This is a genomic window from Paenibacillus sp. Y916 (assembly GCF_056786435.1).
This window is the reverse complement of the sequence record NZ_JBXCJA010000002.1, coordinates 115,343-173,013: the sequence shown is the minus strand read 5'-3', so window position 1 is coordinate 173,013 and position 57,671 is coordinate 115,343. Positions and strand designations below refer to the sequence as shown.

The following is a 57,671-nucleotide window of genomic DNA, read 5'->3' as shown; positions in this document are numbered from 1 at the left end:
GCGAAACAATCAGTCCTTCACTCATATTCCCCATCAGATGCTCATCCGGATGATGAAGTATAAGGCAGCAGAAAAGGGAATTGTCGTTATCCTGACCGAAGAGGCGTATACCTCGAAAGCCAGCTTCCTGGACCAAGACCCGTTGCCGAGGTATGGTGAAGAGGGTACATGGATCTTCTCAGGTAAACGGATGTATCGCGGTCTGTATAAGAATACGAAGGGCTTGATTCATGCCGATGTGAACGGCTGTGAACGGCGCAGCCAATATTATGCGAAAAGTATTCCCAAACGTATCCGCCAAAGGAGCGAATGGGATAGAGGGGTTGGATGGTAACCAGACCATCAACGTGTCAACTCCACGGGTGTTAAGAATCCTGAAATAAATGGGATGATACATCAGAAACCCCCACTTCAGCCGAAGAGACAGCGTTGGTAAGTGGTGGGAGTATTCATGTACTTCTTAGCAAATTAAGTAAGGGTCTGCGGTATCGCTTTAAAATAAAACGTAGTATAAAATATGCCACTACCGAGAATAGGATACTGTTTATTATCGATCCTTCTATGAAATAAAGACTCATGTTGCCAAGTTCACTAAAATGATAGGCAGATTCAGAATAATCGAGTTCCGTAATCGGGGTATCCATAATTTCATCAATCTGCACCGAAGGAGAAGTGAACAAACTCATAACTATAGTACCGACTATATAATTTAGATAGAACAATAAAGGCCATATCACCGTTCCGAAAGCCCCCGCAATAATAGCTGCAACTAGATTTCCTCGTAGTAATTTAGCAAGACCAAGAGAAAGGAACAGTCCTAGACCGAATGTAGGAAACCAGCAGTGAAAGAATCCAGCTAAAAAACCAATGACAACTTGATGATCTGAATTTTTGATTCGAAGCAACTTTAAACAGTTATATTTCAATTTCCGAAGAAGATTTAATTTCATCATTACATTCCTTTACAGGCGAGATCAATATTTGTCCATTCTATCATTAAATAGGTAATAGTTATACCGTGAAGCCTAATAATGGGAGAAGTATCGTTGTTTAATTGACACTGATAATCATTATCAATTATAATGAAAGAAACAAATGACTCATGAGGTGATGATTAATGATAAATAAGTTTGCAGTTATCTATGCAAGTTTAACAGGAAATACGGAAGAAATGGCCGAACTGATCGCTGATGGAATTCGTGAATCAGGAGCAGAAGTTGAGTTGAAAACGGTTGAGAATAGTCATGCGGAACAACTGCTTGAATATAGAGGGTATTTATTAGGTGCTTATACGTGGGGTGATGGTGAAATGCCAGATGAATTTTTAGATTTCTGTGATGAAATGGATGAGGTTGACTTACAGGGAAGTCGAGCAGCCGTATTCGGAAGCGGAGATACTGGTTACGATATCTATTGTGGAGCTGTGGATCAATTGGAGGATAAGCTTAGAACCTGTGGTGCAATGTTGCTTCAGGAAAGCCTTAAGGTTGAGTATGGTCCGAGCACGGATGAAAAAGTCCTTTGTCGCGAATTTGGAAAAAGCTTTGCGGAAGCATGTATGGCCGTTATTAATGATTGTGAGAATACCGCATAGGGAAAACCTATTAGAATGATCTGTTTTATATATTTCCGTTTGTCATAAAATAACTGTAACATACAGGATAACTACAAGCGGGATTTGACTGATTATTCGAAAAAGGGAGGTTCTAAGATGAGTGATTCAATTAAAAAGAAATTTGATGAAGTGGCAAAGGACTATGACTTACAACGCAGGAAGTTAATTCCCTGTTTCGATGATTTCTATGGCGTGGCTATGGGATGTGTTCATGTTGAGAAGAAGACTCCTAGAATCTTGGATTTAGGTGCAGGAACGGGACTATTCGCATCTTATGTTCGACAACAATACCCAGAAGCAGAATTGACATTGATAGATTTAAGTGAGGAGATGCTTAAGGAGGCACGGGTCAGATTCCGAGATGATCCTAAGGTGAAATATATTTCAGAAGATTATACGACATATTCTTTCGATGAGGAAGGGTATGACGCTGTTATTTCATCGCTATCCATTCACCACTTATCTCATCAAGATAAAAGAACTCTTTTTCACAACGTATATCGCCTCTTAACAGATGGTGGAATCTTCGTTAACGCCGATCAGGCAGCGGGTGCGTCTTTCGATCTCGACAATCGTTATAAAGCAGAATGGGAAGCTACGATCCGCAAGAGTGGACTATCCATTCAAGTGGTTGAATCCGCAATAGAACGAAGAAAACTAGATATAAATGCATCTGTAGAAGATCAGCTAAAGTGGTTACTCGACGCTGGGTTCGCAGAAGCAGATTGTGTTTACGAATATAATGAATTCGCTGTGTTCTTCTCACGTAAATAATCAATCATTGCTTGTTCTAAGTTATATCCCCGAACTATCTAATCATAGTTCGGGGATATTTTTGTTCCTAGAAGGACAAAACAAGAGGTGTAATGAAGTGACCTTTTGAACAACCCCTATTTACTCACCGGCAATTCTTATCTAGGACATATGGAGAGGATGATAATGATGAACAAACGATACATAAATTTTCTGCTAGTACTGATCGTGGTGTTGGTTGTGGCTTGCGGGAATAATGTCAATAACAATAAGACTTCTGATTCAACGGAACATAACAGCTTCGATAGGATAAAAGAAAGCGGTAAGCTTCGTATTGGGACGGAAGGGACGTACGCACCTTTCTCCTATCATGATGCTAATGGTAAGTTGACGGGTTTCGACGTAGAAATTGCAGAGGCGATAGCTAAGCGTATGAACGTACAACCTGAGTTTATTGAGGCACAATGGGACGGACTTTTTGCAGGAATGGATGCTAACAGATTTGATGTTATTTTTAATGAGGTATCCATCAATGACGAACGGAAAGTCAAATATGACTTCTCCGACCCTTATATTGTCTCTAAGGCTGTGCTCGTCGTACGATCAGACAACGAAGATATTAAGTCATTTGCTGACTTGAAGGGTAAAAAATCTGGCCAATCGCTTACAAGTAATCTATCTGGTATAGCTCGTGAGAATGGTGCGGAGATTGTAGCTACGGATGGGTTCAATCAGTCGGTTGACCTACTCACCTCAGGACGTATTGATGCAACGATTAATGACGGCTTATCTTATCTGGACTTGAAGAAACAAAAGCCGGATGTGAAGATTAAAAAAGTTGACGAAATAGAGAATGGCTCACACAGCGCAGCGGTATTCCTAAAAGGAAATGATGAGCTGATTAAAGCAGTCAACAAAGCACTTGCCGAAATAAAGGATGACGGAACATATCTACAAATTTCTAATAAATACTTCGGTGCGGACGTTTCTAAATAACAGGGGACTATGGATGAAAGCTTGCCAAAAGTCCAAGAAGGATGTCTGATGAATGGATGAGCGTAAAATACAGATAGTTATCGATTCGTTGCTGCCTCTGCTCAAAGCGGGGGTAGCTTTTACCATTCCGCTAACTTTGATTTCATTTGCTATTGGATTATTGCTGGCAGTATTAACTGCACTTGTCCGAATTTCCTCATGGACCACTCCAAAGCTGATCGCTCGTTTTTATGTATGGGTCATCCGGGGAACTCCGCTATTGGTACAGTTATTTATCATTTTTTATGGATTACCTGCCATTGGAATTATTTTAGAGCCGTTAACGGCTGCCATCATTGGATTCTCGCTTAGTGTCGGAGCCTATTCCTCAGAAATACTACGTGCTGCAATCCTTTCGATACCAAAAGGTCAATGGGAAGCTTCCTTCTCAGTCGGTATGACTCGTGGTCAAGCATTGCGCCGTGTTATACTGCCGCAGGCCACACGAGTGTCGGTTCCACCGCTTGCGAACACCTTCATCAGCCTAGTTAAAGACACATCACTTGCCGCAAGTATTACTTATATGGAAATGTTCAGAACTGCACAACAAGTCGTCGCTACAACTTACGAACCTCTGCTGCTGTATTGCGAAGTCGCTGTTATCTATCTGCTATTCTGCTCCGTATTGTCTGCTTTTCAAAATTACTTAGAGAGAAGGCTTGCTAGATATTCTGCAAGTTAAAGGAGGGAACCCGCTTGATTGAGATACTTGATTTGCATAAGTCTTATGGTCCGCTTGCGGTATTAAAGGGCATTGATCTGAAGCTTGAGCACGGCAAGGTACTTGTCATTATTGGTCCTTCAGGGTCAGGGAAAACAACGCTATTACGTTGTTTCAACCTACTAGAACTTCCTGATCGGGGTAGTATTGTATTCGGTGATACGAAGATGAACTTTACAGATATGAAGAAAGTGTCGGAACATCATGTTCTGGCACTGCGAAAAAGAACAGGCATGGTCTTTCAGTCGTATAATTTATTCCCACACATGACGGCGCTCGGTAACGTGATGGAAGGACCGGTCACAGTACAGAAGCAATCTAAAGGGGATGCTCGGAAGCGAGCTTTGGCGCTATTAGATAAGGTAGGGCTTGCTGAAAAGTCGGATTTCTATCCACACCAACTATCGGGTGGACAGCAGCAACGGGTAGCGATTGCTAGGGCGATGGCTGTTGATCCGGAGGTACTTCTGTTCGATGAGCCAACGTCCGCACTTGACCCTGAACTGGTCGGAGAAGTACTGAAGGTCATCAAGCAGTTGGCAGCAGAAGGGATGACAATGGTTATTGTTACCCATGAGATGAAATTTGCAGCTGACGTGGCGGATAAAGTTATTTTGATGGATGATGGCCTTATATTAGAAAAAGGCACTCCGCAGGATGTACTCATACATCCTAAAAGTACCCGCGCACTACAATTTCTTAACCGTCTAAACGGTGAAACGGAATAATGGCTGTCATAAACCCGAATAGATGTCTTTGATATAATTCAAGGTTTCAATATGTTTAATGACGTTGTTACCCAGTGTTGTAAGAACAAATAAGAAAATAATTGCTATCAATCCTTTTCTTATAAAGACGTGATTGATCTGCATGATGAACCTTGCAGCGAGCAGGAAAAAGACGAATAAATAATGTCCCGCATATAAGTACAAATCAAACTTAAACACAGCAAGACCGAAGCCTACAATAATATGTAGAAGAATCGCGAAGAAAATGTAAGGGACCAGCGTCCATGTTTCTCTAGATTTAATTCCTTTGATAAATCCAAGCACTGCCAGAATAATAAGAGTGAAACCAATAATGGTGACATACAACGGATAAGGACGCGTTAGATCGGTTACGAATGCCATAATTCCCGTATCAACTAGCATCATGTCGGGTGACAGTATAGGACTGATCACTAACATATAGATAGCTTTCCAATGTTGACTGAATACAAAGGGGGCAGCATAGCTAAATCCACCGTTATTGAGACCTGTTATCCAGTTATTAATCCATGTCTGGCCTTCGAATAATACAGACTGCAATAAAGTAAATAGGACAACGAGCACCAGGAAGGTTAAAAGGATAGAGATGAATTTTTTGAACGTCTTGCTATCGCGCCTGTCGATCATGTTAAAGAACAAAGCTCCTATAAATGGGACGATGTTGGTCGAAGTTGCGGCAAAGTTAAGTAGTGCGAATGAAGCGCTAGGTAGAACATACGTCTTGGCAAGAACTCTGCTGTATTGCAAATACAGTACGGACAAGATGATAATAAATTGGACATAAGAATAAGAGTCTGGAATCATGGCCGTGAAAATATTGTATGAACTTACGCCGAAAAAAGTTGCAAAGAGCACAGCCAATACATTGTCCGAGCCGCTTTTACGTAAGTAATAATAAATCATGACAACGCTGAGCGCATTGATAACAGATTGGATCACTAGAAAGAATAGATTTCCGAATAAAAATTTAGAAAAATACAATAATGGACCGGATAAAAAGTTCATCAATGGATGGATAATGGAAGAATTGCCCGAACCGTAATACATAGAAGGATCGAAATTGAAAATGTTAAATACGAAGGGTGCACCATAAAAAGGGCTATAGCCTGCTAAATCAGCCATGTTCTGTTTCATATACATCAAAAACGGAACATTGTTACCGAAATAAAAAAGAAGAAAACCGATAAACAGCCAACAAGCTTTGTAATTATCCTTCTTATTCTTCATTAAATAGCTCGAGAATACCATGAGTTTCCACCAATCATGTTTATTTTTGGCAAACCGTTCACAAAACCAATAAGATTAAACCGGAAATGATAAAAGCAACACCGGCAATTTTATAGATCCCAATGCCTTCTTTGAAAATCCATTTGGCAAATATCAAAGTCCAGATAAATGTGAAGGCATTGGCCGGAAGTACAAAGGTAAGGGGAAGCTCTTTTAACAGGTAAATATTGAGAAGCGCACCGATACCATAGAACATAAACCCGGTTAAAAGATAGAAAACTTTTCTTCGGAGTGTGAAATATTTGAAAAAAACGCTACCTAGTGACCCCATTAATGTCATCATAAGTAGTAAGCCGACAAGCCAATTATTTATCATAGGATGTTAATGTCACTCCGATCCCTAATAATGCAATAGCTAATGTGTTCTTCAAGGTAATATCTTCACCAAGAAACAGTTGGCCGTAAATCAAAGCAAAGATGTAACTAATGCACATTAAAGGGTAGGCTACAGACAGTTTTTCCATGGAAAAAGCTTTGAGCATAAATACAGCACCTAATCCGTAACAAAGAAATCCGATTGCCATGTATAGGAGATTGAAATGACCCCATTTCCAAAAGAGCTGCCCTGTGGCTGTGAGAAATGCGGAGATGATCATCAAGACTTTACCAGCGTGGCGATAACCTATCTGTTCCATTTAAGCACCTCCAAGTCCGGACTATGTAGGTTAATCAAGTATCTATTCTTTACTAACCGAAACATCGGTAAATCCGATAACGAATCAGAATACGCGCAGGAATGTTCATAATCAATTTGGAGTCCGGCGTTTTTTAAATACTGGCTAATACGTATCGTTTTCTCTTCACCCTTGCAGTTGTTACCTTCGATTACATGTGTGTAACGCCCATTATTCTGGATGAGTTGGGTTCCGATAACTTCGTCTACATAAGGTAACTTCTTGAAGTACTTCAAATAAGCATGTGGGGAGGCGGACACGAGTAGCACGTGATAACCATTTTCTTTTCTATTCTTCAATTCTTTCATGGCATCTTGATAAATATAGGGTACTAGGACAGAATCATAAAAGTGTTCCAGATCGGATTCCTCCAAAAAAGAGATCGCATGAAAATAGGATGATTTAACTTTTTCTACTTGTATAAGCCTCAGCTTGTACAACAATGTTTTTAATCCGATTTCAAACAACTTCACAAATGCCAAAGGTCTTTTCTTGATCCCATACCATACGAACAGAAACATCGAATCTTTACTAATAATCGTTTTGTCGATATCAAACATTGCAATTTTAGTGTACATGATTAATCCCTCTATGCTTTAAAAAGTTTATTCGAACAATGCTAAAATAAATACGACGCTGATGACATACAAAATAACGGTAACCAAAATGGGCTTATCCTCGAATAATACTTTGTCTGGAGAACCGCCCTTATTTTCAATATGAATTAAGTATAAATATCTAAAAATACCGTAAATCACTAATGGTATGGTCCACATCAAATGGATCGTACGTCCTGAGGTGAAGGTAAACAAGGAATAACTGATAATAGTAGCCGTGGTAACGATGCTGTTGAGCTGATCGAGTAACGGGAATGAATATTTTTCTAGCACTTTCCGGTGTGTAATTTTATCATTATCAAGTAGAAACAATTCATGTCTTCTCTTACCAATGGCCAGGAACAAGGAAAGTAGCATCGTGCAAATTAAAAACCAAGGGGTAAAAGGTACATGAATAACGAGTCCGCCTGCAATGGCACGGAGCACGAATCCAGCAGCGATGACCATAATATCAATAATGACCACATGCTTAAGAATGAAGGAATAAGCAACATTCAATGCGAAGTAGACTATTAACAGTACAGTGAACAGTGGATTCTGAAAATACGATACAATTAATGAAGCAACTAAAAGAAACCCACCAAATGTTAAAGCCACATAAGGGTTAAGCGCCCCAGATGCCATCGGTCGATTCTTCTTAGTTGGATGATTTCGATCTGCCTCTCTATCTACATAATCATTTAATATATAGACACATCCAGATATGAAGCTAAACAGAAAAAATCCTAATAACGTATTCAAGAAAGCTGAGAAGTTGATCTTTTCGAAAGAAAATAGAAGGGCAGCAAAAATGAGTAGATTTTTCGTCCACTGTTTCGGTCTTAATTGAAAGATTAGAAGTTTTGTTGTTAAATACAATTGTTTACCTCTTTCTGTATGAAAGCCAACGGCTAAGAAGAATGGGTTCACCTAAGATACATTGTGATTTATTTCCATATGTCGTCTAGAATTGGATATGGTCAAAATAACATGCAAGGAATTTTATGTCAAGGAGATGGGTTGTAAATGAGATTTTATACTGATCCCAAGGGAGAGGCATACGAACGCCTCATTGATTATGTCATTGAGCGTACTGTTAAATTTGTGCTTGTTGAAGCTCCTTTTGAAGACGGGAATAGTTACGCAGAGGTCATGCTTCAATTAAAGCCATTTTTGTTAGAACAATGTAGTATGGAGGAAATGCAAGCAAAGAGCGGAGCTAACTATTCTGAAGGGACATATTACATATATCGATGTTGCAAGGAAGCAGGAAAAGTGTTAAAAGAGGCGGTTAATGGCTTATTTGACTGGTGCCATCCGGAAATGCCTGAAGACTTGTGTTTTGTGGATGAGAATGGAGCGGACTTTCTGTACTGTACTTCACATGAAGAAATGTGTGGAATCCGATTGAACGAAGAGGAAGCGGAACAACTGGCAGATCTTATTCCAGGATTGTTCATTGAGCTAGAATCTCATCGGGATTTCGAATGTTTTTTGGATGACGCCATTAAACATCAAAGTGACCGTTTGTCGATCTCTTCATATCGACTTGTGGAAATACCGGATCGCATACGTGAATTGAAGCAATTGAAATTTTTAGAAATATTCGAACAGGATGTCACTAGACTTCCTCCCGCATTTTTTGAGTTACGCACGTTAGAGGAATTACGGATTAAGACAGCCGATCTCGAATGTATTCCGAAGGAGATTGCTAATCTTCAGCAGTTGAAAGATTTAACGATATATTGCGGTAGCTCAGATCGCACAATGCCAGGATGGGCTCCAAAAGCCAAGTCCGATTTGTTATTAAATCGTATACCTCCTGAGTTAGGTCAATTGAAGCAATTAGAATCTTTAAACATCAGTTACACAGGTATTGAAGAATTGCCTCCTGAACTAGAAAACTTAACTCAGCTTCGCTTTTTGAATGTGAGTAATAACCTGATTAAGACTAAGCCTACATTTTTATCTCGTATGCCTCATTTGAAGTATGTGAATTTATCTGATCATCTAACAGGATGGGCATAAGGATAGTCGTTGTTAGTGCAAAGGTTTAAAAATAAGGCTCTGTTAAAGTTTAATGTTGATATGTATTAAAAGATTAGAACTTCCGATTATCTGGAAGTTCTAATTCTTAGTATAGTCTTCTTCTACTAGCGCACCCGTTAGTGGAAGATACTTTAATCTTCATGATTTCATAGACATGGCAAGTTGCATCACCAGCCGTACAGGGGTCGCGGGGTTTTCCATTTGGTTGACATCTCCTATAAAAAACATGTCCTTTTCGGGATAATAAAATGCAAAGGAACCTGTTGAACCAGAATGACCAATTAACTCACCTTTCCCCATAAAAAGTGTTGCAAAACCATTTAGTGGAACTCTCATATATCCAGAACCGTAATGAATTGGAAGCATAGAAGCCTGCAGCCTGTTGTTTACTTTTAGTTCATGAAAAACAGTATTATCAAATAATTTCCCTTTAAAGAATGCCTTGATAAATACCATTAATTCACGAGCCGTAGAGACACAACCGCCACTTGCGCGAATGCTCAAAAGTGATTTTGGAAGGTAAAAGGCAGTGTCCTTATAATAAATATACGGGATAAAATCATCCTCATCTTCCGGAAGATAAGTATTTTTGAGTCCTAAAGGATCAAAAATTAATTGTCTAAACACTTCTTCCAATGTTGAATTAGTAACTATTTCAATTATTTCCCCGAGGATTTCAAAGTTTATATTTGCGTAATGAGCTCTTTTTCCCATATCCGGTGCAAAGTGTGGTTTGATTCCCTTCGTCTTTATTATGGTTTCATTAAAATCAGTTTGCACATCCTTATTAAGAGCACGTATTTTCGACTTATTGCTACCCTCCTCAATCACATCCCGCAATCCACTTGTATGAAACAATAAGTTCGAGAGTGTAAGTTTATTAGAATACTCTCGACCTTTGTAGACATGAAGGTTCTTTAACGTGTCTTTTTTTAAATATCTTGTTATTTCATCATCTAATGACAGTTTTCCCTGCTCTCTCAAAATAAAAATACAAGTGGTTGTGAACAGCTTTGTGATACTTGCAATTAAGAACGGTGTATCTGTATTCTTACCCCCGTGCCCAAAACTATATGAAACATCTCCATTGGAGTTTTCAACTAGAAGAACAGATTCATGTATCTGCTTTTTCTATGTAACGTTTCCAAAAATTTTTTGGACCTTTCGTTTTTGAATTTCCATCTGGATACCCCCATAGACATAATGTTAAATCACAAATTTAGTTAATCTAATTGTATCATAAATTTCCGAATTTCTTATCAAATTCCCTCTAATAATCAAGTCGTTCATAGTAACTTCATTTCTTTGATGTTGAATGCTATCTAATACCTGATACCAAGCAAGGTAATTGTTAAGATACTTAGTAGCAACACTGTTAAATCGTTGTATCCACGCCTTAATCTTAAAGGCACGCCAAGAATCGGTACATAATATATTCTTACTTGAAAGTTTATGACCGATAGCTTTATCCAATTGTTCTTTTGTTAATCTTCCCATCCCCAATACCTGCGAAACAGTCATCTTGTCACGGTCCCTCGCGACCAATACACATACTTGTTCATTGCTTATACCACGCTTTTGTGCTGAACCACCACGTTTGCGAGGATTTCTATCTTTGATTTTTCTTTATCCTTTTTCTGAGTACAAGAAATAGGTCTCGTCCATTTCAACGATACCTTCAAAATTTGGTATTTTGATTTGTTTTAACGAGGACAAAAGCTTGTGTCTCCAATAAAATAGTGTGACGTGAGTTACGTTTCAAATTAAATCGGCGGACTTACGAAGGGAGTACCCTTCTATCATGCACTCAACAAATTTAATCCAGTGATTAAGGTGACGAGTTCGATAAAGAACTGTATTTGTGAGGTCAGTAAATGTCTTTTTACAAGCTTTACAGCGATAGCGTTGTTTTTTAACTTCTTCGCCATCAACAATTGTTGGATATTTACCCAATCGGACTTAAGTATAAGCGAAAAGTATAGCGCTTCTGAAAAAGAAGTTATTCCTTACTTACTTATAGATTTGGAGTGTCCATATTAGTAACCTTAAGTTTTGTTGTTTCTGCAACATTTTAAGAGTTACACCGTCTAGAACTATGACAAACTATTGGAGGAATTAGAGATGACAAATAAAAACATGTTCAAAGTATTGACGACAGCAACTATTCTAGCGATGGCAGTTATGCCGTTGGCCGTAAGTGCACAAGACACTACATCGCTATCTACTAAAGATGGACAAGAACTCATTCAGAAGCAAGAGAGAGTGCTCTTAGGCACAATGGGTCAAATTACAGATTTTGTGAATGATAAAACAGGTAAATTCATTACAGTAACAGGTCGCGGTCTTGCTACGACGGATCAAAGCGAAATCGTATTATCTATCACTAAAGATACTAAAATTGTAGATTCCAAAGGAAAGAGAGTTCCATTGAAAACGATCATAGATGAGCAAAAGGTTGTTAAAGCATTCTACGGTCCTATGTTGACGAAAAGTATTCCAGCTCGTGGAGCAGCACTAACACTTGTAGTTCAAGATGAAAGTTTTACTGGGATTAACGGTACGGTAACTGAAATCACAGAAAGTGGCATTGTTGTAACTGGTGAAAATATCTATTCTTCATTGAAGGATACGATTGTATTACACTTTGCTGATAAAACTCAGATCATAGACCAGAATGGAAAAGTGATCAAAGCAAGTGAAATCCAAAAAGGGATGAGTGTCAAAGCATTCTACGGTCCAGCCGTTACAATGAGCCTTCCACCTCAATCAACAACGAGCTATGTCGTAGTAAACACGACTATTGAAGAATTAGTACAAGAAACGAATCCAGGCACAGACGGTATCATTACTAATGTAGCAGATAACAAGTTCACTGTTATTGGGAGCCCGATGGAGCAAGGCGGTATTAATTATGTCATTCTAACAGCAGACGAGAAGACTGAAATCGTCGATGAAGACGGAAAATCTTTAACGCTAGATGCCTTGAAAGCTGATGTTCGTGTTGATGCATATTACGGTGAAGTAATGACAATGATCTTCCCAGCTCAGACACATGCGGAGAAAATTGTTGTGAAAGCAACAGCAACAAATAAAGTTGAGGGTACAATCGTTGCATCGGATGATATTGTAGAAGATCAAGTATATGTAAAATCAGCTACTGGTCAATCAGCTTATAACGATGTCATTCTGAATATTACTGAAGATACGAAGGTGATCTCCCTGTTCGGGGGAACAGCAGAATTGAAAGCAGGTATGAATGTTTTAGCTTACCATTCCTCAATGATGACCAAATCACTTCCAGGCATCACGAATGCAGAAATCGTAGTTATTACCCATGATGAAAGTGTTGTAGCACCTAAATTATAATAGTGTGATTGTAACTGTATCAAGTCAAAGCAGCCGATCTCAATTGAGATCGGCTGTATTTTTCATTCATGGATTCATTTATCGTTATTCTTGAAAGTGACTCCTATTCATGTTACTATACTGAATGAATGTTCAGTATAAGTCGATGTCAATTTGATAAATAATACATTGAATCGGAGTGGAAGTATGTGAACAAGAAGCAGTTGCAAAGCGAAAATACCAAAAAGAGAGTGGCGGACGCTGCTAGAGGACTGTTTGTTCAAAAGGGCTACAAGGCAACTTCCATTGAAGATATCGTAGGTGCAACAGGTAGTAGTAAGGGAAATATTTATTATCATTTTAAAAGTAAAGAAGGATTGTTTCTTTATTTACTTAATGAATGGGATCAGGAATGGGAGCAACAATGGAGAGAAAAGGAGTCACTTTACAAAACAACGACAGATAAGATGTACGGGGTTGCTGAGCAAATGGTTCTTGAAGATTTAAACCATCCACTGACCAAAGCTGCGAATGAATTTTTCAATAATGAGGAAAAGGCAAGCGATGTTGAAGAACGAATAGCTGAGATGGTGACGGGGCATCTTAAATTCTATCAAAAGTTAATACAACAAGGTATTGATGATGGTGAATTCAAGCCAAATGATGTGGAGAGCCTTTCCATTATTTTTGAAAGTTTAACAGTAGGGCTCAGTCAGATGTCTCGAAAATCAAACCCGAAGGAAGTACTCGCTTTATATCATTTAGCCATTAAAGTGTTCCTGTACGGGATTGCAAAAGACCCCATCTGATTCTGATTAAATAGATTTACACTACATTACATCCAGAAGAATGGGTATTTCGGGGGATTTTTTATGTCATTATTATTAAGAAATAGAGGAGCATTATTGCTCCTAATGTTTAATATATTTCTGGTCTTTACAGGAATAGGTCTTGTTGTTCCAATCATGCCTACTTACATGACGGAACTTCATATAAGCGGAAGTACTGTAGGAATGCTAGTTGCGGCTTTTTCACTAACGCAATTGTTGTTCTCACCGTTAGCTGGAAGATTGTCGGATTCTATGGGGCGGAAAAAGATTATTGTTGCAGGGATGGTTGTTTTTGCACTCGGTGAGGGACTCTTTGGAGCTGTTAGTACGACGTATCTACTTTTTGCAGCTAGATTTCTAGGGGGGATTGGTGCTGCACTCATCATGCCTTCAGTCATGGCCTATACGGCAGATGTTACCTCTTCCGAAGAGAGAGCTAAAGGTATGGGGTTCATTACAGCGGCGATCACTACGGGATTCATCATCGGTCCAGGGATCGGGGGAATTCTAGCCGAATATGGTATTCGTGTGCCCTTTTACGCAGCGGCGATAGCAGGGGGGATAGCGGCAATAATTACCGCATTGATTCTACCTGAGTCATTACCATCAGAGAAACGTAAAGCTCGTAAGCCCGTTGTGAAGCAAAGTCTAACGGTTCAGCTACTGCGTTCATACCGTGAGCCTTACTTTTTAAGTCTAATCATCGTGTTTGTATCTTCTTTTGGTCTAGCGAATTATGAGACGGTATTTGGTTTGTTTGTCGATCATAAATTCGGTTTTACACCGAAAGATATTGCTTATATTATTACGTTCGGGTCTATAGCCGGTGCTGTTGTGCAAGCAACGATATTCGGATGGATATTGAACAAGTTTGGAGAGAGGAATGTCATCTCTTTTAGTCTGATCATGGCGGGTGTATTCATATTTCTAACTCTTTTTGTACACAAATACTGGTTGATTCTTGCAGTCACTTTTATTGTATTCTTAGCGATGGATGTATTACGTCCCGCCATCAGTACTCAGATGTCTAAGGTGGCCCCACATCAGCAAGGGTATGTTGCAGGTCTGAACTCAGCCTACACAAGTCTGGGGAACATTGCTGGACCTATCGTTGCAGGATTTTTATTTGACATTGATATTAATTATCCTTATATATCTGCAGCTATCATTTTAGTGTTATGTTTCTTCTTATCCTTGAGAGCAAAAAGAGGTCAGATCGTTGAACCTGCAAGTTAAATTATGAAGACTGAATTAAGCAAGTGATAACTGAATTAAGCAAGTGATAACTGATCTTGGAGACGCTCATTGATGAGCGTCTTTTTGAAATATAAGAAAGCATAAGCTTCATTTGAATCAATTTCATAATCGCCGATACAGTTATATCGGGTTGCGTAATTATGAAATTAATTCTTGATACTCGATTCCTTATATTTTCGCTGAAACGGGTGCCTTAATATGATATGAAACCCACTAAATACCATCCGAATTCGATGAAAGATCTCAAATTTCGGATGTCATTCAGTGGAATAGATATAGAGCGAGTGGGTTTTGACGACGGTAGAATACAAATAAGACTTCGTGCATGAAGGTGAGGCTAGAATAGATGCATATGGTACATTTAATTATCGGGAAAAGTCGGGAATGAGTGAATTAGTTGTAAATCTACACTTAAAAGCGGCGAAAGCGGTGGAAAGCGAGGATTCCAGTAATCTAGATGTACTCTATGCAACTATAGTTAGTCTGAAAGTTGATTGAGCAATTCTAAGTGTACTTTTGCAACTATCGGAAACGTACACTTCTCCACCATATGAATTCTTTCGCATTTGGGGACAATTCCAACGAAATGGTAAAGTGTTTACAGTTCCATTCGTTGTAAAGGTTCCGTAACGAAAAGAGCTCAGTTTCTCGGAAACTGGGCTCTTCTATATGCATTGGAAGACGGAGAGTCGCTGCTTCCGTCATTATTCATCTATTGTTCCTCGGTAGTTGTACGGATAACCTCAAAACTTATATGATTTGTTTCAATCTCATAGTCTTTCGTGTTCTCACCTTCACCTGTCGTAATTTTGGCAATCGCAGAGGCTACATATAACCCAGGCTTGTTAAGTTTATATTTATAATGCTCAGTAATTATGTCTTTCCCTTGTATATCACGAACAATCCCCACCTCATGCATACCAAAAGTATTAACTTGCTTACCTGTACTGTCTTTAATAGAGAAGTAAAAAATACGCGCTGCACTCATAATGGAAATTCCATGATCAGTGAAATTATGACAAACCTATCCATAATGAACACCTCCTACTTAGGAGACGGAGAAGAGTTTGGTTTTGTTGCAGTACCTGGGAAATATATTCGATCATTGCTATGTGAATAGCGTTCTAGTGTTATAATTGCGCTAAGGAGTGATAGATTTGAGCGTTATTCGTATGGAGAATGTAACTAAGAAATATGAGGATACACTGATTTTTCGCGATATTTATTTTCGTGTAAGCAAAGGGGAACGGATTGGTCTAATCGGACGAAATGGTGCGGGTAAATCGACTATTTTCAAGCTGATTATGGGTAAAGAAGAACCAACGTCTGGAAAAGTAGAGGTAGACCCGCAGGTTAAGATCAGTTACTTCTCTCAATTCTCGGAACTTAGTGGGGGGTTGTCTGTTCAGCAAGAGTTAGAATTATGCTTCGAGCAGGTTGGACTTATAGAGCAGGAACTCCAAGAATTAGGGGAGAAGCTAGGCCAAGTAACCGATGATGCCCAGATGGATGGACTATTAGAGCGGCAAGCAGAGCTTTTTGAACAAATGGAGCATTTGGATGGTTGGAATATATCCATCGAGATCGATACGGTTCTAACCAAGTTAGGTTTCGATGATAGATCGCGGAATCAGCCCGTTGATGAGTTATCTGGAGGTTGGAGGAATCGTGCCGCGCTCGCCAAAATCTTAATTGAGTTACCTGATGTTGTATTGCTCGATGAGCCAACGAATTTTTTGGATCTGGAAGGTCTCGTGTGGCTAGAGCAGTGGTTAAACCGCTTCAATGGAGCGATGATTCTGGTGTCTCATGATAGGCAATTTATCGATAGAGTCGTTACGCGAACGATTGAAATTGAGAATTATCATTTTCAAGAATACGAAGGTAATTATACTGATTACATACGGAAGAAGAAGATGCGTAAGAAAGTATTGGATCGCCAGTTCGAATGGGAGGAAGAACTTCTCATCATGGAGTCCGAAGTCATTGATAGCCGTGCGAACAAGAAAACCTCAAAAGACCGACTTTCACGAAAGTTGGCTGATATGAAGAAGCGGGTTGAGCCTCATCCCGTGAACGTGCTTATCACCGATATTTATGAAAACCTACGTTTCCCAGACAATCTATGCCAAGTGAAGGGAATCGGACAGTCGTATGACGATCGATCCATATTCCAGAATATCAGTTTCGATATTCAGAAGGAAGATCGGATAGCCATCGTCGGTCCCAATGGGAGCGGGAAATCTACCCTTATTAAAGTGCTTACGGGCCAAGAACAACCAGAAGCAGGCGAGGTCATTTGGGAGAGGGGCGTTAGCTACGCTTATTTCAACAGGATGTGGGATGAGCTTGATCTGAAGGATACCGTTAGCCATGCGGTTAATATTTCTGGACTTGGTTTAAATGCTACAAGGAAAAAAGTGAATAAATTTCTATCGATGTTGCAATTCTCGGAAATGGATCTGAGTAAAGTCATTGGCAATCTGTCCGGTGGACAACAGGCCAGGGTAGCACTCGCTAAATGCTTACTCTCGGGAGCTGCTGTCATTATATTGGACGAGCCGACCAATCATCTTGATCTGACAAGCATACAGGTCATGGAACAAGCACTGATTCATTTCCCTGGTGCTGTAGTTACGGTTAGCCATGATCGATTCTTCATCGATAAAATTGCGACAAAGATGCTAATCTTCGACCCTAATTTGGGAGTAAGTGAGCAGAGTGTATAAGCGAGTGAGATAATGTATGGACATGAAATGAGATCTAGAGTGATGTTGATTCTATACTATAATTAATAATGGTAGCTAAGGTCAGAATCATAATAAAGAAATGATTCTGACCTTAGTTGTATCACGAAGTGATTATCTATATTTATAATTTTCTAAACTATCATTGCTTAGCAAAAAACCTCAGCTCTTCTGATATCTCATTAAAAATATCATCCGGTTTTCTGTTCATTCGATCGGCGATAGTAGAACAATCCTCTTTTTGCTTTTCAGTCAGTTTACCGGAAAAGTGTAATGCCTCAATGTAGTAATCAATTTCTTCAATCTTTCTATACATTCCTGAGCCAAGGCATTTCCGAAATGTTCCATTTGTAGAAAGACCTCAATTTCTGATTTATCAAAAGTAAAAGGTGTTTCTAATCTATAATCACTATGGACAGCATCGGACCAATAATCTAAGTATTCATTGACTGACAAACGCTGGTTTTTTTTCATTTCCTCACTAAATTGGGTATCCTTCTCTCGAATATCCGGAAAAATCTCATAGAATAATGCGGGATCGATTGACTTACGCATAACGATACTATAATCGATATAATCATCCCCAGTGGCTGCAAACGCAATAAAGTTTTCTGTTTTATTCAAAGATTCAAACGCATTTTCTGAAATCAAACGAAGTACTGCTTTTAAAGCAAGTAAATTATATCCTGATTTAATTATGCCCGTTTCAAATGCAATAATCGGCACGCCATCTTCACTGAAAGTCTCATCATCAATATAGGATACGGAATCAGCAAGTTTTTCGAAATATTCGACAATTCGACCGTGAATGCCCGTTGGTCTTTAACTTTTCATTCATCATAAATGAGTATAATTCGTGATGTACGTGGAAAATCCTTTAATTACGGTATCACAGAAAATAACAATCACTTCAATAAGTATTGACAATATTGAATATTATTCATATAATACCCATTAAGTTAGTTGGTTTAAATGTTGCGCACTGGCAACGAACTACATAATCAAAGGGGATTATACAATGGCTATTCAAACTTTCAAGGCAACTGCACAGTTACAAGATGGAGTTCAAGTTAAAGCTACATCTAGAGATTTCGAGTTAACTATTGACGAGCCAAAGAGCTTGGGCGGAACAGATACTGGAATGAATCCAGTCGAAGTGTTGCTTGCCTCCCTAGGAGCTTGTCAATCTATAGTTGCAAGAATCTATGCGCCAAAGTTTGATGTTAAGCTAGATGGATTCAGCGTGGATGTTGAAGGTGACCTTGATCTCGATGGATTTTTCAATAAATCTGATGTCCGTCCTGGCTACTCTGATATCCGATATACATTCCGAATCAAAACCGATTCACCTAAAGAAAAGGTTGAGGAATTCGTGCGATTTTTAGAGAGTAAGTGCCCCGTTGGAGACTCACTCGCACATCCGGTTAATCTGAAGTTAGACAGAATCATTATCGAGAATTAAAGTGTGTGTTCAAAAATTCGACTATTTGAACAACCTCTAAAATACAGATCACAAGACCGGGATTTCTCCAGAAAAGGAGGGACCCGGTCATTGTTGCGAGTGGAAGATATCTGGAACTATTCCGCATGAAGGGGTTTGAAATGATGTAAAGAACCTGTAGAATATAGTGATTAGAGGAACCTAGTAAGAAAAGTGTGAAAGCGCATTACAAACATACATATATAAAGGAGGAATTTGATTGCTACATCCCTATCAGTCATACCCGTTGATGGATCAACTATCCGCCGAAGAACTACAGCAGTTGAACCTGGAAATAGAGGAACAACACTATTTGTCCGATCAACTTATCATGGAGCAGGGTGAAGTTAGCGAGCACGTCCATATTATCGTATCAGGTCAAGTGAGAGTATTTATTCAGCATGAAAAGAAAGTTGAATTAGCTATACTGCAACGAGGACACTTTTTTGGAGAGATGTCTTGTTTGACCGGGGATCCCGTCAGTGCCTATGTAGAAGCGGTTAATGATGTTCATACGATAAGCGTTTCTCGTACAGGCATGTTGTTATTGATGGATAGAAACGCTGATTTCCGCAGGCAGATTATTGAAGCTATGATCAAACGAATTCAGAATTCTAACGAGCGAGTGTTAGAGGAGCATACGAAGAGTCTGTTTATTTTGAAGCAGCATGAAACAGAGGAACAAGAACGATATGGTGAGCTCATCGGGACGAGTCCAGCTATGCAAGAGTTACTAGAGAATATAGAACGTCTGTCTACGAGGCAAGAGCATGTTGTTATTATAGGTGAAGCGGGAACAGGCAAGAGAAGTGTAGCTAGAAAACTCCATTTCTTAACGACACAAGGTCATTATCCTATTCTTACGATAAACGGGCAAGATTTCGACTTACTTACTTGGGATGCGAGAGTACGTGCGGCTAAGGGCGGTACGATTGTTGTTGAACAAGTCGAACCATTACCTACTCCTATTCTGACACAAATGCTAGAAACGGATGTTCAGACTCGAATCGTTATCATTGCTACACAGCCGATAAGTTTACCCAACATAACAACGCTATCAGTACCACCACTTCGCGAAAGGTTGGAGGATATCCCCTTATTAGCACAATACTTTGTAAAAAAGGAAGGGGCTGAGGATGTTGAAACGACGATTTCGCAAGATGCACTACGTCTACTTAGTCTTTTTCCATACTTAACTAATAATGTGGAGGAGTTACAAGTGATTGTGAAAGAAGCCTATATCTTAAGTCAGGGTCGCATGATCTATAGCAATCATTTGCGCTTTGGTCGAGCACGTAAAGCCGGAGATCGACCGACGATTGGATTAGCGCTAGGTAGTGGATCTATTAGAGGAATGGCACATCTTGGAGTATTACGAGTGTTGGAGGAAGAGGGCATACCTATTGATATGATTGCAGGCACGAGTGTTGGATCATTAGTTGGTGGCGCGTATGCAGCCGGAATGCCTGTGGAAGACTGTGTTCGTGTTCTTTCGACAATTCGCTGGGGTCAATTAGTCCGCCCAACCTTACCGAAACGCTCGTTCGTACATAATACACCGATGATTGGATTTATCGAACAGTATCTAGGTAAGAAGCTTATTGAGGATCTGCCTATCCCCTTTGCTGCTGTAGCTTCAGATACCTCGACAGGGGAGGCGCATATTATGCGGGAAGGATCACTCGCCCATGCGATCAGTGCAAGTACAGCCATTCCCGCCATCATGCGTCCTGTGCACTATCAGGGCAAGAGACTAATGGATGGGGCGGTTGTCCATCCAGTACCAGCGGCACTAGTGAAAAGTATGGGTGCAGATATTGTCATTGCTGTGAATGTGTGTGCGGAGTCATTCGTTAAAGGAACTGCAAGACATTTTGTGGATTCACTCATGAACACCATCGACATGATGAGTGCAAAGATGGTGAAGGAGGAATTGCAGCTTGCAGATATCGTGTTGCGTCCTGACCTCGGATACAATCAGATTGGCTTCAAAGATTCGGCAATTTGTATAGCTGCCGGGGAATTAGTATCAAGAGATGCTATCATACGTATTAAAAATAAGCTTAATCTAATGTAATCGACATTAGATTAAGTTTTTCTTTTTTTTACCTTGGATTATGAATTTTCTTGAGTACTCTTTTTGCGAAATTGATTAGGTGAAATGTTTTTGTATTGCTTAAATTGTTGAATGAAATAGCTTGAATTGGAGAATCCAACTTCTAAAGCAATTTCGGTCATACTTGAATCGCTCGTCAGTAGTAACTTTTCTGCTTCTGTAATTCGAATGTAGTTCAAGTAGTTCGTGAACGTCTTGCCCATAATCGCTTTGAACTTTCGTGAGAAGTAACTGTAACTCAGGTTACACATACTGGCAGCGGTATTCGCATTGATGTCCTCCATGTAATGGTCATCAATATATTCGAACACATTCTGTAGCATTTGAAAATCAATTTGTTTGAGTGAATGCGCAATATCCCAATTCGGCTGAGCGTCCTGCGACTTGCGCAAAAACCATAGAAATACTCTACATATTAATGTCCGTACAGCAAGTTCAAATCCATAGTTTCGCGTAGTGTACTCTTCATAGATTTCTGTAACGAGAGAAGGGATGGGACTGCCTGTAATCTCTTGTTCAGTGAACACTCGTTGATTGGTCGATTTCGCCATGGTGAAAGGTAGCACATATTTAGATTCAAAAATGGTTCTTGAGGTGGAGTATAGAATCTCAGGATCAAACTTGATCACGATATATGAGACCTCTTCCACGTCCATGGAATGAATAGAATGTGTCTCATGCGAATGAATAAGGATGAGATCTCCTTTAGTTAGGACATGGGATTCTCCACCAAGGAATACTTTCGCCTGTCCAGATAAGAAATATAAAATTTCAATATACACATGCCAGTGAGGATTTACGATGCAGCGGCTCCCGACACTGTAATGAATCATGCATTCATAAGGATATTGGATTGTTCCTACGGGAGAGCGGTTGGATTCAAAGTAGGCTTCAGACATAACAATACACTCCAATGACAAATATTTAATATTTCTCGATAGCTCCATTGTATTACTTTTACACTAAGTTTGGTAACTTTATTGGTAACAAGAAAGGAGTGCAAAGATATGAATAAGATCGCATTGCAACTGTATTCAATTAAAGAATTAACGAATGTAGATTTTCTTGGCACACTAGACAAGGTAGCTAAAATCGGTTACGACGGGGTGGAATTCGCTGGATACTTCGGTACTTCTGCTAAAGATTTGAGAAAAGCGTTGGATGATTTGGGATTACAGGCCGCAGGTAGCCACATTGGCATTTCTGATCTGGAAGATAATCTAGAACAGACGATAGAGTATTCCTTGGAGATTCAGAGCCCATATATCATTTGTCCGGGTCTTCCAGATGAGATGCGTGATAGTGCGGATGCATATAAGCGAACGGCTGAACGATTCAATCGTATTGGTGAGCGCTGTAAAGAGAATGGAATCCGATTCGGTTACCATAATCACGGTATTGAATTTAATACATTTGAGGGAGAATACGGGCTTGATCTACTGGTGAATCATACACAATCAGATCATTTATTTGTGGAATTGGATACATACTGGGTAGAACATAAGGGTCTACAATCAATAGACTTTATTCATAAATACAAGGAACGTTGTAGAATTCTGCATATTAAAGATATGAAGAGTGAAGAAGATAAGCGGAATATTGAGATTGGTTCAGGAATCATGGATTTCAATAAGATTACTGCTGCAGCGAAGCAATATCATGTGGCTTGGTATACGGTAGAGCAAGAAGAGTTCGATCTTCCACAACTGCAAAGTATTGAGATGAGCTTACAATATTTAAGAGGAATTCTATAACTTATTAAAGGAGATTTATGACATGACACAAAATATAACTAAAAAACTAAAAATAGCGATTGTTGGTTGTGGGGGAATTGCAAATGGTAAGCACATCCCTAATCTAGTTGAACAGTCCAATGCGGAAATAGTAGCTTTGTGCGACATCATCGAAGAACGTGCAATAGAGACGGCAAAGAAATTTGATCTTGAGAGTGCACAAATATATTCGGATTACAAAGAGTTGTTGAAGGATACTAGTATCGATGTGATTCACGTTTGTACGCCGAACAAATCACATTCCTTCATTACGGTTGACGCATTAGAAGCAGGAAAGCATGTGTTGTGTGAGAAGCCTATGGCTAAGACAGCTGCCGAAGCGAGATTAATGCTTGAAGCTGCTAAACGTACGGGCAAAAAGCTGTCAATAGGTTACGACAACCGCTATCGCCCAGACTCCTTATTACTTAAAAAGGTCTGTGAAAGAGGAGAATTAGGCGAAATTTATTACGCTAAAGCTCATGCGATTCGTAGACGTGCTGTGCCAACATGGGGCGTATTCTTAAATGAGGATGAGCAAGGCGGAGGACCGTTGATCGATATCGGAACCCATGCGCTGGATCTGACTTTATGGTTAATGGATAATTACAAAGTGAAGAGTGTTAAGGGGAATGTCTATCACAAGTTGGGTAGCAAGAAAGATGCAGCTAATGCTTTTGGACCTTGGGACCCAGCATTATTCACAGTAGAGGATTCTGCATTTGGATTTATTACGATGGAGAATGGAGCTACAGTTACGCTTGAAGCGAGCTGGGCGTTGAATACGCTAGATGTAGGTGAAGCACAAGCGACACTTTGCGGTACCGAAGGTGGCGCAGATATGAAAGACGGTCTGCGGATAAATGGTGAAGATTTAGGTCATCTGTATACGAAGAAGCCTGAGCTAAATGCAGGTGGAGTTGCTTATTTCGATGGGAAAACCGAGAGCCAAGCAGGTAGAGAATGCAGATTGTGGCTCGAAAGTATCATCAATGACACTGAGCCAATGGTTAAGCCAGAGCAGGCGTTAGTTGTTACCGAAGTACTTGAGGCGATTTATGAATCGGCACGGACTGGAAAAACAGTATATTTTGATTAATGGACTAGTCGCTAGCATCGCTCCGTTCGTTTGGATGAATTGAAAATAGTATAATAGAAATATATTAATACGACATTTTATGTCGTACCAGTTGTTCTATAATTCAGTAGTAACATTCAAATTGCTGAAATGAGGAACATAATTATGGCGAAGACCAAACGAGGACATGCGCTCTGGAGCTTACCATCACGAGGCCGAGGTACATGCCCGATCTGCCAGAGCACGAGAATTAAGCTGCTCTATCCTAGAACAAAAACTGATGGGACAGGTGTTAAGGTGTGTAAGCGTTGTGATAAGGCGCCACAGACCAAAGTAGATGCTATCGCATCGACGAAGTGAAATAATACTCAAGGGTGCCAGTTATCCTCATGCATTATGCATTTAGGTACAACTAGGCATCCTTGTTTCAATTAAGTGATTTACCCTATACTGGAAGATAGCATGAGATATTACTAAAGCCAAAGTGTTAACTCTAATTGAGCTAATAACAAAAAGGGGAGAATGTTCTCTTGAGCCATATGCATCGTATTCAGTGGTTTGATCAGCGAATCAGGGCGGGAAGTTATCCAAACAGTAATCATTTGGCAGAACATTTCGAAATATCAAAGCGACAAGCGCAACGGGATATCGAGTATTTAGGCGCATCACTTCGTGCTCCGTTGCAATATATAGCTAAACAACGTGGATACTGCTATGAAGATGATAGCTTTATATTACCCCATTTATATATAACTGAAGAAGAAAAAAGGGTCCTGAAATATTTAGCTTATCGTTATAGCCATTACAATTATGAGAATGGCCATAAGATTCGGCGGATTGGCAGTCTGCTTGAGCGTTTTACGGATAACCAAGAGTTGAATAATGAAGCATATCTACCCGTATTTGAAGTGGATACTCGTCGAATGCAGTATATTGAACTGTTGGACCAAGCCATCAGAGCCCGCTTGATCGTACGTATTATCTATCAAGACCAGGCAAGTGGACAGCAGGAATTGTATATTTGTCCTTCAAAGATGTCTCGTCATTATGATGACGATCATGTCATTGCCTGTGTTGAAGGACAGGGACGCCTCCAAACCTTTCGATTGTCAGATATTATTCATTTGAATCTGACAGAGCGGCAGTTTGAAAGTGGTAATGAGGATCCACAGGGGCAACAGCAGGAGGGACGAACGCATCAGATGAAGCCTTTTAAGGCCCGCATTTCATTAGCCGTCCCACCACAAGGCTCCACATGGTATGGCTATAAAGTATGTGCTTCAACTGAAGACGTATTTGAGGTAGAGTTCTTTGACTCAGATGCGTTTCTTGGGCATCTACTCACCTTAGAGTGGCGCCAGATTATATCCCCCAAGTGGCTTCGAGAGCAAATACGCAGCAGATGCAAAGGGATATTGGAGTTGCTAGATGAACAGGGAGGCTCTAATGATACTTAAGGATATACATATGAGGCGGGAATCTAAATCATTTACAGATGCTATATATGCGATTCTGACAGCGGCTAATCGGTTCGATGGACCTAAATTTTTGCTGTCTGGACTTAGCGGTATGGCGTTCAAATTTTCGGTTCATGAGAAGCTTCTTCCCATGTCAGTCACAGCATACGGGCAGTGGGGGACTGAGCATGCTCCAGCAATCGATAATTTAGGAATATATACAGTCTATGATGGTGGGAGAACAAGACATAGCTCATTTGAAACCTATCAAAAGGAGGCGGTCCAATGGATGAAGCAAAGTATAGATCTTGGTGTGGGTGGAGTTTACTGGATTCCGGAATTTGGTGTCATCAACGGTTATGACGATGACGATCGTGTCTTTTATGTGCAGGACGGATGGTCTGAGGAAAATCGAATTGTACTATACGATAATTTCGGAATAAATATGACGCCATTCTGGTATGGTCAGATATTTGGAGACAAGGTGGACATCGCTATACAGGACGCTGTTCTGGAATCGCTCAGACTTGCGTTGTATGACTGGGAGACGCCTTATAAAACATTACCTGATCGGAGTATTGCTTCAGGGCGTCACGCCTATCGCTTTCTTATACGAGCCTTTGAGCAAGGGGGTTATGACAGCGCTGGCGCAGTATATATTTTGGATTCGTACCTGACAGCACGGACTGAAATTAAAGATTATATGCAAGAGGTTAAGAGTTATGTACCTGGATTGGATGAAATTTGCAGTATTTATGCTGAACTTGTGAGCATTGTGACAGAGGAATTTACGGCTTCACTGCCATTGATTCACGGTAAAAAACAACTGGCTGAACATCGGCTTCCGTCTTTATGCGCTACGTTTGAAAAGGCGATGGCGTTGGAAGAAAGGGCGATGGAACTCATTAGAATCATATCAGGGCGCTACCCTGATCGCAAACGATCTATCCTACCAAGGTGGGGGGCACATTCTGCTAGGTGAGGAAGGAGAGAAATCAGGGGATGAAACAAGTTATTGTACATACACTCCGATTAAGTCCGGAATCCTATTCATTTACGGATGCCATGTATGGTATTTTGTCGGGGAAGGGCTGGTTTTCCTTACCGAAGTATATGTTATCCGGGATGACGGCTGCATGCTTTCGTTTTTCTGTGAATCGAAAGCTACATATGGACTCAGCCACAGCTTACAATTGGATGGCTGAGCATTTCGTTGCAGCTGATCTTGTCGGGATTACAGCTTCACAGAGTGCCGGATTTAATTTTGCACCAACGTTTCCCCTCTATCAGCAACATGCCATCACGGATATAAAAAATGCTATTGATCGTGGAACGGGCGCTATTCTATGGAAAGACCAATTCGTTATTGTTAACGGATACAATGACAACGAGGAGGTTTTTTACTATACGGATGGTCAGACAATCGAATATAAGGAAATACCCTTCGGTGAATTGGGCCAGAACCATTCTCCTTATTGGTACTACCAAGTTTACGAAGATCAATTGGAAATAGATATGCTTCAGGTGATTAAGGAATCTTTTATACAAGCCGTCTTCAAAGGGGAGACTCATGATCTAATGCTTCCTGAGTCCGAATATGCCTGCGGATTGAAAGCTTACGACGCCATTGTGGAGGCATTGCGCTCTGGTGACTACGATGCCGAGGGGGCATATACAACATTTAATATATATGCCGCAGACAAAAGGGATGCGGCAAGGTATACAGAGGAGGCCTGCAATTATTGGCCAGCCTTGAAAATAGTAGCAGTACATTATATTACACTAGCTGCGATCTACGATGAGATTATAAAGAAAATCGATGTGTTTGAGTTGAATACGACTCGTCCCCTTACTCATTTGCAAATAAACAATCTAATTGAATTATTCCTTGATGCTAAAATGGCTGAGGCCTCTGCGATTCAGTCAATCCAGATGTTACTGCGTGAACCGATCACTAACCGCTTTCACGATATTGGACTGCGTTAATAGAAGGCAGCGGAGGATATAGTTATTAAGCTAATGAAACGATATCTGCTAAATTAGTTGTTTTGATTAGATAGGAACATAAAGAGGCAAGGGGATCGATCTCCTCTTGCCTTTTCCCATCGGCTTTATTGAATACGATCGTAAGGCTAATTATGTGTAGCACCATAAGTAGTTTGCTGTTATAGGTAATAAGTCACTTCCATGGATTGTAGGATTGAGCCTATTTCTTGATAAATTACTTTATCTGTCGTAGTAAATATGTTATAGTATTTTTACTACGACAGGTATAGTACGACAGATGCAGTAAAGGAGGTTGATTATTTGATCAGCAGTGATGTTATTCGAGGATATAACGATACCATTATCCTGTATATGTTATTAGATGTGGAGTCTTACGGTTATGAAATATCTAAGAATATAAAAAAGATGTCAGAAGAGAAATATGTGATGAAAGAAACTACACTCTATTCTGCATTCGCACGGCTTGAGAAGAATGGTTATATTCATTCTTTTTATAAAGACGAGACCTTTGGAAAGAGACGTACCTATTATCAGATAACTCCAGACGGTCTGAATTACTACCATGAGAAATGTGAGGAGTGGGAAGTAACGAAAGAGGTCATCAATAAATTTATTAGGGAGAAGTGACAAACCATGGAAACGATTATTAGTTACTTGGACAATATGTTTGCTGCCTTACCAAGAATTCCCCAAATGCTCAAATTGAAACAGGATATGCTCTCTAGTATGGAGGATAAGTATTATGAGTTTAAAAATGAAGGGAAATCAGAAAATGAGGCTGTAGGTATCGTTATTTCAGAGTTTGGCAACATAGATGAATTAATCAGCGAGCTCGGAATCATACAGACTGATGAGGTAGAGACTCTTCCCCTCCTAACAGAGCAACAAGCAGAAGGATTCTTGGTAGCTAAAAAGAAATCCGGTCTGCTGAATGGTATTGGCGTTGCTTTATGTATCATTGGACCAGCTTTATTGATTCTAATTACTACATTATTCGAAGATGGTCTGCTAGGGTGGAAACTGTCGGAAGATAACGCGGGATTGTATGGTGTGATTGCGATGTTTTTACTCATTACTCCAGCCATTGGAATCTTTATTTATAGCAGTAGTCTTATGGAGAAGTATAAGCATTTGCAGGATGAATTTGATCTGTCTTACCAGCTAAGAGCACTTATTATTCAAAAGAAAGAAGCTTTTTCCTCATCCTATACATTATCTCTCATTGTTGGAGTATGTTTGTGTGTGTTATCCCCGGTTTTTATTTTTTTGACCTCGGCTTTTGAAGGTAATGCATCTTCGTATGGTGTCGTTATCATGCTTAGTGTCGTTGCCATCGCCGTCTTCTTGTTCATCTATTACAGCGCCATTTGGGAGAGCTTTGATATGCTTTTGAAAACCGGTGAATACTCGAAGTAAAAGAAAGAGGAGATTAGAGTGATTTGGGCGGTTTCCTCTATCATTTGGCCCATTGCCGTTTGTATCTTCCTAATCATGGGATTCGTGTTCGATCAATGGCGCATGAACTGGATTGTGTTCCCGATTACGGGCATTTTATTAGGGGTATTTTCTTCAGCTTACAATATTATTAAAAGAAAAAAGCTTTTTGTAGACTAGCAACTTGGTGGAATTCCAGTTGACGATACAGGGTTCAAAGGAAGCAAGATTTGCTTGCATCTGTAATAGACCGAATAATAGGAAATGGCAGGCCTAGGATAAACCCTTGACCTGCCATTTCCTATTAAAATACGTTTTACTTTTTCTTAATTGGAACCCACACTTCACAGCGATAATCCTCAGCACTCGGATTACCCGGCAGGTATAGTTCAAACTCGGGGCTACCTGCATGCTCGTAACCTGTTCCAGGGAACCATTCTTGGAATATCCGTTCCCACACCGTCTGAATGGCGTGTGGCATAGGTCCTACTGATGTGAATACAGCCCAGTTCGCAGCAGGGATAACAGTGGATGCATAACCTTGCAGGTCAGTTTCAAGGTTTCCTTCTACGGCGATCCAATAAGCAAATGTTTCTTTGGTATAATCCATCCCTGTGCAGATACCAAGTAAATCCTTGTTTACACCAATTTCAGCAAGCTTATCTGAGGTTCCATCTTCGTTTGCTTCCTTCCAGAGGAGGGGGATTACCTTAGTATTCTCACCCATTCTCGTTGAAACCTCAGTGGACTTGCCGATAACGATAAATTCTTCTTTTTCCACGATTCTGTATTCCATTTCCTTATCTCCCTTCAATGATAGATGGAAGGAGAGGCGGGGGAAGGCTTTAAGCTGTATCCCTGGCTCTCGCGCTGAAGAAGGTGCAATACCATGTGCCTTGCGGAACGCCTTGGCAAAAGATTCAGGAGACTCATATCCGTATTTCAGAGCTACATCTAGCACTTTAACTTTAGACACTGCCAGTTCCTGTGCCGCCAACGTCAATCTACGTCTGCGAATATAGTCTGCAACCGATACTCCGGTCAGCATGTGGAACATGCGCTGGAAGTGGAAAGGGGAGGAGTAAGCAACTTTTGCGATATCATCAATATTAAAGGGTTCCTCCATCCTGCTCTCCATATAATCTAGAGCTTCCTTCATTCGGATAAGCCATTCCATGTTTGCCATCTCCTCTTGATTTCATCCTATCATGCTGACGTTCAATGTTCCTGTTATTCCATGCTATTAAAAGACAGGGAACATCGGTATTATAATAATCAATGCTTGAGTCTTAGCTAAGGAATTGGCTGTCCCGTACACCTTATGGGCTAGTGATCTATTGAACTAATTTCTCTGCGGCTTCAACAGTATGTTTTAGTAATGTAGCTATTGTTACTGGGCCGACCCCTGCTGGAACCGGAGTAATCGCGGAGGCATTTTTCAGACAATTATCATAATCAATATCCCCAATATTACCCTCATTGTAACCAGCATCCAATACAACAGCACCTGGTTTTATCCAATCCCCTTGAACAAATTTGGGCTTACCAACAGCTGCCACGACAATATCACCTAAACGAACCAAGTCTGCTAAATTAGTTGTTTTGGAATGGCATACGGTTACTGTTGCATTGTTGTTTAACAGCATGAGAGATACAGGCTTTCCAAGGATAGGACTTCTCCCAATCACAACAGCGTGTTTACCTTCAATAGATATATTGTAATATTCACAAATAGCAATGATTGCTGCTGGTGTGCAAGAAGGGAAGTTAGCAAAATCAAAGGCGTTTTGGGCAAACCCCAAAGTTGTTACCCCGTCGACATCCTTATCAATACTTATAGCATCAAATGCTGCTCTCTCGTCTATTTGATTTGGAACGGGATGCTGTAACAATATTCCATGTACATTAGTATCCGCATTCAGTTTATGAATAACTTCAATTAATTCATCCGTCGAGGTATTTTTGGGGAGATCAACACGAATGGATTGAATCCCAAGACGCTTACAAGCGTTACTCTTCATTTTTACATAGGTTGCTGATGACGGATCATCACCGACTAATATGGTCGCCAAGCATGGGACAATACCTTTTTCAGACAGACGATGGATTCTTCCTACTAAAGATTCCTTAATTCTAGTTGCGACTTGATTTCCATCCAAGATTAATGTTGTTGCTGTCATCTCATCATCACCTTTTAGTTTGATAGAAACATAAAGAGGTAAGGGCATCAATCTCCCCTTACCTTCGCCCAGGCGTACGGCCAGTTATCCATGTGCTCCCTCATGGTTACCCATGTTCCGCCAGTTACACACAGTCAATTTATGACGTAATCATAACAGAGAAAGACATATTCATCAATGGATTTTCAACGGCTGAGTGTTGCCTATTAGTTTCAGTTAATCATTTTATTCAATAAAGGAAAATTCAATCCAATCTAAATCTACTTGACTCTGAAGGACACGAATGATCATTCGAACTTTGCCGCTTGGTATATTGATATTCTCCATAAGCAAGCTCTCACGCCATTCCTGAGCATGTACCTCATGAGTCACTGTCTTATGACCTTCCAATTCTGTGGAAAGTATTGCGTGCTCCGTAGCAACATGCAACCGGGAACGGAGATTGAATCGGTTAGTTTCAACGCATAAGGCATCGTATAGTAGTTATAGGACAGGAGCCGTTTGAGGAGCATACCCGCGTGAACATACTGCACGTTATTTAACAGGCGGGTCTTGAAAATTTAACGAAATAAAAAAGACCAGAGTATGCTCGTGAAAATGAGTTAATCACCTCTTGGTCTTTGAGGAATGTCTGTCTTTGCTTCTGTTTGCGTTCCTGTTCCCGTCACTGTTTGTACTGTCGTTAACTCCTGCAATAACTTGTAACGCATTTCCTAGGGATTGAAGCCAGTTGCCTGCAACCGTTAAATCATTAGACTCTTTATTAGACGCGGTCCTCCGAAGCTCTGCGGTCAATTCTGCCTGTGCCGCATTAGATATGGATTGCATTGCATTTCCAATAATGGACAGTTTTTGAGCTTCTGCCTGATGCTGCTTGTTTTTGGACAGACTTTTGGTCTGACCGAGAGCTGCAAGATTGGTTCCTAGAGCTTGCAGCCAAGCAAAGGCGGCTAGCTGCTCTTCAATGCTTATTTGCTTGGCCAGTAAGATCGTCCCCTCTCTTTATACTACTAAAAATAAGGATTGTTTCAATATACGACTATTGTTTCATTTTGGTGTGGATATTCTCTTAATCACTTGAATAAAGAATGACTGCTCTTATTGAAATGAAACTGAACTGTCTCCTATTACGTTTGGAAGACAATGGGCATGTTCGGGAGTTGAGTGAGCAGGAAATCGGGTATGTCTATTCTTTGCCGATTCTGCCTGAGTTCCTGACTGACTATGAACTCGTAAAGTTTTTTATGGATATTAACCGAACCAGTAAACTTTACAAAGAATATAAGGATAGATATAATTAAGTATACTTATCGGTTTTAGGAATACGTAAGGGGCCTAACACCAAAGGGCTCCTTTTGTATTTCTTGGCCATGTTACAGGAGGATGAAGGTCATTCACAATGAAAAAATTATGGTTTGTGTTCATTATGGTCCACATGGGGAGCGTTTAATCCAGCGTGGTGTCCGGTTGTCTGGATTGATAGGAGCGCCATTGTTTATATTAAACGTGGATAGTTCGGACAGCGATGAATATAATGAGAGCAAAGAAATGTATATGAGGGTCTGGAAACGTCTTGCTGAGGAAGTTGGCGCGGAGTTTATGGTCCAGAAACGCGAAGGCCGAAAAACAACAGATGTTATTGTAAAAGCTGCTGAAGACAAGGAAGTTACACAGATTATAATTGGACAATCTGCCCAGACGCGATGGCAGGAGCTTACAAAACGTAATTTCGTCAATGAACTTATTGGCAAAATGAATTTGATCGACCTGCATGTAGTGGCTGTTCAACGGATGAGCGCCGGGCTTGAAGAAACACATGAGGAAGGCGTTATCTCCTATCTGGTCAAAGAAGGGGATGAATATCAGCTCAGTGAGGAACCTAAAGGAGAGTATTCGCTTAAAGGGAAGTTTTTTCACGAGCTGCATACAGAATTTGAGAGTGGTTTATTCAGAATTGAGCAAGAAGATGGAAAGGTAAGATATTTGAATATTTATGATGGTACATTGACTGAGTCTTTATAATCGGGTGTATATATATCTAGAAGAGGACCTATTACTTAAGGCCTCTCTAGATCCATATGTTTTTTGGATTTTGGTGAAAAAGTAAGTACTAATGTTCACAAATTGAGTTGTTTACATGGAAAGGGAGGCTTGCCTTTGCTGCATATAATCATACTTGTCCCTTTTCTACTGGCCTTAGTAGTAGCGCTTTTAAGAAAGAGGGCACCCAACCTACACAGAGGTTGGCTTGTTTTTCTCGGTCCACTCGTTCTGTTCGTTTATTTCTTGACCCGGATTCCGCTTATTAAGGGAGGGGATTTGGGGTATGAAACCATCTCATGGATTCCTTCACTCGGAATTAATCTGGTTTTCCATCTAGATGGATTAAGTTTACTGTTCGCGTTGTTAATTACTGGAATGGGTAGTCTTGTAATCATCTATTCTATTTATTATCTAGACAAGCGCAAAGAAGAATTAACCCCTTTTTATATTTATCTGATGTTATTTATGGGAGCGATGCTTGGTGTTGTGCTCTCGGATAACATGATGGTATTCTACGGTTTCTGGGAATTGACAAGCGTTTCGTCGTTTCTGCTGATCGGTTTCTGGCATCGGAGGCAGAAGTCTCGTTATGGTGCACAGAAATCTATGCTGATTACCGTATTCGGCGGTCTAGCGATGTTCGCTGGCTTCCTGATGCTCTACGTGATGACAGGCACTTTCAGCATTCGCGAAATTTGGAGTATGGGTGCGGATATTAGTGGACAGACGCTGTTTATTCCGGCAATGTTGCTGATTCTGCTGGGTGCCTTCACCAAATCAGCCCAGTTCCCATTCCATATTTGGTTGCCAGATGCTATGGAAGCACCTACACCAGTCAGCGCTTATCTTCATTCGGCAACGATGGTTAAGGCTGGTCTATATCTGGTAGCCCGTTTCAGCCCAGTGTTTGCAGGGCAACATGAGTGGTTCTGGATTGTCTCAATCGTCGGTTTGATCACCTTGATCTATGGTTCAATCCAGGCGATGAAGCAGACGGATCTAAAGGCTCTGTTAGCCTATTCAACGATCAGTCAGCTTGGACTGATTATGGGATTGCTTGGACTAGGTTCTGCCGCCGCTTTTTATACAGGTGAAGAGTCAGTTTTCTATACCGCTGCAACAACGGCAGCTATCTTTCATCTTATTAACCATGCGATATTTAAAGGTTCCTTGTTTATGATGGTTGGTATAGTCGATCATGGAACGGGTACCCGTGACCTGCGCAAGTTGGGGGGGCTAATTTCCTTTATGCCGGTTACCTTCACGATAGCAATGATCGGCAGTTTCTCCATGGCGGGTTTACCTCCATTTTCCGGTTTTTTGAGTAAGGAGATGTTTTTCACGGCTGTGCTGAATATTAGACAGCTGGATATACTTTCTATACCTTCGTTATTTACGCTCTTTCCGATTGTAGCCTGGATTGCCAGCGTGTGTACCTTTTCGTACTGTATAATATTGATATTTCAGACCTTCTTTGGTAAATATCAGCCTGAGAAACTGGATATAAAAGCACATGAGGCGCCGATTGGCCTTTTGTTGGCACCATGCCTGCTAGCGCTTCTATCCATTTTAATTGGATTTTTTCCGAACGTGTTGTCCAATACGATCATTATCCCTGCAATGAATGCAATTCACCCTGTCATACAGGCAGTAGAACCCTTTAATGTGAACATTCATTTCTGGCACGGCTGGACACCTGAGATATTTATGACTATGGGTGTCGTGGTCTTCGGAATAATCGTTTACCGAATCTATGGTCGCTGGAATCTTGTATATAAAGAATGGGGCGGAGGATACACTTTAAATCAAGTCTATGATGGAGGAATCCGGCTGATTGAAAAGTTGTCCAGAGGGTTGACTGGGACTTATATGACGGGTTCCATGCGTCATTATTTAATGTACATTTTCACTTTCCTGATTGTTGCGCTTGGCGGAACAATGCTGTACACAGATGGAATCAGTTTTGGAATGAGTCAATATGCCTCAATTTCGTTCTTTGAAGTTGTTGTTGTTATAGTTATGCTGGTGGGTGCCTTGGTGATCCCGTTTGTACACTCCAGAATAACAGCGATTCTGTTAACGGGAATGGTAGGTTATATGGTTACCTTGCTTTTTGTTCTGTTCCGAGCGCCTGATCTTGCGCTTACGCAGATGATTGTCGAAGTGGTTTCCGTCGCATTGTACCTGCTTTGTTTCCGACATTTGCCGAAGCTGAAGAAAGAATCGTTAAAAATTCGGGCACGCTTGCCGAAACTACTCATTTCCATCGGATTCGGTGTAACGATGACACTGGTTGCACTTGCTGCTCTAGGCAGCAGCCCGTTTGAATCCATCTCGAATTATTACGTGGAGAATAGCTATGTGCTAGGCGGCGGTAACAACATTGTAAATGTTTTACTCGTTGATTTCCGCGGTTTTGATACTATGTTTGAAATTACTGTGCTTGGTCTTGCTTCGCTTGCTATTTATTCCATAATCAAGTTGAAGTTGGAGACGGAGACGGGTGAAGCACCCGCCCCGCTGAAGAGAGCAATTAATAATAATAAGCCACGTTATTCTCGTGGTAACGATGTGCTGCTGGAATCGGTAGCCAAAGTGGCATTCGTTGTCATTCTTATATTTTCGCTTTACCTGTTTTTTGCCGGTCATAACAATCCAGGAGGCGGATTTATCGGGGCATTAATGGCTTCCGCTGCGCTAGTAATACTGGGAATTACTTTTGGGATGGACATGATTGAGAGGGTATTGCCTATCAATTATCGTAAGCTAATAGCGATTGGTGTTTCGATTGCTTTTCTTACAGGGCTTGGTTCGTTTTTGTTCGGTGCTCCATTTCTCACTCAGGCATTTGGTTATTTCTACCTACCTCTCTTTGGGAAAACGGAACTTACGACAGCGATGTTATTCGATCTTGGCGTATATCTCGCCGTCATTGGTGTCACCATGAATATTATACTTACGATCGGGAGGGATGATTAATGGAACTCCTTATAGCTCTGGCGATCGGTGTATTGTTTAGCGTCGGTGTTTATCAAGTTCTTTCCAAAAGCTTGCTGCGCATCCTTTTAGGAACTACTTTGCTAACGCATGGTGTTCATTTGCTGCTGCTGACAATGGCGGGTCTCAAGACTGGATCCGCACCGTTGCTTGGAGAGGAAGCAGAGGCCTATGTCGATCCTTTGCCTCAGGCGCTCATCTTGACCTCCATTGTTATAAGCTTTGGGGTTACCGCTTTCTTCATTGTTCTGGCTTACCGGGCTTACCGCTCGACGGGTACGGATGATGTGGAAGGAATCAAGGAGGAGAGACAATGAACAACATGTTAGTGCTGCCTCTGCTGATTCCGGCCATTACGGCAGTTATACTGATTTTTCTGAAAGAACGAATTAGATTGCAACGTATCATCAGCGCAATCAGTGTATTTTTGAATATTGCTGTTTCCGGGCTCATTGTGTACCAAGTGAGTACGGATGGCATTCAGACCTTATATATGGGCGGCTGGCTTCCGCCTTATGGCATCGTTTTTGTTGCCGACATGTTTTCGGCGTTGCTCGTGCTGACCACATCCGTTGTTGGTGGGGCTTGCTTGTTTTTTTCCTTCGCCAGCATCGGCGAAGAACGGGAACGCTTCTACTATTATACGTTTTTCCATTTTCTGTTGACCGGCGTATTTGGCTCCTTTCTTACCGGCGACCTTTTTAACTTGTTTGTATGCTTCGAGGTGCTACTGGTAGCCTCTTACGCGATGATTGTGCTCGGCGGTACCAAGGTTCAACTGCGGGAAACCTTAAAGTACATTTTAATCAACGTGATTTCCTCAAGCTTGTTTGTGGCAACAATCGCTTATTTATATGGAGCAACCGGAACATTGAACATGGCTCATCTGGCCATACGTGTGGCAGAGACAGGGCAGGGGGGCGTACTAAACGTCATTGCGGTGCTGCTACTGCTTGTATTCTCGATCAAAGCGGGGCTACTCCTCTTTTTCTGGCTACCAGACTCCTACAGTGCGCCGCCTTTGGCCGTCAGAGCATTGTTTGGCGCATTGCTGACCAAGGTTGGGCTGTATGCAATTACGCGTACTTTTACACTCATTTTCATTCACAATCTTGAACTGACTCATACACTGATTGGTTGGATGGCCGGAGCAACGATGGTTCTTGGCGCAATCGGTGCGATGGCCTACAACGATCTTAGTCGAGTTTTTAATTATAATATCATCATCAGCGTCGGTTTTATTGCCTTTGGTATTTCCATCGCTACTCAGGATGCATTGAATGGTGTAGTGTTTTATTTAATGCATGACATGGTAGCCAAAGCATTGCTGTTCTTTCTGGGTGGTTTAATTATCTCTGCGGCAGGTACCGAACGCTTAAGGGATATGGGTGGTTTGATTCGCCGTTACCCTTGGACTGGCTGGATGTTTTTTATATTGACTCTGGCGCTCGTTGGTGTACCACCGCTCAGCGGTTTTGCCGGAAAAGTGATGATGGTACGAAGTGGCCTCGGGGAGGATCACGTTGTTCTTTCTCTGATCGCGCTGGCATCCAGCTTGATTGTGCTCTACTCCCTGATCAAGGTATTCCAGCAGGTATTCTGGGGGGGCGAAAAGGGGGAGGAGCAAGTCCGGCCTCTTCGTTATAAAGCTATGATGGCACCGGCAGCTGTCTTATTCGTTATAGTGATTCTGCTGGGTGTAGGTGCTGAGAAGGTAAACGGATATGTCGGTCAAGCCGGAGCCGTATTGGCTGATCCAGCACTATACATTAACGCTGTCATGAAGGAGTAGATGAATATGGCTTTTCAATTATTATTGAATTTCATGATAGCTTTTCTATGGATGTCCCTGCACAATGACTGGACCGGGTCTCGCTTCGTCATTGGTTTCCTGCTAGGTATTCTCGTACTTCTCGGGATGCGGCGTTTCTGGTCCAGATTGTATCTTGAAAAAGTGTGGGCGCTTATTAAACTTACTCTTATGCTACTACGGGATCTGGTCGTTTCTAGTTATGTAGTAGTGAAAGTCATACTAAGACCGAGGCTTAATATTCACCCAACTATACTGGAATATACTACAGAGTTAACTTCCGATTGGGAAGTGGCAGCGTTGAGCACGTTTATCTGTCTTATTCCTGGATCGGTAGTGCTTGAGTTGTCGGATAATAAGCGGACATTGTTCATTCATGCGATGGATGTTGATGACCCTGCACAGTATAAAGCGAATATCCGTGATACCCTTGAACGTGCGATATTGGAGGTGACTCGCTAATGATCCATTTCATTCTTATAGTATCACTTACGATCATATCACTAGCCATTGGTGTATGTGCCTGGCGTTTAGTGAAGGGACCTTCTTTATCCGACCGGGTCGCTGCTCTGGATGCGATTGGAATTAATATGATAGCAATGGTAGCTGTTCTCTCTGTCTTACTACAAACGCAGGCCTTTACCGAAATTATTTTGCTGATAGGTATTCTTTCCTTTATTGGAACGACAGCCCTTGCTAGATATATCGAAAGGGGGGTCGTACTTGAACATGGAAATGATCAAGATAGCTGGTGAACTGCTGTTGGTGTTGTTGATTCTGTTCGGCGCACTCCTTAGTGCAATTAGCGCTTATGGACTGATTCGGCTACCCGATATATATCTGAGGTTACATGCCTCTGCCAAAAGTGCTAGTCTCGGTGTGCTATGTGTTCTCAGTGGCGTGTTTCTCTACTTTTTATTTTTTCTCGATCATGTTAGCACTAAGCTACTGATAGGTATTCTTTTCGTATTTGTTACTGCGCCTTTATCTTCCCACCTGACTGGCAGAGCGGCGTATCGCTCCGGTGTTCCGTTATGGAAACACAGTGGCCAAGATGATCTGAAAGAGGAGTTAGAGAAACAACGGATTCGGACAGCAACACCTGAAGTGATTGAACCTCAAGAACAGTGATACATCATAAATTTAGAACAGAAAGCCCGCGGATGCGGGCTTTTTTCATATCCGTTGGAAAGACGGAAGACGCAAAGCTACCGGTCTAAATCGCATGACATGCGGGGATGTTCATGTGGTTTGGTTTTTGTTTATTAGCTAGACTCCAAGAGCAGCATCGATTAATCTGGATAAGTGGAAACCAGATTTTACTTGAATCGTAGACTTGAAACCCATGTGTAGAGAAAAAAGGAGGCTGGCTATGACTTATTCACAGATCTGGAACAACTCAGGAAATGAATCCGATATTCTCTATCTGGAACAACAGATTAAGGCCGTCAAAAAAGAAATAAAACGAGCAGAAGCCGCAGAGCTTCAGGAAATATTGAACCAAGCAAAGCGACATCTGGCTGAACTGGAAGCAAAGTTGGATGAACTAGAGGATTAGGGGCTATCCGCCCAGAGTGCCCCCAAAAAAATATATATATATCCCTATGGTGTACAGAAAGGATGTACAGATCAAAGGGCGTGGGCAAGTTGGGATTGGGCCAATTTCTGGTTTATGGTCTGACAATATGGAAGTATAGCCGCGTCTGATTCTATTAAAACGAGTAGGTGACAGTCCGTGGTGGGTTGGGAACTGCACTCCAGTACTTGTATGAATTCTACGCCCAAGCAGCAGAGAAATCACCAAGTCTTATATATAAGGATATGACTTAGAGAAGACATGCCGTTATATTTTTTAATATAAACTGACAAAAAATTACCCCAACATTATAATTGTTATATATATCCTATAGCGGCACTGATCAGGAGGACGGTATGCAATTTCAACCAATGTATTATGATGGGGAATTATTTCTACCGAAGATCGAATTAAATATGACATCGAACCAATCGATTGGCATTATAACGGGCTTGAAGCGAAAGCAGCTTTTAATGAATCAATTAGTTGATTATTCCCAATATTATTTATTTCGGGCTCAGCAAGGATCTAAGCTCATCGAAAAGGATGTATGTGACATTGCTGCGTGTCTTTTTTGCGCATCAGCCTACACTTGTACTGGAGGAACCCTATTTTTACTTGGAGGAGCAAGATCGTCGTCAATTCAAACGGATTCTGGATGATCTATCGCAAGAAAAGCAAATTTTAATTTTAACTTCGAATTTAGAGGATGCCCTAATTTCCTGTGATGCCATTTATCGGTTGAACGAATCCGGATTTCATCCATTGGATATTCTGGATTCCGAAGAGGATAAGCAGGAAGTACAGAAACAAGATGAGGCCAATATCACCTTGCAGAAGATCTCTACCAAAAGAAATGACAAAGTGGTTTTATTTAATCCGCCTGAAATTGATTTTATAGAAAGTATAGGAGGTTCGATCCTTGTTCATGTGGGCGGGGAAAATTATGACTGTGCTTTGACGCTAACCGAGCTCGAGCAGAGATTATTAAATTTTGGGTTTTTCAGGTGTCATCGATCCTACATCGTTAATCTGCAAAAAGTAAGAGAGATTATTACATGGACGAAGAATAGCTACAGCTTGCGGTTAAATACAGCTCAAGATGCCGTGGTTCCGTTATCTCGTTCCAAATTGCATGAATTAAAAGCACTTCTTAACATTTAAAATATTTGCGAAGCAAAAATAACTTCGTAAGCATATGCCATTTCCGGAGTAATGTCGAACTAATCAAGCATTCGTGGTACCATTCAGGTGATAATAGCTACATTTCGGCGGGTTTTGATGGCTGGAACCATGCAATCTTTATATACTTAAGCAATCAACTCTAAGGAAGTGGTGTTAATGGATGTTATTCAAGTAGAACGTATTCGAAAGAGATTCGGACATAAGGATGCGTTAGCAGATGTGTCTTTTTCAATTCCGAAAGGAGAAATCTTTGGTTTTCTAGGTCCGAGTGGTTCAGGAAAAACAACATTAATCAAGATTTTAACGGCGCAATTAAATCCGACAAGTGGACAGGCAAGTGTATTTAACCAGCCAGCGGAGATGATGCAGCAGTCTGCACAGAAGATGCGCTTTGGAATTTTGACGGATAACAGTGGTCTATATGAGAGATTATCGATTGAGGAAAATCTAGAGCTGTATCGCCAATTATATGACCTTCCTAGATCTTCGATTGATAAGGTGTTGCAGTTTGTAAACTTAAGCGGAGAGCGCAAAAAGAAAGTCAATCTCTTATCGAAAGGGATGCGACAGCGTGTCCTATTGGCATGCGCGATTATCCATGAGCCAGAATTATTATTTTTAGATGAACCTACTTCGGCTTTAGATCCAGTAAACTCAGCTCATATACATAAAGGCTTACGCTACTTAAATGAGAACGGGACAACGATTTTTTTAACTACGCATGATATGGCTGAGGCAGAATCGATATGTAACCGTGTAGCGATTTTGTATCAAGGACAAATTCAAACCATCGGCTCACCAAGGGAACTAAAAAAACAGCATCGGGAAAACGTAGTTTGTGTTGAGTTAATCAATGGGGAAGCCTACGAGCTTCCGATCGATGAGGAAACGGCTGATCAAATAGCTGATTGGATGAAGCAAGGGTTAATTGATAGATTAGCAACGAAAGAGCCAAGTCTAGGTGATATCTTTATTAAAATGACAGGAAGTGAGTTACTATGAGTATCTCATTAAAACGTGCTCGAGCGATATTTGTGAAGGATTATAAAGAGTTTTCACGCAATTATGCGGTCTCCATTATGTTGATTTTTCCAATTATCTTTGCACTTCTTTTTCGAGGTGTAGGCCCGTCTTTGCCTGGAGCTTTCGGTTTAGTTCTTAATATTTCGTTTGTGTTACTAACATGTTTCGCACAAGCATGCTTGATTGCGGAAGAAAAGGAGCGTAACACTTTACGATCATTAATGATGACTCCGGCCACGAGCATGGATGTTTTAATCGGTAAAAGTACTTTTGTCTTTGTAATGTCTGCTGTTGTTCTGGCTATTGCAACGTTTACATTTGGCTATGAGCCAGCTAGTATATGGGCGTTTGTGGCAGCAATCATTCTTTCGATTATTCTATACACAGCAGCCGGGACGATATGTGGTTTATTCTCCAAGACGTTACTTGATGCATCATTATCTATACTTCCTGTGACGTTCGTATTCACTGGGGCACCATGGGGAGCGTTACTAGTGAAGGATTATCCGATCTTCAAAGTGCTGGATTACATGCCAAGCAGTCAGCTTGTGCATTTGCTGGGTCTAAGCAATACAGGCTTTACGACGGGAGATGTATTAAAACCCCTCCTCATTATTTTGGCATGGACCGTTGTATTAACGATTGTGTCTGTTATTTTGTATCAACGACGGTTAAAGGACGAGTAAGATAGAATCGAGTATATCTACCGAGGGGAGATCAAATTACTATGAATATAGCTATCAAGTTGATGCAAAAATTCAAAGACCGCGATACCCAGAATAAGCTGAAAGTCTACCAGGACAAAGCGGAGCTCATCAGGAAACGAAATTTGGAGACATGGGACGATCAACAGCTTCAAGCGGATTCCCTCCGGCTTCAAAAAGAAGCAAAATCGGGTACGCCTTTGGATGAGTTGCTTGTCGATGCTTATGCGTTAGTCTGCGAGGCAGCGAAGAGAAAGCTCGGATTACAGCCCTACGATGTCCAAATCATGGCTGCCATCGCTCTACACGAGAGATTTTTAATCGAGCAGCATACCGGTGAAGGAAAAACCCTCTCAGCTGTTATGCCTGCTTATCTAAATGCGCTGACCGGCGAAGGCGTTCATGTGCTGACTTTTAACGATTATTTGGCAAATCGAGATGCGGAGTGGATGGGCCCGATCTATCGTTTCCTCGGGTTAACGGTAAACTCGGTACAATCGGGCATGAGCCTGTTCGAGAAACGGGAAGCGTACGCCAAGGATATAACCTATGTTACGGCAAAAGAAGCGGGATTCGATTATTTACGCGACACGATCGCACTAAGCGAAGCCGATACCGTACATCGTCCTTTCCACTACGTCATCGTCGACGAGGCGGATTCTTTGCTTCTCGACGAAGCGCGGGTGCCGCTGGTCATCAGCGGAGAGTCGGGCTCTTCCAGCAATGACGGCAGTCGATTCGCAGAAGTGGCTCGGCAGCTACAGCAAGTAGAGCATTACGATTTCGACGAGTTTCAGCGGAACGTTTATTTGAATGAAGCGGGCTCTGTGAAAGCGGAATCGCTACTGGGATGCGGCAATTTGTACGAAAGTCATAATAGTCATTTGTTAATGTCGTTAAATTGCGCGCTACATACGGAATTGTTATTGAAAAAAGATGTCGATTACATCGTACGTGACGGTAATATCGAGCTGATCGACGAATATACCGGTCGTGTGGCGGAGAACAGGCATTTGCCGGACGGGCTGCAAGCCGCGCTTGCGGCCAAAGAAGGGCTGGAGTCGAAAGCCGGCGGTAAAATTCTCGGGACGATTACCCTTCAACACTTCATTAGCCTGTATCCGAAGATTTGCGGAATGACGGCTACCGCGCAGACTTCCGCAATGGATTTCGAAGATATTTATGTGCTGCAGGTCGTGCAAATCCCGCCGAACCGGCCAAACATACGGATTGATCATCCGCATCAGATATATACCCATAAAGAAGCCAAACTTAAGGCACTTGTACACGAAATCTCGTCCGTCCATGCGATGGGACGGCCGATTCTTATTGGTACGTCGAGCGTCGAGGAGTCTGACATGCTGGCGGAGGCGCTAACAGTTGCCGGCGTATCCTGCCATGTTCTGAATGCGAAAAACGACGCAGAAGAAGCCAAGGTCATCGCAAGAGCAGGAGAAATCGGCGCCGTGACGGTGTCTACGAATATGGCGGGACGCGGCGTCGACATTCGGCTCGGCGGTGGCAACCCCACGCAAGCAGAAGTTGTCGCCAAGCTGGGAGGCTTGTACGTGATTGGTACGCATGTAAACGAAAGCGTGCGGATCGACGACCAACTGCGCGGGCGTTCTGGCCGCCAAGGCGACCCTGGAGCTTCCGTATTTTTCGTAAGCTTGGAGGACGAGTTGATGCTTCGGTTCGGCATCAATAAAGCGATCCGCAATCTTAGGCAGGTTGAGGCTCTCGAAGATTCAGTGCTCCGCAGCAAAATCGCGCAAATTCAGCGCATTATTATGGGCCAAAACTTCGATATCCGCCAGGAGCTGAACGCTTATTCGGATATGATGGAGGATCAGAGGCGAATTCTCTACGAGGAGCGGCTCGAAATTTTGAAAGGTGAGAAGCCGATGAGCCCTTCGGAGCAGCGGGTACGGCTTTTTTATATCGACCAGTTCTGGGCTGACCATCTGGCATACGTTTCTTACCTTCGCGAAGGCATCCACTTGGAGAGCCTTGCTAGCCGCAATCCGATCGACGAATTTCATGCGCAAATCACCCAAGCATACGAGCAAATTCCGGCTAAAATCAATAGTGAGTCGACGAAGATGCTTGTAAGGCTTGGAGGTTCGAATGATCCGGCGGAGTGGGAAAAGTTCGGTTTGAAGGGCACTGCTTCCACTCGAACTTATATTATCAATGATCAATACATCCAGAATAAGCGCAGCTCATGGACCACAACCACTGTATTTGCTTATTGGCTTCGCACGATTGCGAGACCGATATTCAAGCTGTCAAAATATTGATGCAGCGTAGCTTCTTCCCGCTCATCTTCGTCACCCATGTCGCTGGGATTGCCAGAGTAGCTAATCCAATCACTCCAGCTACCTGCATACAACTTCACATTCTTAAATCTAGCTTTATTCAGCGCCAGCACGTTTGGACAGGTAGTTACGCTGGAGCAGTAGTAGATTCTTGTTCATTCCCGCAAACTGTTTGTCAATTTGAAGGATAGTAGAGCATCACTTAAGTACTTCTTCGAATAACTTACTCCATTTTCCACTCTATTTATCGATGAGGACAAATAAAATTAATCTTTACTAACGAACACTCGTTAGTTATAATACAAAGTAATTGAACAAACATTAATTTTATGAAAGGGGATATTACGATATGGAAACCATTCATGAAATAGGGTCATTTCTAGATACCAGCGGAGTTGTGATCCATAATCACAATAAAAATTCTATTCTCCATGTTGCCATAAATCTCTTCTCTCAAAGTGGCTATAACGCTGTCTCGATTAGAGATATTACTAAGGAGGTCGGCATAAAGGAAAGTTCTTTGTACAATCATTTTAAAAGTAAGGCAGTGATATTAGAAACGATTTATTACAATTTTCGAATGGACATAGCTAAAATCATACCACCACTGGATAGTCTGGATGCCATTGTATCATCTATGAATATAGATGTGTTTTTGACACAAGGTTTTCAGAACTTCTTAGAGCATATTCAAAATCCAAAGATGGAGAAGATATGGCGAATTATCTATTTGGAACAAGTTAGGGACAAGGAAGCCAGAGCGATATACTTGAACGATATTGTTAATGGCATTTGTGATTGTATGGCGATAGTATTTGAAAAATATATTGCATTGAAGCAAATTCAACCGCACGATCCTAGGATGCTTTCAGTTAGTTATCAACATCCTCTGCTCCAAATGGCCAACATATATGTTTTAAGAAGGTTGGATGGACAGGGGACGACAGATGTCGAGCAAATGATGCTGGCTCATATTCATTTTTTTCTAAGTATGGTTCGAGTCAAGTAATGAGAAACAACGATAAAAGGAGAGGATCACTGGATGAATGGGGAAGAACGTGTGATTTCGGTTTATAGGAAGGGTGGAAACCCTGATCTTGTCATGAAAGCTTATGATGATACACTCCGATTATGGAAGGTATCCATTGAGTCTGTATATATACCCACCTCCTTTGGTCTCATACATGTACTTGTTGCGGGCCCTGAAGATGCCGAACCATTAGTACTACTACATGGCTTTGGATTCAGTTCAACGGTATGGTTGGACAATATTAATGCGCTAAGCGGACAATACCGGGTATACGCGATTGATTTTCCGGGTGATATTAACAAGAGCAGTTCGTTCCGCCCTATCAAAAACAAAGCGGATTGTGCAACTTGGTTCACTGAGATGCTGGATGGACTTAATGTAGATAAGGCACATGTCTGTGGGCATTCTTATGGTGGATTCATTGCTTTGGTTCTTGCTACCCGCTTATCCTCACGCATTCGAAAGATAATTGCCATTGGCCCTGGTGCAAGCCTGCAGCCGCAAAGTAAAGGTTTCTTTATCCGAAGTTTGCTTGCGGGAATGATGCCGACAACAACAAGGATTAACAAACTTATGGACTATATGACTGGTAAGGGAAACGTCATTAATCAGACTATCAAGGATCAGTTCATAGTCGCCATGCAAAATGCGCTTCCGCGAACAAAGTTATTCGTTTCTTACATAAAGGATGATGAATTGGAGCAAATCACCGTTCCTGTATTACTGCTTATTGGTGATCAGGACATCCAGTATGATGTTGAGCAAGCTGTTAATCGAGCTAGAAAGGTTATACACGGTATTGAAGCCACCGTTATTCCCCATACGGGGCATGGGCTTCCATTAGAAAAACCGGAAATAGTGAACACATTAATGCTTGATTTTTTGGGGCGTAAGCCATGATCTATATAAGTTGAACTCTTGTTGATAGATCCGCGCCGAATACATCGCCCGGTACTTTTACTTCAAGTGGCGATGTACTCACAACGCTCGTCTCAGGGGGTTTCTTTGCTCCTACTTGTACCCCACAACAATCGGATTGTCCGCGTACGAAATCCAATCACTCCAGCTGCCCGCATATAGCTTCACTCTTGTATATCCAGCTTCTGAAAGTGCGAGGATATTGGGGCAAGCTGTAACACCCGATCCACAGTATACAATGATATCTTGATCTTTAGGAATATCTTTGAAATGTTCGTGTAGCTCGATAGTTGATTTCCATTGACCGTTATCATTAAGAAGTTCCTTCCAGAATAGATTGATCGCACTTGGGATGTGACCTGCGACAATATCAATAGGTTCTTCTAGTCCTAAGTAGCGGTTAGGTTCTCTGGAATCGATCAAGAGAGTGGATGGCTCAAGCGTTGCCTTCCTGACATATTCCATAGTTACAACCATATCATGTTGAATATGTGGGGTGAAGGATTGAGGTATTCGAATAGGTTGCTTATCACTAAGAGGATAACTAGACTGTTTCCAATTCGTGAATCCTTCATTCATAATATAAGTAGAGGAATGTCCGATGTATTGAAGGAGCCACCAGAGACGAGATGCCATGGCACCCCCTTGATCGTCGTAGACTACAATACGTGTATCGTTATTAATTCCTACACGTTCAAGAGTTCTTCTGAATCCCTCCATATCCGGTAGGGGATGTCTACCCCCATGATCTGATACTTGACTTGCGAGATCTATATCTAGATCGAAGTATACTGCTCCAGGAATATGTTCTTCCTCATATGCCATACGTCCTGCTTTAGGATAACCCATGACAAATCGGCAATCAACAATGACAAGATCTGGTTCATACAAGCGTGCAAGTAACCACTGTTTCGAAATGATAGAAGTCAATATTGTACACCACCTTATAATGTTATTGTTAGAGATGGTTCAAAAAGCCACTTTTTGAACACGTTAATATGGTCAATCTTAGCAGACATTGAGCATGTTCACTCATTTAAGTGTAATATAAATAGGAGTCTAAATACTAGTTGATGCTTTCGAAGTAGTTTTGACGAAGCCTTAACTGGAGTATAGCTATAATAATTTTAGGAGGTTAAATCTTATGATTACTAACTTACAAGCGACAACGACACTTTCCAATGGAGTAAAGATGCCATGGTTCGGTCTAGGTGTGTTTAAAGCACAAGAAGGTGATGAAGTCATTCAAGCAGTTAAAATAGCGATTAAGCATGGCTATCGTAGTATTGATACAGCGGCTGCATACAATAACGAAGAGGGTGTAGGTCAAGCGATACGTGAAGCCTTGGAGGAAACGGGACTATCACGAGATGATCTATTTATTACGTCTAAAGTATGGAATTCTGAACAAGGATATGAATCCACATTAGCTGCTTTTGAAGTGACGATGTCAAAATTAGGATTAGAAAAATTAGATCTATATCTTGTGCATTGGCCAGTGAAAGGGAAATACAAAGACACCTGGAGAGCATTAGAAAAATTATATAATGATGGACGTGTACGTGCCATTGGAGTAAGCAACTTCCAAGTGCATCATCTGAATGATCTCATGCAAGATGCTCAAATGAAGCCGATGATCAATCAAGTTGAGTATCATCCTCGTCTAGCTCAACTCGAATTACGTGCATTCTGTAAGGAACACGGTATTCAATTGGAAGCATGGTCTCCACTGATGCAAGGTAAACTATTGAATAACTCCACATTACAAGGGATAGCGGATCAACATGGAAAATCGGTTGCTCAAGTTATCTTGCGTTGGGATCTACAGAATGGTTTTGTTACGATACCTAAATCTACTACGGAGCATCGTATTATTGAGAACGCAGATATATTTGATTTTGAACTTTCTTCAGAAGATATGCAGCAGATCGATGGACTGAATGAGAATCTAAGAGTAGGTTCGGATCCAGACAACTTTAATTTCTAATCAAGCTAACATAATAAAGGATGACTGTTATCAAGTGAGAACGGTCATCCTTTATTGTACACTTACGTATGTTCAGGAATGCTCTATTCATAGATTAGAAATGATGAATTATATTGGAGATATTGATCCTGAATTACGCGATAACCTTATATATTCAACGTTTGCTCATTGGATAAATCATAGCTTTTTTACCGAAGAACAATTAAGTGAACTTTTACATATTAGTCTGGATGAACAACACCTATTTTATAGGATTGGGGAGAAAGATACAGATTCCGTGTTTACACGATCATTCTCAGTTCTCATCATTCCACTAATTATGGGGGTAGACAGAAGACAATCCTTTTTATTGAGAAACGATGTCATGTTGATAAAGAATAGTCTGATAAAATACACTTATCTTGAGCAAGATGTTAGAGGCTATATAGAAGGCAAAGGTTGGGCACATGCTGTAGCCCATGTATCGGATGCAATTGAAGATATGGCGCATTCTCCTTTTATGGAAAAGGTAGACCTGATTGAACTTTTAAATGCAATGAAATCAAAAACTCTTGTAAGTAACAATTTATATTTTAATGAAGAAGATGAACGGATGGTTACTGCTATCATAAGCATTTTCAATCGAGAACTACTTGAAGTTCATGATATTAACGCTTGGATTCATAGTTTCAGTGAAGCGCAACAGATAGGAAAGCAATCAGAAGATAATATTCGAAATATGAATATTAAGTGTTTGTTAAGAAGTTTGTATTTCAGGTTATTAGATCAACAAAGGTCACCTTTTATAGGTAGCGTTATAGCAACACTTCAGAATCTAGAGGCGGAAAAAGGATGAAAAGTAACATATGAAACTAAGAATGGAGATGGCATCGTGAAGCAAATTGCAATCATTTCTGATATACACGGCAATATGCCAGCTTTAGAAGCTGTATTGAAAGACATTGCGCAACGTAATATCACAAGCATATATTGTCTAGGCGATTTGATTGGTAAAGGGCCCAGTTCGAACCTTGTTGTCGATACAGTCAGAACCCATTGCGAACAAGTCGTCAGTGGTAATTGGGATGATTTTATTTCAAAGGAAAGTGAATTAGACGTTGTACATTGGCATCAAGCTATACTGGGAGAAGAACGCCTTCAATATTTAAATCAACTTCCATTCTCTATTGAGTTTGTGATGAGCGGGAAATTCATAAGATTATTCCATGCCTCCCCTAGAAGCCTATATGAACGAGTCCAACCTTGGGACGATCAAGAACTAAGGGAATCATTATTCGAGAGTTCTGATCGTTGCATGCAAGAGAAGATAGCAGATGTCGTAGCCTACGGAGATATTCACAATGCCTATATGCAGCATCTTAATGGGAAAACATTAATAAATGTCGGAAGTGTAGGGAACCCGCTCGATATGACGCAAGCATCTTATGTCATCATGGAAGGCGAAATGCATAGTACAGCAATAGCTCCATTTAATATTCAGTTTATTAGAGTGCCTTATGATATTGAACTAGCCATTCGACAAGCGATGGAGACGGATATGCCCCATCTTGATGAATATAAGAGAGAGCTCAGAACAGGAGTGTACAGAGGGATGTCCGATGTATTGAAGTAACCACCTGCAGACGTATTTAACTTCGAACTATCAGCAGAAGATATGCAGCAGATCGATGGACTGAATGAGAATCTAAGAGTGGGTTCACATTCCGTTTCGATACTCTTTGGGCGATGATCCTTTCACTTTTTTGAACATTTTGGAGAAGAGTAATGGATCGTCGTACCCAACAGAGCGAGATACATCGCCTATAGATAGTTGCTTATTCCTCATGAGCTCACAAGCTTTATTCATACGATAATGTATTAAATACTCCTGAATGCTTGAATGAATATACTCTTTAAAAATAGAGCAGAGATAGCTTCGATCGAGCCCCACAAAAGAAGCAATTTGTGCAATCGTAAATTTTCTAGAGTAATTCATTTCGATGAAATCAATGACTTTCCTGACATAGACTTCTTTTCCATTTTCTTTACTCATCATGTGAGATTCGTCTGGTGCACATTCGACTAAGAGAGCAAGAATCATATACAGTATCCCCGTTAATTTCATCACTTTGGCAGTATTCATCTCTGTGGTAACGGTCATAGACTCTATGTATTCAATCAATTTATGATCTCGATCATAGCGAAATGTAGGATGTTCCGCAGTTAGTCCCGCTTGCGCCAAATAGGATTCAGCTTGCAATCCATGAAATCCAACCCAGCCGTACATCCAAGGATTATCCCGATCTGCCTCATAATAAGTAACGATTCCAGGGCAGATGAGAAACCCTTCCCCTTTATGTAGTGTATACGTGTGATCTCCCACGATGAAGGTTCCTGAACCCTCAAGTAAATAGTGAATTAGGTAATGATCCCGAACTGCTGGCCCATGATAATGCCCCGATGTGCATTGTTCTATGCCATATTGATTGAGATGCAAATCGGTATGTTGCAAATTTCGAGCGAGAAATTCTATCACGGTATAACCCCTCCCTTGTCCGATTGAAAGATTACATTCTATAGTAACATAAGAATCTAGCTTTATGCCATATTAATGTAGTGTTGTTCCATTTACGATGAAGGTTGCTAAGGTTATGATAAAGCCAATGTTACTGAATTTCTATATCTAATATGAACGAGAAGAAAGGGAGTACCTATATGACTATTACATATCAAGCAGACGAGCAAATATTTCATCTTCAATCGAAAGATATGAGTTACATTATTCAAGTGAAGAACGGATTTCCACTCCATGTATATTGGGGGAAGAAGTTACGGAATGAAGGCAATCTAGATCAATTACATCATTATCCAAGCTCCGCTTCAATAGATCGGTTACCGCAGGAATATCCGCAGTATGGAACAGGGGATTTCAGAAACCCCGCCTATCAAGTACGTCTTGAAGATGGCAGTCGGATTACAGAACTCGTATATCAATCTCATACCATTACAGAAGGAAAACCGAAGCTGGAAGGACTCCCTGCAACGTATGTCGAGTCAGATAAGGAATCACAGACGCTACGGATTGAGATGCTAGATTCATATTCTGGACTGACGGTGTATTTAAATTATACTGTGTTCGAAGAGCATAATGCTATGAGCCGCTCGGTTACATTTATTAATGGTAGTTCTAAATCTGTCGCACTGGAGCGAGCGCTAAGTGCTAGTGTCGATTTCAATGATTATGACTATGAAATGATCTACTTATCTGGCGGTTGGGCGCGAGAGGCACATGTGAAGAGAAGAGTTCTTGATATAGGAGTGACAACCATTGAGAGTAGGAGAGGAGCGAGTAGCGCCCAATTTAACCCATTCATGGCTCTAGCTCGTCCTAATGCGGATGAAGATCAAGGTGAAGTATTCGGATTCAGCTTAGTATACAGTGGTAATTTCGTGGCAGAGGCAGAAGTGGATCAATTATTCACGACTCGGGTATCGATGGGTATGAATCCTTTCGATTTCGAATGGTTGCTTGAAGCTGGACAGTCTTTCCAGACTCCTGAGGTTATCATGGTCTACTCCTCAGAAGGATTAGGTGGGATGTCGCGTACATATCATCGATTATATCGGACGCGTCTATGTAGGGGGATTCATCGTGATCAAGAAAGACCTATTCTTGTAAACAACTGGGAGGCTACTTATTTCGATTTCAACGCAGAGAAGATTGAATCCATTGCTGCATCTGGGGCAGAACTTGGTATAGAATTGTTCGTTCTAGATGATGGTTGGTTTGGAAGAAGAAACGATGATACAACATCTTTGGGCGATTGGGTGGAAAATCGGAATAAGCTTCCTCAAGGTCTATCTGATTTGGCCAAAAGAGTGAACGATAAAGGGCTTCAATTCGGATTGTGGTTCGAACCAGAGATGGTATCTCCAGACAGTGATCTGTATCGTAAGCATCCTGATTGGTGCATTCATGTAGAAGGAAGACGACGGACAGAAGTACGCACACAGTTAATTTTGGATTTATCTAGATCTGAAGTCTGCGAGTATTTATACGAATCATTGAGCGGGATATTCTCAACGGTACCGATCTCCTACGTGAAATGGGATATGAATCGCAACATGACGGAAGTGGGTTCAGCTACGAATGCTGCGAATAGACAGAAAGAAACGGCACATCGTTATATGCTAGGACTGTATGGATTACTTGAGAAGTTAACGCAACAATTCCCTCATATTTTGTTTGAGAGTTGCTCAAGTGGTGGTGGTCGCTTCGATCCAGGAATGCTTCATTACATGCCACAGACTTGGACTAGCGATAACACGGATGCGATTGAACGATTGAAAATACAATACGGCACAAGTATGGTTTACCCCGCAAGTACGATGGGGGCTCATATTTCTGATGTTCCTAACCACCAAATGCATCGGGTCGTATCACTAGTTACACGTGGAGATGTAGCGATGTCCGGTAATTTCGGTTATGAGATGGACTTAACGACGTTCTCAGAAGATGAGAAGGTGATTGCTAAAGATCAAGTAGCTCGATACAAGGAAATCCGTTCATTAGTGCAACAAGGGGATTTATTTCGCTTGAAGAGTCCTTTTGAAGGCAATGTAACCTCTTGGATGTTCGTGTCGGAGGATAAGCAAGAGGCGTTGGTCTTTTACTTCCAGGTTCTTGCTGAACCGAATGCTCCACTGCGCAAATTGAATTTGAAGGGATTACAACCTAATCTGGATTACACTATTGGAGAAGATGAAATAGCCTATGGCGGTGACAGACTGATGCATAGCGGTTTGCCAATCCCCTCTTTACAAGGAGATTTCGAAAGTGTATGTTTTCATTTGAAAGCGAAGAAATAGTCGCAATCTAAGTAAGTAAGTAAAGAAAGAAACAACCCACCTTGAGGCTAAGGTGGGTTGTTTGATGTAGTGTCATGGACATGTTAAATAAATGTATTGTTACTGGTTCTAGGAGTCAGGTTGACTTCTAGGTGCAAAATTTGATTTATTATATAAAATTTGAATTAATAAAGGATTGACTCTAGTTCTACTTCTATGCTTATATTATCTAGACCATTTGTTATAAATGAGAAAGGGGGGAGGAGATGTCAGGGAAGTCGAATTCACGCGAAACGATTGTGGAAACCGCTTGTAACATCATCGAAGTACGTATCAGATTTTATTAAGACGGTTAAAGTTGGGGTAATATAAGTTTTTCGAACCAAAACAATAGATATAGAGCAAGATTATTAGGAGGATGGGAAGTTTGGAAGCAACTATGCAAGGAACAACAAAGACAGACAAAAAACCAATTAGAGCACTACCTATATTAATCGCATTATTAGTTAGTGGATTCATTGGGATGTTCAGTGAGACCGCATTAAACGTCGCTTTGAGTGACTTAATGCAAATACTTAGTATTACGCCATCAACGGCACAATGGTTAACGACAGGTTACCTGCTAACGCTAGGTATACTTGTTCCAGTATCAGGTCTATTACTTCAATGGTTTACAACAAGACAACTGTTCATTACATCACTTTGTTTCTCTATTATTGGTACATTAATAGCAGCGTTAGCTCCATCATTTGAGATCTTGCTTATGGCAAGAGTTGTACAAGCGATTGGGACTGGATTGTTATTGCCACTAATGTTCAATACCATACTGATTATTATTCCGGTTGAGAAGCGTGGCGCGGCCATGGGGATGATTGGTCTCGTTATTATGGTTGCGCCAGCGATCGGCCCGACCATTGCAGGACTTTTAATTGAGAATTTAAGCTGGCACTGGATCTTTTGGTTGGCTTTGCCAGTTCTTATATTTGCGCTTATCTTTGGAATTGTATTTATGCAAAATGTAACGAAGATTACGAAACCTAAAATTGATGTATTATCGATTCTTTTGTCATCTGTTGGTTTCGGTGGCATTGTCTTCGGCTTCAGTAGTGCAGGCGAAAGTGCGGGGTGGGCTAGTCCGAAGGTGATTATTACGATCGCTGTGGGAGTACTTGCGCTTCTGTTATTTGGTATTCGTCAAATGAAGATGAAGCAGCCGATGATTAACCTACGTGCATTTAGATTCCCTATGTTCTCTATAGGGGTATTAATGATTTTTCTTTGTATGATGATTATTTTGTCTTCCATGTTGATTCTTCCGATGTATTTGATATCGGGTCTAGGGTACTCTGCGTTCAAAGCAGGTCTAATCCTTCTACCTGGGGGAATTATCAACGGGATTATGTCACCCATCATGGGACGGTTATTCGATAAATATGGTCCAAAGTGGCTGGTGATTCCTGGTCTAGCCATCGTAAGTGTTACATTGTGGTTCTTCTCAAGCATCTCAGCAACCTCAACGATCGCTTTTGTCGTTGTGTTGCATAGCGCACTAATGATAGGAGTTTCTATGATTATGATGCCATCTCAGACGAACGGAATCAATCAACTTCCTCGAGAACTCTATCCTGATGGCACGGCAATTATGAATACATTGCAACAGGTAGCTGGTGCAATCGGTACAGCTCTTGCTGTTAGTATTATGGCCGCAGGTCAGAAAAGTTATATGAGTAGCGTAAGTAATCCTGATGATCCATTAAATATGCTACCAGCATTCACCCAAGGGGTGCAAGGTGCGTTCATCTTCGCTATGATTGTCGCTATTATAGGTCTAATTGTTTCTTTCTTTATCAAACGTGTTATGATTCAGAAGTAATTAAACAATACTAGGAGGTCAATGTTCATGAAGTTCTTTATCGATACAGCAAATGTAGAGGATATAAAAAAAGCACATAAAATCGGTGTTTTATCTGGAGTTACAACTAATCCATCTCTAGTAGCCAAAGAAGGCGTAAAGTTTGAAGATCGTATTGAAGAAATCTTGAAATTAGTACCTGACGTTGAATCTGTATCAGCAGAAGTAACACCTAACGCTCTAACTGCTGAAGAGATGATTGCTGAAGCCAATGAATTGATTAAGATCAATGGTGGAGACAAGAACATTACGATCAAAGTTCCAATGAATATTGCCGGTCTTGAAACTTGTCGTTACCTAACAAAAAAAGGTGTTAAAACGAACGTGACCCTAGTATTTACTGTGAATCAAGCTCTTCTAGCAGCTCGTGCGGGTGCTACTTATGTATCTCCTTTCTTGGGGCGCTTGGATGATATATCTGAAGACGGCGTTTTATTGGTAGCTAAGATTGCTGAATTGTTCCGTATTCACAATTTGGAAGCACAAATCATTGCTGCATCTGTACGTCACCCGGATCACGTAACTCGTGTAGCTATGGCGGGTGCTCATATCGCGACTGTTCCATATAGTGTTATTGAACAACTAACGAAACATCCTCTTACAGATCAAGGGATGGAGAAATTTGCAGCAGACTGGGTGAATACTCCAAAGAACTAAGAAGATACTTGAGTTAGCACAACAAAGAACCTGACGATCATTGATTCGTCAGGTTCTTTGTTGTGTGATTTGTCATGTACATCTGTTTACATGGCGTTGTTAATCCTTCAGATATAAGTACAACAGAAAAGCTACAATGGAAGCGATCGTTACAATAACGTAAAAGAGGGAAAGGCTTGTTATATTTCTTTTTGTTTTTTGAGAATATTCAGAGCTTGCTTGTTGGTTTGCCTTAGAATAACCTACCATGAAAGTACCAACACCACCAATTAAAGCAACAACGGCTATAAGAATATACAGAAATGAGTAAGGCAACTGAACACCACCCCGAATTAGATTATAATTATTCTATCACAAATGTAATAGACATATTCCAGTATTTCTGTAGTTTGTCTCTCCAAATAGGTGCTGCTGAACGAATTAGAAATTACTCTTCATAAAAAACGGAAGAGATTACCTGTATTTAACAAATGTCATCATCATTAGTAATAAACGAATGCTAGACTGAAGTCGTTGTACTAGTCTATTACATTTGGAGGGATATGATGAGAAAGTTTGCCGGATTCAAGGCTAGATTTATGAAGTCGACCATTGCATTATCGTTGGTATTATCGCTTCATGTTGGAATGGGCCAGGAGATTTCAACCGTATTGGCAGAAGGACCAACAGATCCAGCACCTTACATCCAAGCCAAAGTAGTTAATGAAAATGCGGGTAAGAAGATTCTATTCGATAACACACATGGTCAAACAGCTGGAGCAGCAGACTGGGTTATTGATGGAGCCTTCTCGGATTTCGGGAATGCACTAGCAAACGAGGGTTATGATGTAAAAGAACTTCGTAAGACCACTCCGATTACCTACAACGACTTAAAAGACTATGATGTATTTGTTATTGCTGAAGCGAATATTCCATTCAAGCAAAGCGAACAAGCAGCAATGGAGCAATATGTAAACAACGGGAAAAGTATATTCTTCATTGGAGATCACTATAACGCAGACCGTAACAAGAACCGTTGGGACGGATCAGAGTCGATGAACGGTTATCGTCGTGGCGCTTGGACAGATCCTGCACAGGGAATGAGCACAGAAGAGCGGAATTCCGAAGCTATGCAAGATGTGGTTAATACTGACTGGCTAGGATCGAATTTCGGTGTTCGTTTTCGATATAATGCCTTGGGTAATATTACTGCGAATCACATCGTTACACCTGACCAAGCATTTGGAATTACAGAAGGTGTATCGACAGTTGCTATGCACGCAGGATCGACACTTGCAATCATAGATCCAACGAAGGCTAAGGGAATCGTGTATCTCCCAAACACAAATGAAGCTTGGAATAATGCTGTAGATCAAGGCGTGTATAATGGCGGTGGTATTGCTGAAGGCCCTTATGTGGCTATATCCAAAGTTGGTGCTGGAAAAGCAGCATTTATTGGGGATTCTTCTCCTGTTGAGGATGCTACCCCTAAATATTTACGTGAA

Annotated in this window: 58 protein-coding genes, 5 pseudogenes and 1 riboswitch (2 of these 64 running past the window's edge); of the genes and pseudogenes, 44 read left to right on the top strand and 19 right to left on the bottom strand. The window is 41.0% G+C overall.

Features of this window, described 5'->3' with window-relative positions:
• Window positions 1-383, top strand: a pseudogene (locus AC1TO9_RS04935) (RNA-guided endonuclease InsQ/TnpB family protein) (it extends 1,025 nt beyond the left edge of the window).
• Between the two features lie 66 nt (window positions 384-449).
• Here the strand turns inward: AC1TO9_RS04935 and AC1TO9_RS04930 are convergent.
• Window positions 450-953 carry a DUF2062 domain-containing protein gene (locus AC1TO9_RS04930; protein WP_482058537.1) on the bottom strand — a complete coding sequence of 168 codons (504 nt, stop codon included), beginning with the start codon at window positions 951-953 and terminating at the stop codon, window positions 450-452.
• Between the two features lie 167 nt (window positions 954-1,120).
• Here AC1TO9_RS04930 and AC1TO9_RS04925 point away from each other — a divergent pair, with 167 nt between their 5' ends.
• The 5 genes from AC1TO9_RS04925 (at window position 1,121) to AC1TO9_RS04905 (ending at window position 4,852) form a co-directional block, all read left to right on the top strand.
• The gene (locus tag AC1TO9_RS04925) at window positions 1,121-1,594 is read left to right on the top strand and encodes a flavodoxin (protein WP_482058825.1); all 474 of its coding nucleotides are present in this window, start codon (window positions 1,121-1,123) and stop codon (window positions 1,592-1,594) included.
• 117 nt (window positions 1,595-1,711) lie between these two features.
• A complete protein-coding gene (locus AC1TO9_RS04920) occupies window positions 1,712-2,389 on the top strand; it encodes a class I SAM-dependent methyltransferase (RefSeq protein ID WP_482058536.1) in 678 nt (225 codons plus the stop codon).
• A 165-nt stretch (window positions 2,390-2,554) separates the two neighbouring features.
• Complete coding sequence (locus AC1TO9_RS04915; protein ID WP_482058535.1) at window positions 2,555-3,364, top strand: amino acid ABC transporter substrate-binding protein; 810 nt, start codon at window positions 2,555-2,557, stop codon at window positions 3,362-3,364.
• Between the two features lie 52 nt (window positions 3,365-3,416).
• Entirely contained in the window at window positions 3,417-4,085 is a 669-nt protein-coding gene (locus tag AC1TO9_RS04910) for an amino acid ABC transporter permease (protein ID WP_482058534.1), read from the top strand.
• A gap of 14 nt (window positions 4,086-4,099) precedes the next feature.
• Window positions 4,100-4,852: an amino acid ABC transporter ATP-binding protein gene (locus AC1TO9_RS04905; protein WP_482058533.1), complete on the top strand. Its 753-nt coding sequence runs from the start codon at window positions 4,100-4,102 to the stop codon at window positions 4,850-4,852.
• 6 nt (window positions 4,853-4,858) lie between these two features.
• Here the strand turns inward: AC1TO9_RS04905 and AC1TO9_RS04900 are convergent, their stop codons facing one another.
• Genes AC1TO9_RS04900 through AC1TO9_RS04880 form a run of 5 tightly spaced genes read right to left on the bottom strand, consistent with a single transcriptional unit; the run spans window position 4,859 to window position 8,327 of the window.
• Window positions 4,859-6,118, bottom strand: coding sequence for a DUF6080 domain-containing protein (locus AC1TO9_RS04900; protein WP_482058532.1), 1,260 nt, complete (start codon window positions 6,116-6,118; stop codon window positions 4,859-4,861).
• A gap of 58 nt (window positions 6,119-6,176) precedes the next feature.
• Window positions 6,177-6,461, bottom strand: coding sequence for an EamA family transporter (locus AC1TO9_RS04895; protein ID WP_482058531.1), 285 nt, complete (start codon window positions 6,459-6,461; stop codon window positions 6,177-6,179).
• Window positions 6,462-6,483: 22 nt separating this feature from the next.
• Window positions 6,484-6,813, bottom strand: a complete 330-nt coding sequence (locus tag AC1TO9_RS04890) for an EamA family transporter (protein ID WP_482058530.1) — start codon at window positions 6,811-6,813, stop codon at window positions 6,484-6,486.
• A complete protein-coding gene (locus AC1TO9_RS04885; protein ID WP_482058529.1) occupies window positions 6,801-7,430 on the bottom strand; it encodes an HAD family hydrolase in 630 nt (209 codons plus the stop codon). The genes AC1TO9_RS04890 and AC1TO9_RS04885 overlap by 13 nt, the downstream gene beginning before the upstream one ends.
• 27 nt (window positions 7,431-7,457) lie before the next feature.
• Window positions 7,458-8,327: a decaprenyl-phosphate phosphoribosyltransferase gene (locus tag AC1TO9_RS04880; protein ID WP_482058528.1), complete on the bottom strand. Its 870-nt coding sequence runs from the start codon at window positions 8,325-8,327 to the stop codon at window positions 7,458-7,460.
• A gap of 147 nt (window positions 8,328-8,474) precedes the next feature.
• Between AC1TO9_RS04880 and AC1TO9_RS04875 the strand changes: the two genes are divergently transcribed.
• Entirely contained in the window at window positions 8,475-9,476 is a 1,002-nt protein-coding gene (locus AC1TO9_RS04875) for a leucine-rich repeat domain-containing protein (RefSeq protein ID WP_482058527.1), read from the top strand.
• 159 nt (window positions 9,477-9,635) lie between these two features.
• Here AC1TO9_RS04875 and AC1TO9_RS04870 read toward each other — a convergent pair whose 3' ends face one another.
• Both AC1TO9_RS04870 and AC1TO9_RS04865 read right to left on the bottom strand, forming a co-directional pair.
• Window positions 9,636-10,619 carry a serine hydrolase domain-containing protein gene (locus tag AC1TO9_RS04870; RefSeq protein WP_482058824.1) on the bottom strand — a complete coding sequence of 328 codons (984 nt, stop codon included), beginning with the start codon at window positions 10,617-10,619 and terminating at the stop codon, window positions 9,636-9,638.
• 84 nt (window positions 10,620-10,703) lie between these two features.
• Window positions 10,704-11,456: pseudogene (locus AC1TO9_RS04865) on the bottom strand (IS1595 family transposase); the annotation flags it as partial.
• A 162-nt stretch (window positions 11,457-11,618) separates the two neighbouring features.
• On the opposite strand from AC1TO9_RS04865, the gene AC1TO9_RS04860 reads away from it, so the two are divergent.
• The 3 genes from AC1TO9_RS04860 (at window position 11,619) to AC1TO9_RS04850 (ending at window position 14,908) form a co-directional block, all read left to right on the top strand.
• Window positions 11,619-12,863, top strand: a complete 1,245-nt coding sequence (locus AC1TO9_RS04860; RefSeq protein WP_482058526.1) for a peptidase — start codon at window positions 11,619-11,621, stop codon at window positions 12,861-12,863.
• 188 nt (window positions 12,864-13,051) lie between these two features.
• Window positions 13,052-13,651 (top strand): TetR/AcrR family transcriptional regulator, encoded by a 600-nt coding sequence (locus AC1TO9_RS04855; protein WP_482053691.1) that lies wholly within the window; start codon window positions 13,052-13,054, stop codon window positions 13,649-13,651.
• A gap of 63 nt (window positions 13,652-13,714) precedes the next feature.
• Complete coding sequence (locus AC1TO9_RS04850) at window positions 13,715-14,908, top strand: MFS transporter (protein ID WP_482053690.1); 1,194 nt, start codon at window positions 13,715-13,717, stop codon at window positions 14,906-14,908.
• Window positions 14,909-15,641: 733 nt separating this feature from the next.
• Here AC1TO9_RS04850 and AC1TO9_RS04845 read toward each other — a convergent pair.
• A complete protein-coding gene (locus tag AC1TO9_RS04845) occupies window positions 15,642-15,917 on the bottom strand; it encodes a hypothetical protein (protein WP_482053688.1) in 276 nt (91 codons plus the stop codon).
• A gap of 169 nt (window positions 15,918-16,086) precedes the next feature.
• Here AC1TO9_RS04845 and AC1TO9_RS04840 point away from each other — a divergent pair, with 169 nt between their 5' ends.
• Entirely contained in the window at window positions 16,087-17,658 is a 1,572-nt protein-coding gene (locus tag AC1TO9_RS04840; protein ID WP_482058525.1) for an ABC-F family ATP-binding cassette domain-containing protein, read from the top strand.
• A gap of 270 nt (window positions 17,659-17,928) precedes the next feature.
• Here the strand turns inward: AC1TO9_RS04840 and AC1TO9_RS04835 are convergent, their stop codons facing one another.
• Window positions 17,929-18,402, bottom strand: coding sequence for a hypothetical protein (locus AC1TO9_RS04835; RefSeq protein ID WP_482058524.1), 474 nt, complete (start codon window positions 18,400-18,402; stop codon window positions 17,929-17,931).
• A 292-nt stretch (window positions 18,403-18,694) separates the two neighbouring features.
• Here AC1TO9_RS04835 and AC1TO9_RS04830 point away from each other — a divergent pair, with 292 nt between their 5' ends.
• Both AC1TO9_RS04830 and AC1TO9_RS04825 read left to right on the top strand, forming a co-directional pair.
• Window positions 18,695-19,138 carry an OsmC family protein gene (locus tag AC1TO9_RS04830; RefSeq protein ID WP_482053685.1) on the top strand — a complete coding sequence of 148 codons (444 nt, stop codon included), beginning with the start codon at window positions 18,695-18,697 and terminating at the stop codon, window positions 19,136-19,138.
• Window positions 19,139-19,376: 238 nt separating this feature from the next.
• Window positions 19,377-21,233: a patatin-like phospholipase family protein gene (locus AC1TO9_RS04825; RefSeq protein WP_482058523.1), complete on the top strand. Its 1,857-nt coding sequence runs from the start codon at window positions 19,377-19,379 to the stop codon at window positions 21,231-21,233.
• Between the two features lie 38 nt (window positions 21,234-21,271).
• On the opposite strand, the gene AC1TO9_RS04820 is transcribed toward AC1TO9_RS04825, so the two are convergent.
• Window positions 21,272-22,171 (bottom strand): helix-turn-helix domain-containing protein, encoded by a 900-nt coding sequence (locus AC1TO9_RS04820; RefSeq protein WP_482058522.1) that lies wholly within the window; start codon window positions 22,169-22,171, stop codon window positions 21,272-21,274.
• Window positions 22,172-22,279: 108 nt separating this feature from the next.
• Between AC1TO9_RS04820 and AC1TO9_RS04815 the strand changes: the two genes are divergently transcribed.
• From AC1TO9_RS04815 to AC1TO9_RS04780, 8 genes are all read left to right on the top strand, one after another.
• The gene (locus AC1TO9_RS04815) at window positions 22,280-23,026 is read left to right on the top strand and encodes a sugar phosphate isomerase/epimerase family protein (protein ID WP_482058521.1); all 747 of its coding nucleotides are present in this window, start codon (window positions 22,280-22,282) and stop codon (window positions 23,024-23,026) included.
• 34 nt (window positions 23,027-23,060) lie between these two features.
• Window positions 23,061-24,143, top strand: coding sequence for a Gfo/Idh/MocA family protein (locus AC1TO9_RS04810; protein ID WP_482058823.1), 1,083 nt, complete (start codon window positions 23,061-23,063; stop codon window positions 24,141-24,143).
• 144 nt (window positions 24,144-24,287) lie between these two features.
• Window positions 24,288-24,482 carry a hypothetical protein gene (locus tag AC1TO9_RS04805; RefSeq protein ID WP_482053681.1) on the top strand — a complete coding sequence of 65 codons (195 nt, stop codon included), beginning with the start codon at window positions 24,288-24,290 and terminating at the stop codon, window positions 24,480-24,482.
• A 170-nt stretch (window positions 24,483-24,652) separates the two neighbouring features.
• Complete coding sequence (locus tag AC1TO9_RS04800) at window positions 24,653-25,579, top strand: helix-turn-helix transcriptional regulator (RefSeq protein ID WP_482058520.1); 927 nt, start codon at window positions 24,653-24,655, stop codon at window positions 25,577-25,579.
• Window positions 25,569-26,561, top strand: coding sequence for a hypothetical protein (locus tag AC1TO9_RS04795; protein ID WP_482058519.1), 993 nt, complete (start codon window positions 25,569-25,571; stop codon window positions 26,559-26,561). The genes AC1TO9_RS04800 and AC1TO9_RS04795 overlap by 11 nt, the downstream gene beginning before the upstream one ends.
• A gap of 20 nt (window positions 26,562-26,581) precedes the next feature.
• On the top strand, window positions 26,582-27,565 hold the full coding sequence (locus AC1TO9_RS04790) for a hypothetical protein (protein WP_482058518.1): 984 nt from the start codon (window positions 26,582-26,584) through the stop codon (window positions 27,563-27,565).
• Window positions 27,566-27,886: 321 nt separating this feature from the next.
• Window positions 27,887-28,213 (top strand): PadR family transcriptional regulator, encoded by a 327-nt coding sequence (locus AC1TO9_RS04785; protein WP_482053676.1) that lies wholly within the window; start codon window positions 27,887-27,889, stop codon window positions 28,211-28,213.
• A gap of 6 nt (window positions 28,214-28,219) precedes the next feature.
• Window positions 28,220-29,002: a permease prefix domain 1-containing protein gene (locus AC1TO9_RS04780; protein ID WP_482058517.1), complete on the top strand. Its 783-nt coding sequence runs from the start codon at window positions 28,220-28,222 to the stop codon at window positions 29,000-29,002.
• Between the two features lie 334 nt (window positions 29,003-29,336).
• Here AC1TO9_RS04780 and AC1TO9_RS04775 read toward each other — a convergent pair whose 3' ends face one another.
• The 4 genes and pseudogenes from AC1TO9_RS04775 to AC1TO9_RS04760 all read right to left on the bottom strand — a co-directional run.
• Complete coding sequence (locus AC1TO9_RS04775; RefSeq protein ID WP_482053674.1) at window positions 29,337-30,197, bottom strand: AraC family transcriptional regulator; 861 nt, start codon at window positions 30,195-30,197, stop codon at window positions 29,337-29,339.
• A gap of 157 nt (window positions 30,198-30,354) precedes the next feature.
• Entirely contained in the window at window positions 30,355-31,200 is an 846-nt protein-coding gene (locus AC1TO9_RS04770) for a bifunctional 5,10-methylenetetrahydrofolate dehydrogenase/5,10-methenyltetrahydrofolate cyclohydrolase (RefSeq protein WP_482058516.1), read from the bottom strand.
• Between the two features lie 59 nt (window positions 31,201-31,259).
• Window positions 31,260-31,338, bottom strand: a riboswitch (ZMP/ZTP riboswitch).
• 87 nt (window positions 31,339-31,425) lie between these two features.
• Entirely contained in the window at window positions 31,426-31,629 is a 204-nt protein-coding gene (locus tag AC1TO9_RS04765) for a hypothetical protein (RefSeq protein WP_482058515.1), read from the bottom strand.
• Window positions 31,630-31,995: 366 nt separating this feature from the next.
• Window positions 31,996-32,136 (bottom strand): annotated as a pseudogene (locus AC1TO9_RS04760) (DUF6944 family repetitive protein); the annotation flags it as partial.
• A gap of 447 nt (window positions 32,137-32,583) precedes the next feature.
• Between AC1TO9_RS04760 and AC1TO9_RS04755 the strand changes: the two are divergent.
• The 13 genes from AC1TO9_RS04755 to AC1TO9_RS04695 all read left to right on the top strand — a co-directional run bounded on the left by AC1TO9_RS04755 (window position 32,584) and on the right by AC1TO9_RS04695 (window position 44,838).
• Complete coding sequence (locus AC1TO9_RS04755; protein WP_482053671.1) at window positions 32,584-33,222, top strand: adenine nucleotide alpha hydrolase family protein; 639 nt, start codon at window positions 32,584-32,586, stop codon at window positions 33,220-33,222.
• 129 nt (window positions 33,223-33,351) lie between these two features.
• Complete coding sequence (locus AC1TO9_RS04750; RefSeq protein ID WP_482054458.1) at window positions 33,352-36,222, top strand: Na+/H+ antiporter subunit A; 2,871 nt, start codon at window positions 33,352-33,354, stop codon at window positions 36,220-36,222.
• Window positions 36,222-36,557, top strand: coding sequence for a Na(+)/H(+) antiporter subunit C (locus tag AC1TO9_RS04745; protein ID WP_482053670.1), 336 nt, complete (start codon window positions 36,222-36,224; stop codon window positions 36,555-36,557). Before AC1TO9_RS04750 ends, AC1TO9_RS04745 begins: the two co-directional genes overlap by 1 nt.
• Window positions 36,554-38,032 (top strand): Na+/H+ antiporter subunit D, encoded by a 1,479-nt coding sequence (locus AC1TO9_RS04740; protein WP_482058514.1) that lies wholly within the window; start codon window positions 36,554-36,556, stop codon window positions 38,030-38,032. Before AC1TO9_RS04745 ends, AC1TO9_RS04740 begins: the two co-directional genes overlap by 4 nt.
• Window positions 38,033-38,038: 6 nt before the next feature.
• Window positions 38,039-38,512 (top strand): Na+/H+ antiporter subunit E, encoded by a 474-nt coding sequence (locus tag AC1TO9_RS04735; protein WP_482053668.1) that lies wholly within the window; start codon window positions 38,039-38,041, stop codon window positions 38,510-38,512.
• Complete coding sequence (locus tag AC1TO9_RS04730; protein WP_482053667.1) at window positions 38,512-38,805, top strand: Na(+)/H(+) antiporter subunit F1; 294 nt, start codon at window positions 38,512-38,514, stop codon at window positions 38,803-38,805. The genes AC1TO9_RS04735 and AC1TO9_RS04730 overlap by 1 nt, the downstream gene beginning before the upstream one ends.
• Entirely contained in the window at window positions 38,780-39,181 is a 402-nt protein-coding gene (mnhG, locus tag AC1TO9_RS04725) for a monovalent cation/H(+) antiporter subunit G (RefSeq protein WP_482058822.1), read from the top strand. The genes AC1TO9_RS04730 and mnhG overlap by 26 nt, the downstream gene beginning before the upstream one ends.
• Before the next feature lie 241 nt (window positions 39,182-39,422).
• Window positions 39,423-39,608: a hypothetical protein gene (locus tag AC1TO9_RS04720; protein WP_482058513.1), complete on the top strand. Its 186-nt coding sequence runs from the start codon at window positions 39,423-39,425 to the stop codon at window positions 39,606-39,608.
• Window positions 39,609-39,982: 374 nt separating this feature from the next.
• Entirely contained in the window at window positions 39,983-40,288 is a 306-nt protein-coding gene (locus tag AC1TO9_RS04715; RefSeq protein WP_482058512.1) for a hypothetical protein, read from the top strand.
• Window positions 40,245-40,790, top strand: coding sequence for a LytTR family DNA-binding domain-containing protein (locus AC1TO9_RS04710; protein WP_482058511.1), 546 nt, complete (start codon window positions 40,245-40,247; stop codon window positions 40,788-40,790). The genes AC1TO9_RS04715 and AC1TO9_RS04710 overlap by 44 nt, the downstream gene beginning before the upstream one ends.
• Before the next feature lie 177 nt (window positions 40,791-40,967).
• Window positions 40,968-41,813, top strand: a complete 846-nt coding sequence (locus AC1TO9_RS04705; RefSeq protein WP_482058510.1) for an ABC transporter ATP-binding protein — start codon at window positions 40,968-40,970, stop codon at window positions 41,811-41,813.
• A complete protein-coding gene (locus AC1TO9_RS04700; protein ID WP_482053663.1) occupies window positions 41,810-42,520 on the top strand; it encodes an ABC transporter permease in 711 nt (236 codons plus the stop codon). The genes AC1TO9_RS04705 and AC1TO9_RS04700 overlap by 4 nt, the downstream gene beginning before the upstream one ends.
• 41 nt (window positions 42,521-42,561) lie before the next feature.
• Window positions 42,562-44,838 carry a preprotein translocase subunit SecA gene (locus AC1TO9_RS04695; RefSeq protein ID WP_482058509.1) on the top strand — a complete coding sequence of 759 codons (2,277 nt, stop codon included), beginning with the start codon at window positions 42,562-42,564 and terminating at the stop codon, window positions 44,836-44,838.
• Between the two features lie 26 nt (window positions 44,839-44,864).
• Here the strand turns inward: AC1TO9_RS04695 and AC1TO9_RS04690 are convergent.
• A pseudogene (locus tag AC1TO9_RS04690) lies at window positions 44,865-45,005 on the bottom strand (sulfurtransferase); the annotation flags it as partial.
• A gap of 200 nt (window positions 45,006-45,205) precedes the next feature.
• Here AC1TO9_RS04690 and AC1TO9_RS04685 point away from each other — a divergent pair.
• Both AC1TO9_RS04685 and AC1TO9_RS04680 read left to right on the top strand, forming a co-directional pair.
• Complete coding sequence (locus AC1TO9_RS04685) at window positions 45,206-45,865, top strand: TetR/AcrR family transcriptional regulator (RefSeq protein ID WP_482058508.1); 660 nt, start codon at window positions 45,206-45,208, stop codon at window positions 45,863-45,865.
• Between the two features lie 33 nt (window positions 45,866-45,898).
• A complete protein-coding gene (locus AC1TO9_RS04680) occupies window positions 45,899-46,786 on the top strand; it encodes an alpha/beta fold hydrolase (RefSeq protein WP_482058507.1) in 888 nt (295 codons plus the stop codon).
• Between the two features lie 111 nt (window positions 46,787-46,897).
• Here AC1TO9_RS04680 and AC1TO9_RS04675 read toward each other — a convergent pair whose 3' ends face one another.
• On the bottom strand, window positions 46,898-47,734 hold the full coding sequence (locus tag AC1TO9_RS04675; RefSeq protein ID WP_482058506.1) for a sulfurtransferase: 837 nt from the start codon (window positions 47,732-47,734) through the stop codon (window positions 46,898-46,900).
• A 214-nt stretch (window positions 47,735-47,948) separates the two neighbouring features.
• Between AC1TO9_RS04675 and AC1TO9_RS04670 the strand changes: the two genes are divergently transcribed.
• From AC1TO9_RS04670 to AC1TO9_RS04655, 4 genes and pseudogenes are all read left to right on the top strand, one after another.
• Window positions 47,949-48,791, top strand: coding sequence for an aldo/keto reductase (locus AC1TO9_RS04670; protein WP_482053658.1), 843 nt, complete (start codon window positions 47,949-47,951; stop codon window positions 48,789-48,791).
• Window positions 48,792-48,891: 100 nt separating this feature from the next.
• Entirely contained in the window at window positions 48,892-49,626 is a 735-nt protein-coding gene (locus AC1TO9_RS04665; protein WP_482053657.1) for a DUF2785 domain-containing protein, read from the top strand.
• 36 nt (window positions 49,627-49,662) lie between these two features.
• On the top strand, window positions 49,663-50,403 hold the full coding sequence (locus tag AC1TO9_RS04660; protein WP_482053656.1) for a metallophosphoesterase family protein: 741 nt from the start codon (window positions 49,663-49,665) through the stop codon (window positions 50,401-50,403).
• A 6-nt stretch (window positions 50,404-50,409) separates the two neighbouring features.
• Window positions 50,410-50,520 (top strand): annotated as a pseudogene (locus AC1TO9_RS04655) (aldo/keto reductase); the annotation flags it as partial.
• On the opposite strand, the gene AC1TO9_RS04650 reads toward AC1TO9_RS04655, so the two are convergent.
• Complete coding sequence (locus AC1TO9_RS04650; protein ID WP_482053655.1) at window positions 50,488-51,306, bottom strand: AraC family transcriptional regulator; 819 nt, start codon at window positions 51,304-51,306, stop codon at window positions 50,488-50,490. The pseudogene AC1TO9_RS04655 and the gene AC1TO9_RS04650 sit on opposite strands and share 33 nt — an antisense overlap.
• Window positions 51,307-51,485: 179 nt before the next feature.
• On the opposite strand from AC1TO9_RS04650, the gene AC1TO9_RS04645 reads away from it, so the two are divergent.
• The 3 genes from AC1TO9_RS04645 (at window position 51,486) to fsa (ending at window position 56,187) form a co-directional block, all read left to right on the top strand.
• Window positions 51,486-53,639: an alpha-galactosidase gene (locus tag AC1TO9_RS04645; RefSeq protein WP_482058505.1), complete on the top strand. Its 2,154-nt coding sequence runs from the start codon at window positions 51,486-51,488 to the stop codon at window positions 53,637-53,639.
• 418 nt (window positions 53,640-54,057) lie between these two features.
• A complete protein-coding gene (locus AC1TO9_RS04640; protein ID WP_482058821.1) occupies window positions 54,058-55,491 on the top strand; it encodes a DHA2 family efflux MFS transporter permease subunit in 1,434 nt (477 codons plus the stop codon).
• 27 nt (window positions 55,492-55,518) lie between these two features.
• On the top strand, window positions 55,519-56,187 hold the full coding sequence (fsa, locus tag AC1TO9_RS04635) for a fructose-6-phosphate aldolase (RefSeq protein WP_482053653.1): 669 nt from the start codon (window positions 55,519-55,521) through the stop codon (window positions 56,185-56,187).
• A 99-nt stretch (window positions 56,188-56,286) separates the two neighbouring features.
• Here fsa and AC1TO9_RS04630 read toward each other — a convergent pair whose 3' ends face one another.
• Window positions 56,287-56,502 carry a hypothetical protein gene (locus tag AC1TO9_RS04630; protein ID WP_482053652.1) on the bottom strand — a complete coding sequence of 72 codons (216 nt, stop codon included), beginning with the start codon at window positions 56,500-56,502 and terminating at the stop codon, window positions 56,287-56,289.
• Window positions 56,503-56,732: 230 nt separating this feature from the next.
• On the opposite strand from AC1TO9_RS04630, the gene AC1TO9_RS04625 reads away from it, so the two are divergent.
• On the top strand, window positions 56,733-57,671 hold the 5' end (the start) of the coding sequence (locus tag AC1TO9_RS04625; RefSeq protein ID WP_482058820.1) for an endonuclease. Its footprint extends 2,352 nt past the window's final position; the window shows 939 of its 3,291 coding nt (coding positions 1-939); it begins with the start codon at window positions 56,733-56,735; the stop codon falls past the right edge of the window.

Bases quoted from the DNA above. Each gene is read 5' to 3' on its own strand.
- AC1TO9_RS04930 (WP_482058537.1), bottom strand. From the start codon at position 953: ATGATGAAATTAAATCTTCTTCGGAAATTGAAATATAACTGTTTAAAG.
- AC1TO9_RS04920 (WP_482058536.1), top strand. From the start codon at position 1,712: ATGAGTGATTCAATTAAAAAGAAATTTGATGAAGTGGCAAAGGACTAT.
- AC1TO9_RS04915 (WP_482058535.1), top strand. From the start codon at position 2,555: ATGATGAACAAACGATACATAAATTTTCTGCTAGTACTGATCGTGGTG.
- AC1TO9_RS04910 (WP_482058534.1), top strand. From the start codon at position 3,417: ATGGATGAGCGTAAAATACAGATAGTTATCGATTCGTTGCTGCCTCTG.
- AC1TO9_RS04900 (WP_482058532.1), bottom strand. From the start codon at position 6,118: ATGAAGAATAAGAAGGATAATTACAAAGCTTGTTGGCTGTTTATCGGT.
- AC1TO9_RS04895 (WP_482058531.1), bottom strand. From the start codon at position 6,461: ATGATGACATTAATGGGGTCACTAGGTAGCGTTTTTTTCAAATATTTC.
- AC1TO9_RS04890 (WP_482058530.1), bottom strand. From the start codon at position 6,813: ATGGAACAGATAGGTTATCGCCACGCTGGTAAAGTCTTGATGATCATC.
- AC1TO9_RS04885 (WP_482058529.1), bottom strand. From the start codon at position 7,430: ATGTACACTAAAATTGCAATGTTTGATATCGACAAAACGATTATTAGT.
- AC1TO9_RS04875 (WP_482058527.1), top strand. From the start codon at position 8,475: ATGAGATTTTATACTGATCCCAAGGGAGAGGCATACGAACGCCTCATT.
- AC1TO9_RS04860 (WP_482058526.1), top strand. From the start codon at position 11,619: ATGACAAATAAAAACATGTTCAAAGTATTGACGACAGCAACTATTCTA.
- AC1TO9_RS04850 (WP_482053690.1), top strand. From the start codon at position 13,715: ATGTCATTATTATTAAGAAATAGAGGAGCATTATTGCTCCTAATGTTT.
- AC1TO9_RS04845 (WP_482053688.1), bottom strand. From the start codon at position 15,917: ATGAGTGCAGCGCGTATTTTTTACTTCTCTATTAAAGACAGTACAGGT.
- AC1TO9_RS04830 (WP_482053685.1), top strand. From the start codon at position 18,695: ATGGCTATTCAAACTTTCAAGGCAACTGCACAGTTACAAGATGGAGTT.
- AC1TO9_RS04820 (WP_482058522.1), bottom strand. From the start codon at position 22,171: ATGTCTGAAGCCTACTTTGAATCCAACCGCTCTCCCGTAGGAACAATC.
- AC1TO9_RS04815 (WP_482058521.1), top strand. From the start codon at position 22,280: ATGAATAAGATCGCATTGCAACTGTATTCAATTAAAGAATTAACGAAT.
- AC1TO9_RS04805 (WP_482053681.1), top strand. From the start codon at position 24,288: ATGGCGAAGACCAAACGAGGACATGCGCTCTGGAGCTTACCATCACGA.
- AC1TO9_RS04795 (WP_482058519.1), top strand. From the start codon at position 25,569: ATGATACTTAAGGATATACATATGAGGCGGGAATCTAAATCATTTACA.
- AC1TO9_RS04790 (WP_482058518.1), top strand. From the start codon at position 26,582: ATGAAACAAGTTATTGTACATACACTCCGATTAAGTCCGGAATCCTAT.
- AC1TO9_RS04780 (WP_482058517.1), top strand. From the start codon at position 28,220: ATGGAAACGATTATTAGTTACTTGGACAATATGTTTGCTGCCTTACCA.
- AC1TO9_RS04775 (WP_482053674.1), bottom strand. From the start codon at position 30,197: ATGGAATGGCTTATCCGAATGAAGGAAGCTCTAGATTATATGGAGAGC.
- AC1TO9_RS04770 (WP_482058516.1), bottom strand. From the start codon at position 31,200: ATGACAGCAACAACATTAATCTTGGATGGAAATCAAGTCGCAACTAGA.
- AC1TO9_RS04755 (WP_482053671.1), top strand. From the start codon at position 32,584: ATGAAGGTCATTCACAATGAAAAAATTATGGTTTGTGTTCATTATGGT.
- AC1TO9_RS04745 (WP_482053670.1), top strand. From the start codon at position 36,222: ATGGAACTCCTTATAGCTCTGGCGATCGGTGTATTGTTTAGCGTCGGT.
- AC1TO9_RS04740 (WP_482058514.1), top strand. From the start codon at position 36,554: ATGAACAACATGTTAGTGCTGCCTCTGCTGATTCCGGCCATTACGGCA.
- AC1TO9_RS04735 (WP_482053668.1), top strand. From the start codon at position 38,039: ATGGCTTTTCAATTATTATTGAATTTCATGATAGCTTTTCTATGGATG.
- AC1TO9_RS04730 (WP_482053667.1), top strand. From the start codon at position 38,512: ATGATCCATTTCATTCTTATAGTATCACTTACGATCATATCACTAGCC.
- mnhG (WP_482058822.1), top strand. From the start codon at position 38,780: ATGGAAATGATCAAGATAGCTGGTGAACTGCTGTTGGTGTTGTTGATT.
- AC1TO9_RS04720 (WP_482058513.1), top strand. From the start codon at position 39,423: ATGACTTATTCACAGATCTGGAACAACTCAGGAAATGAATCCGATATT.
- AC1TO9_RS04715 (WP_482058512.1), top strand. From the start codon at position 39,983: ATGCAATTTCAACCAATGTATTATGATGGGGAATTATTTCTACCGAAG.
- AC1TO9_RS04705 (WP_482058510.1), top strand. From the start codon at position 40,968: ATGGATGTTATTCAAGTAGAACGTATTCGAAAGAGATTCGGACATAAG.
- AC1TO9_RS04700 (WP_482053663.1), top strand. From the start codon at position 41,810: ATGAGTATCTCATTAAAACGTGCTCGAGCGATATTTGTGAAGGATTAT.
- AC1TO9_RS04695 (WP_482058509.1), top strand. From the start codon at position 42,562: ATGAATATAGCTATCAAGTTGATGCAAAAATTCAAAGACCGCGATACC.
- AC1TO9_RS04685 (WP_482058508.1), top strand. From the start codon at position 45,206: ATGGAAACCATTCATGAAATAGGGTCATTTCTAGATACCAGCGGAGTT.
- AC1TO9_RS04680 (WP_482058507.1), top strand. From the start codon at position 45,899: ATGAATGGGGAAGAACGTGTGATTTCGGTTTATAGGAAGGGTGGAAAC.
- AC1TO9_RS04670 (WP_482053658.1), top strand. From the start codon at position 47,949: ATGATTACTAACTTACAAGCGACAACGACACTTTCCAATGGAGTAAAG.
- AC1TO9_RS04665 (WP_482053657.1), top strand. From the start codon at position 48,892: ATGATGAATTATATTGGAGATATTGATCCTGAATTACGCGATAACCTT.
- AC1TO9_RS04645 (WP_482058505.1), top strand. From the start codon at position 51,486: ATGACTATTACATATCAAGCAGACGAGCAAATATTTCATCTTCAATCG.
- AC1TO9_RS04640 (WP_482058821.1), top strand. From the start codon at position 54,058: ATGCAAGGAACAACAAAGACAGACAAAAAACCAATTAGAGCACTACCT.
- fsa (WP_482053653.1), top strand. From the start codon at position 55,519: ATGAAGTTCTTTATCGATACAGCAAATGTAGAGGATATAAAAAAAGCA.